The 57,671-nt window shown below is 48.1% G+C and carries 47 protein-coding genes (2 of these 47 running past the window's edge); 26 read left to right on the forward strand and 21 right to left on the reverse strand.

Annotation, left to right across the window (positions count from 1 at the left end):
* Both EZMO1_RS04005 and gpmM read right to left on the reverse strand, forming a co-directional pair.
* A protein-coding gene (locus tag EZMO1_RS04005) for a YfaZ family outer membrane protein (protein ID WP_034872290.1) crosses the window boundary here: on the reverse strand, positions 1-358 show its 5' portion. 203 nt of this gene lie to the left of the window's left edge; only the first 358 of its 561 coding nucleotides appear in the window; it begins with the start codon at positions 356-358; its stop codon lies beyond the left edge, outside the window.
* Between the two features lie 165 nt (positions 359-523).
* Complete coding sequence (gpmM, locus tag EZMO1_RS04010) at positions 524-2,053, reverse strand: 2,3-bisphosphoglycerate-independent phosphoglycerate mutase (protein WP_034872291.1); 1,530 nt, start codon at positions 2,051-2,053, stop codon at positions 524-526.
* A 350-nt stretch (positions 2,054-2,403) separates the two neighbouring features.
* On the opposite strand from gpmM, the gene EZMO1_RS04015 reads away from it, so the two are divergent.
* The 6 genes from EZMO1_RS04015 (at position 2,404) to EZMO1_RS04040 (ending at position 7,784) form a co-directional block, all read left to right on the forward strand.
* Complete coding sequence (locus EZMO1_RS04015; RefSeq protein WP_034872292.1) at positions 2,404-2,820, forward strand: rhodanese-like domain-containing protein; 417 nt, start codon at positions 2,404-2,406, stop codon at positions 2,818-2,820.
* A 24-nt stretch (positions 2,821-2,844) separates the two neighbouring features.
* A complete protein-coding gene (grxC, locus tag EZMO1_RS04020; RefSeq protein WP_034872293.1) occupies positions 2,845-3,096 on the forward strand; it encodes a glutaredoxin 3 in 252 nt (83 codons plus the stop codon).
* 240 nt (positions 3,097-3,336) lie between these two features.
* Entirely contained in the window at positions 3,337-3,813 is a 477-nt protein-coding gene (gene secB, locus EZMO1_RS04025) for a protein-export chaperone SecB (protein ID WP_034872294.1), read from the forward strand.
* Positions 3,814-3,938: 125 nt separating this feature from the next.
* Positions 3,939-4,403 (forward strand): tRNA (cytidine(34)-2'-O)-methyltransferase, encoded by a 465-nt coding sequence (locus tag EZMO1_RS04030; protein ID WP_034872295.1) that lies wholly within the window; start codon positions 3,939-3,941, stop codon positions 4,401-4,403.
* Between the two features lie 91 nt (positions 4,404-4,494).
* The gene (gene malZ / locus EZMO1_RS04035) at positions 4,495-6,357 is read left to right on the forward strand and encodes a maltodextrin glucosidase (RefSeq protein ID WP_034872296.1); all 1,863 of its coding nucleotides are present in this window, start codon (positions 4,495-4,497) and stop codon (positions 6,355-6,357) included.
* A 140-nt stretch (positions 6,358-6,497) separates the two neighbouring features.
* On the forward strand, positions 6,498-7,784 hold the full coding sequence (locus EZMO1_RS04040) for an amino acid permease (protein ID WP_034872297.1): 1,287 nt from the start codon (positions 6,498-6,500) through the stop codon (positions 7,782-7,784).
* A 66-nt stretch (positions 7,785-7,850) separates the two neighbouring features.
* Here the strand turns inward: EZMO1_RS04040 and EZMO1_RS04045 are convergent, their stop codons facing one another.
* The 3 genes from EZMO1_RS04045 to EZMO1_RS04055 all read right to left on the reverse strand — a co-directional run bounded on the left by EZMO1_RS04045 (position 7,851) and on the right by EZMO1_RS04055 (position 12,246).
* Positions 7,851-8,234, reverse strand: coding sequence for a TrmO family methyltransferase domain-containing protein (locus tag EZMO1_RS04045; RefSeq protein ID WP_034872298.1), 384 nt, complete (start codon positions 8,232-8,234; stop codon positions 7,851-7,853).
* A gap of 580 nt (positions 8,235-8,814) precedes the next feature.
* The gene (locus EZMO1_RS25290; RefSeq protein ID WP_082211531.1) at positions 8,815-10,365 is read right to left on the reverse strand and encodes a transposase; all 1,551 of its coding nucleotides are present in this window, start codon (positions 10,363-10,365) and stop codon (positions 8,815-8,817) included.
* A 120-nt stretch (positions 10,366-10,485) separates the two neighbouring features.
* Complete coding sequence (locus tag EZMO1_RS04055; protein ID WP_034872299.1) at positions 10,486-12,246, reverse strand: SgrR family transcriptional regulator; 1,761 nt, start codon at positions 12,244-12,246, stop codon at positions 10,486-10,488.
* A gap of 178 nt (positions 12,247-12,424) precedes the next feature.
* Between EZMO1_RS04055 and EZMO1_RS04060 the strand changes: the two genes are divergently transcribed.
* The 5 genes from EZMO1_RS04060 to EZMO1_RS04080 all read left to right on the forward strand — a co-directional run bounded on the left by EZMO1_RS04060 (position 12,425) and on the right by EZMO1_RS04080 (position 17,061).
* Positions 12,425-12,628 (forward strand): hypothetical protein, encoded by a 204-nt coding sequence (locus tag EZMO1_RS04060; RefSeq protein WP_034872301.1) that lies wholly within the window; start codon positions 12,425-12,427, stop codon positions 12,626-12,628.
* A 14-nt stretch (positions 12,629-12,642) separates the two neighbouring features.
* The gene (locus EZMO1_RS04065; RefSeq protein ID WP_034872303.1) at positions 12,643-13,032 is read left to right on the forward strand and encodes a VOC family protein; all 390 of its coding nucleotides are present in this window, start codon (positions 12,643-12,645) and stop codon (positions 13,030-13,032) included.
* 68 nt (positions 13,033-13,100) lie between these two features.
* The gene (locus EZMO1_RS04070; RefSeq protein WP_034872305.1) at positions 13,101-14,312 is read left to right on the forward strand and encodes a Tle-like phospholipase domain-containing protein; all 1,212 of its coding nucleotides are present in this window, start codon (positions 13,101-13,103) and stop codon (positions 14,310-14,312) included.
* Between the two features lie 135 nt (positions 14,313-14,447).
* Complete coding sequence (locus tag EZMO1_RS04075; protein WP_034872306.1) at positions 14,448-16,076, forward strand: cation:proton antiporter; 1,629 nt, start codon at positions 14,448-14,450, stop codon at positions 16,074-16,076.
* A 103-nt stretch (positions 16,077-16,179) separates the two neighbouring features.
* Positions 16,180-17,061 carry a DMT family transporter gene (locus EZMO1_RS04080; RefSeq protein ID WP_034872307.1) on the forward strand — a complete coding sequence of 294 codons (882 nt, stop codon included), beginning with the start codon at positions 16,180-16,182 and terminating at the stop codon, positions 17,059-17,061.
* A gap of 55 nt (positions 17,062-17,116) precedes the next feature.
* On the opposite strand, the gene EZMO1_RS04085 is transcribed toward EZMO1_RS04080, so the two are convergent.
* The 8 genes from EZMO1_RS04085 to EZMO1_RS04120 form a co-directional block, all read right to left on the reverse strand.
* Positions 17,117-18,241, reverse strand: coding sequence for an NAD(P)/FAD-dependent oxidoreductase (locus EZMO1_RS04085; protein WP_034872308.1), 1,125 nt, complete (start codon positions 18,239-18,241; stop codon positions 17,117-17,119).
* Positions 18,238-20,286 carry a LodA/GoxA family CTQ-dependent oxidase gene (locus EZMO1_RS04090; RefSeq protein ID WP_034872310.1) on the reverse strand — a complete coding sequence of 683 codons (2,049 nt, stop codon included), beginning with the start codon at positions 20,284-20,286 and terminating at the stop codon, positions 18,238-18,240. Before EZMO1_RS04090 ends, EZMO1_RS04085 begins: the two co-directional genes overlap by 4 nt.
* A 39-nt stretch (positions 20,287-20,325) precedes the next feature.
* Entirely contained in the window at positions 20,326-21,291 is a 966-nt protein-coding gene (locus tag EZMO1_RS04095) for a ferritin-like domain-containing protein (protein WP_034872312.1), read from the reverse strand.
* Between the two features lie 284 nt (positions 21,292-21,575).
* Complete coding sequence (locus EZMO1_RS04100) at positions 21,576-22,946, reverse strand: KamA family radical SAM protein (protein ID WP_236631919.1); 1,371 nt, start codon at positions 22,944-22,946, stop codon at positions 21,576-21,578.
* Positions 22,947-23,214: 268 nt separating this feature from the next.
* Positions 23,215-23,676 (reverse strand): bactofilin family protein, encoded by a 462-nt coding sequence (locus EZMO1_RS04105; protein ID WP_034872314.1) that lies wholly within the window; start codon positions 23,674-23,676, stop codon positions 23,215-23,217.
* A gap of 241 nt (positions 23,677-23,917) precedes the next feature.
* Positions 23,918-26,242, reverse strand: a complete 2,325-nt coding sequence (locus EZMO1_RS04110; protein WP_145912464.1) for a hypothetical protein — start codon at positions 26,240-26,242, stop codon at positions 23,918-23,920.
* A gap of 557 nt (positions 26,243-26,799) precedes the next feature.
* The gene (gene uvrA / locus EZMO1_RS04115; protein ID WP_034872318.1) at positions 26,800-29,625 is read right to left on the reverse strand and encodes an excinuclease ABC subunit UvrA; all 2,826 of its coding nucleotides are present in this window, start codon (positions 29,623-29,625) and stop codon (positions 26,800-26,802) included.
* An 87-nt stretch (positions 29,626-29,712) separates the two neighbouring features.
* Positions 29,713-30,615, reverse strand: a complete 903-nt coding sequence (locus tag EZMO1_RS04120) for a hypothetical protein (protein WP_034872320.1) — start codon at positions 30,613-30,615, stop codon at positions 29,713-29,715.
* 251 nt (positions 30,616-30,866) lie between these two features.
* Here EZMO1_RS04120 and EZMO1_RS04125 point away from each other — a divergent pair, with 251 nt between their 5' ends.
* The 3 genes from EZMO1_RS04125 (at position 30,867) to ssb (ending at position 33,941) form a co-directional block, all read left to right on the forward strand.
* Complete coding sequence (locus EZMO1_RS04125) at positions 30,867-31,733, forward strand: endonuclease/exonuclease/phosphatase family protein (protein WP_034873373.1); 867 nt, start codon at positions 30,867-30,869, stop codon at positions 31,731-31,733.
* A 104-nt stretch (positions 31,734-31,837) separates the two neighbouring features.
* Entirely contained in the window at positions 31,838-33,190 is a 1,353-nt protein-coding gene (locus EZMO1_RS04130) for an MFS transporter (protein WP_034872322.1), read from the forward strand.
* 154 nt (positions 33,191-33,344) lie between these two features.
* Entirely contained in the window at positions 33,345-33,941 is a 597-nt protein-coding gene (ssb, locus tag EZMO1_RS04135) for a single-stranded DNA-binding protein (protein ID WP_034872323.1), read from the forward strand.
* A gap of 79 nt (positions 33,942-34,020) precedes the next feature.
* Here the strand turns inward: ssb and EZMO1_RS04140 are convergent, their stop codons facing one another.
* Entirely contained in the window at positions 34,021-35,103 is a 1,083-nt protein-coding gene (locus tag EZMO1_RS04140) for an aspartate/glutamate racemase family protein (RefSeq protein WP_034872325.1), read from the reverse strand.
* Between the two features lie 506 nt (positions 35,104-35,609).
* On the opposite strand from EZMO1_RS04140, the gene EZMO1_RS04145 reads away from it, so the two are divergent.
* The 4 genes from EZMO1_RS04145 to EZMO1_RS04160 all read left to right on the forward strand — a co-directional run bounded on the left by EZMO1_RS04145 (position 35,610) and on the right by EZMO1_RS04160 (position 40,032).
* Positions 35,610-37,007, forward strand: coding sequence for an L-cystine transporter (locus tag EZMO1_RS04145; RefSeq protein ID WP_034873374.1), 1,398 nt, complete (start codon positions 35,610-35,612; stop codon positions 37,005-37,007).
* A gap of 96 nt (positions 37,008-37,103) precedes the next feature.
* A complete protein-coding gene (locus EZMO1_RS04150) occupies positions 37,104-38,438 on the forward strand; it encodes a CoA-disulfide reductase (protein ID WP_034872327.1) in 1,335 nt (444 codons plus the stop codon).
* Positions 38,439-38,564: 126 nt separating this feature from the next.
* Positions 38,565-39,473 carry a LysR family transcriptional regulator gene (locus tag EZMO1_RS04155; protein ID WP_034872329.1) on the forward strand — a complete coding sequence of 303 codons (909 nt, stop codon included), beginning with the start codon at positions 38,565-38,567 and terminating at the stop codon, positions 39,471-39,473.
* Positions 39,460-40,032, forward strand: a complete 573-nt coding sequence (locus tag EZMO1_RS04160; protein ID WP_034872331.1) for a 5-formyltetrahydrofolate cyclo-ligase — start codon at positions 39,460-39,462, stop codon at positions 40,030-40,032. The genes EZMO1_RS04155 and EZMO1_RS04160 overlap by 14 nt, the downstream gene beginning before the upstream one ends.
* A 687-nt stretch (positions 40,033-40,719) precedes the next feature.
* On the opposite strand, the gene rep is transcribed toward EZMO1_RS04160, so the two are convergent.
* Complete coding sequence (gene rep / locus EZMO1_RS04165; RefSeq protein ID WP_034872333.1) at positions 40,720-42,732, reverse strand: DNA helicase Rep; 2,013 nt, start codon at positions 42,730-42,732, stop codon at positions 40,720-40,722.
* 158 nt (positions 42,733-42,890) lie between these two features.
* Here rep and EZMO1_RS04170 point away from each other — a divergent pair, with 158 nt between their 5' ends.
* Both EZMO1_RS04170 and nhaC read left to right on the forward strand, forming a co-directional pair.
* Positions 42,891-43,619 carry a redoxin domain-containing protein gene (locus tag EZMO1_RS04170; protein ID WP_051789203.1) on the forward strand — a complete coding sequence of 243 codons (729 nt, stop codon included), beginning with the start codon at positions 42,891-42,893 and terminating at the stop codon, positions 43,617-43,619.
* Positions 43,620-43,754: 135 nt separating this feature from the next.
* Positions 43,755-45,173, forward strand: coding sequence for a Na+/H+ antiporter NhaC (nhaC, locus tag EZMO1_RS04175; RefSeq protein ID WP_034873376.1), 1,419 nt, complete (start codon positions 43,755-43,757; stop codon positions 45,171-45,173).
* A 59-nt stretch (positions 45,174-45,232) separates the two neighbouring features.
* Here the strand turns inward: nhaC and glk are convergent, their stop codons facing one another.
* Positions 45,233-46,180 (reverse strand): glucokinase, encoded by a 948-nt coding sequence (gene glk / locus EZMO1_RS04180; RefSeq protein WP_034872335.1) that lies wholly within the window; start codon positions 46,178-46,180, stop codon positions 45,233-45,235.
* A 243-nt stretch (positions 46,181-46,423) separates the two neighbouring features.
* Here glk and EZMO1_RS04185 point away from each other — a divergent pair, with 243 nt between their 5' ends.
* Positions 46,424-47,680, forward strand: coding sequence for an outer membrane protein transport protein (locus EZMO1_RS04185; protein ID WP_034872336.1), 1,257 nt, complete (start codon positions 46,424-46,426; stop codon positions 47,678-47,680).
* A gap of 316 nt (positions 47,681-47,996) precedes the next feature.
* Complete coding sequence (locus tag EZMO1_RS04190) at positions 47,997-49,268, forward strand: dicarboxylate/amino acid:cation symporter (protein ID WP_034872338.1); 1,272 nt, start codon at positions 47,997-47,999, stop codon at positions 49,266-49,268.
* A gap of 73 nt (positions 49,269-49,341) precedes the next feature.
* Here the strand turns inward: EZMO1_RS04190 and syd are convergent, their stop codons facing one another.
* The gene (gene syd / locus EZMO1_RS04195) at positions 49,342-49,902 is read right to left on the reverse strand and encodes a SecY-interacting protein (protein WP_034872340.1); all 561 of its coding nucleotides are present in this window, start codon (positions 49,900-49,902) and stop codon (positions 49,342-49,344) included.
* A gap of 173 nt (positions 49,903-50,075) precedes the next feature.
* Here syd and ahpC point away from each other — a divergent pair, with 173 nt between their 5' ends.
* Together ahpC and ahpF are read left to right on the forward strand one after the other, a co-directional pair.
* A complete protein-coding gene (gene ahpC / locus EZMO1_RS04200) occupies positions 50,076-50,645 on the forward strand; it encodes an alkyl hydroperoxide reductase subunit C (protein WP_034872342.1) in 570 nt (189 codons plus the stop codon).
* Between the two features lie 85 nt (positions 50,646-50,730).
* On the forward strand, positions 50,731-52,305 hold the full coding sequence (gene ahpF / locus EZMO1_RS04205; RefSeq protein WP_034872344.1) for an alkyl hydroperoxide reductase subunit F: 1,575 nt from the start codon (positions 50,731-50,733) through the stop codon (positions 52,303-52,305).
* Positions 52,306-52,382: 77 nt separating this feature from the next.
* Here ahpF and EZMO1_RS04210 read toward each other — a convergent pair whose 3' ends face one another.
* The gene (locus tag EZMO1_RS04210; RefSeq protein ID WP_034872346.1) at positions 52,383-53,372 is read right to left on the reverse strand and encodes a TauD/TfdA family dioxygenase; all 990 of its coding nucleotides are present in this window, start codon (positions 53,370-53,372) and stop codon (positions 52,383-52,385) included.
* A gap of 282 nt (positions 53,373-53,654) precedes the next feature.
* Between EZMO1_RS04210 and EZMO1_RS04215 the strand changes: the two genes are divergently transcribed.
* Positions 53,655-54,338: a zinc metallopeptidase gene (locus tag EZMO1_RS04215; RefSeq protein WP_086936382.1), complete on the forward strand. Its 684-nt coding sequence runs from the start codon at positions 53,655-53,657 to the stop codon at positions 54,336-54,338.
* A 7-nt stretch (positions 54,339-54,345) separates the two neighbouring features.
* On the forward strand, positions 54,346-54,720 hold the full coding sequence (locus EZMO1_RS04220) for a hypothetical protein (protein WP_034872347.1): 375 nt from the start codon (positions 54,346-54,348) through the stop codon (positions 54,718-54,720).
* A gap of 24 nt (positions 54,721-54,744) precedes the next feature.
* Here EZMO1_RS04220 and EZMO1_RS04225 read toward each other — a convergent pair whose 3' ends face one another.
* The 3 genes from EZMO1_RS04225 to nrdD all read right to left on the reverse strand — a co-directional run.
* A complete protein-coding gene (locus EZMO1_RS04225; protein ID WP_222842190.1) occupies positions 54,745-55,281 on the reverse strand; it encodes a DUF2799 domain-containing protein in 537 nt (178 codons plus the stop codon).
* Between the two features lie 327 nt (positions 55,282-55,608).
* The gene (gene nrdG, locus EZMO1_RS04230; protein WP_034872348.1) at positions 55,609-56,100 is read right to left on the reverse strand and encodes an anaerobic ribonucleoside-triphosphate reductase-activating protein; all 492 of its coding nucleotides are present in this window, start codon (positions 56,098-56,100) and stop codon (positions 55,609-55,611) included.
* Positions 56,101-56,188: 88 nt separating this feature from the next.
* Positions 56,189-57,671 carry the 3' portion of an anaerobic ribonucleoside-triphosphate reductase gene (nrdD, locus tag EZMO1_RS04235; RefSeq protein WP_034872350.1) on the reverse strand. The gene runs 635 nt beyond the window's last position, so only the last 1,483 of its 2,118 coding nucleotides appear in the window; its start codon lies beyond the right edge, outside the window — the gene reads right to left on this strand; the stop codon is at positions 56,189-56,191.

Below are 57,671 nucleotides of genomic sequence, written 5' to 3' on the forward strand. Positions count from 1 at the left end.
CAATGCGCATGGCTTGTGAGAAACTAATACCCACTGATCCGCCTGGCGCAAAGCCCCAGCCAATGTGTGAATCACCACGATGATCAACGGCAAAGGCTTTCATACCTACAGAGTAACGAAAACCACCGGACTGGTTGACCGCCTTAAAGCCACCGTCAATCATGCCACCTTTATTCTCGTGATAAAGACCGGAAAAGCTGGTGGCAGAGGTGCTGCTGAGTGCCTGATCGACGCCAAAACTGACACTGTGCTCACTCAGGCCAATGTTAAAACCGGTTGCCATGGCGGTACTGCTTATCATCAGGCCACACAGAGCCATAGCTGCTTTGCTGGCAGCTGGATGTTTTACTGCTTTCATTGTTTTCCTTGGTGTTGTGCTAACTAATGGCGGCAGTATAAAAAGGTGACGGATAGTTTTTTATTCGGTAAATCCGTAGTCAGGAATGGCTTTACACGTTCTATAGGTAGGGGGGTTGAAAAACAAAGGAGCCGAATAGCTCCTTTGTTGGCAGTGGCTTTTAGATTAAACCAGCAGCGACTTGCCGGTCATCTCTTCCGGCTGAGGAATATCCATCAGAGCCAGCAGGGTAGGCGCCAGATCTGACAGAATGCCATCGTTCAGCTTGATATCTTTAGAACCGAAGTAGATCAGAGGCACTTCTTCACAGGTGTGAGCAGTGTGAATACCGCCGGTCACCGGATCAACCATCTGTTCAGCGTTGCCGTGGTCAGCAGTGATCAGACACTGGCCGTCTACTTCTTTCAGTGCTTCGATAACTTTGCCAACAGACTCGTCAACCGCTTCAACCGCTTTTACAGCCGCTTCATAAACACCGGTGTGACCCACCATGTCGCAGTTAGCAAAGTTGCAGACGATCAGGTCGTGCTTGCCGCTCTTGATTTCAGCAACCAGCTTTTCGGTTACTTCCGGAGCAGACATTTCTGGCTGCAGGTCGTAGGTGGCCACTTTTGGAGAATCAACCAGCACACGGGTTTCGCCTTCGTAAGGGTTTTCACGACCGCCGGAGAAGAAGAAGGTAACGTGCGCGTACTTCTCGGTTTCTGCGATGCGCAGCTGGGTTTTGCCCAGCTTTTCCATGTACTCGCCCAGAGTGTTAGGCAGAGAAGATGGCGGGAATGCACAAACTGTGTTGATGTCGGCAGCGTACTGGGTCAGCATCACAAAGCCAGCCATTTTTGGCGCTTTCTCGCGCTTGAAGCCTTCGAAATCGGTATCAACGAATGCACGGGTGATTTCACGGGCGCGGTCAGCACGAAAGTTCATGAACATCAGAGCGTCGCCGTCGTTTACTGTGGCTGCGCTGTCTCCGATGACTGTTGCTTTTACAAACTCGTCGTTTTCATCACGCTCGTAAGCGGCTTTCAGACCTTCAACGGCATCTTTGGCTGTGAACCCGGCTTTGCCCAGGGTCATCAGGTCGTAAGCTTCCTGAACTCGTTCCCAGCGGTTATCCCGGTCCATGGCGAAGTAGCGACCGATCAGGGAAGCAACGCGACCAATACCTTTCTCTTTCAGCAGAGCATCGGTTTTAGCCAGAGAGTTTTCAGCGCTGCGCGGTGGGGTGTCACGGCCGTCCAGGAACGCGTGCACATACACTTCTTTGGCACCACGCTTTTCTGCCAGCTCGATCATGGCATTAATGTGGTCTTCATGGCTATGTACGCCACCCGGAGACATCAGACCCATGATGTGAACGGCCTTGCCTGCCGCAACCGCTTTATCGATGGTGCTGACAAAAGCGTCGTTTTCAAAGAAATCACCGTCCATGATGGACTTGGTGATGCGGGTAAAGTCCTGATAAACCACACGACCGGCACCCAGGTTCATGTGACCTACTTCCGAGTTACCCATCTGACCTTCTGGCAGACCCACGTCCATACCGGAACCGGACACCAGACTGTTCGGGAACTCAGCAATCAGCTTATCCATAACAGGTGTTTTGGCGGCATGAATGGCGTTGAATTCGTTGGCTTCACGGTGGCCGTAGCCATCGAGAATAATCAGGGCAGTGGTTTTGCGCTTGTCAGTCATCGGTCTGAACCTTGGCAGATGAAATAATGCGATGCATTCTACCTGCTTTTAAGGTGGATTCCAGTGTGTAGTGCTTATTCCTATGATAGCTGTTACTTACACTGTAGTGGCAGAAAAAATGCGGACGTCAGGGTTTGGTGAAGTCTGTTTCAGTATTGTTTTTTACTGTTTTTCTTTTCTCTGAAGGTGACAAAATCTAACACAAATAAACCGTGGGTCAGGCAGGGTTGTAAACCCGCTTTCACAGAGAACCGGTGAAATCTCTGACACATACTTTCTGTATGTATCCACAAAAATGCCCCGGAGCGGTATACTTGCGCCTTTTCCGTTTTAGAAAGACTGGTTAATTCATGGCTCAGCTACTCGAATTTATAGGCAACCACCCACTGCTGGTGGGCTCACTGGTGGCGCTGATTACGGCTCTGGTGTTCACCGAAATGCGTAAGGGTGGACACAACATCAGCTCCCAGCAACTGACTCAGCTGGTGAACCAGCAGGAAGCGATTATTGTGGACGTTCGTGAAAAGGCCGACTACAACAAAGGGCACATTGTTGATTCCATCAGCATGCCATTCGCCAAAGTTAAAGAGCGTGTGGCAGAACTGAACAAGCATAAAGACAAGCCGATTGTCATTATTGATGCTCAGGGTCAGCACGCTGGCATGGTTGGCAAGCAGTTCAAGGAAGCCGGTTTGCAGAATGTTCTGCGTCTGCGCGGCGGTTTGAGCACGTGGACTGCCGATGGCTTGCCACTGGTCAAAAAATAATAGCGTTATTTGAGGTATAAAGGCATGAAGCCTGTCACCATTTATATTTCAGCAACCTGCCCGTTTTGCCACAGAGCAATGAGCCTGCTGGACAGTAAAGGGGTTAACTACCAGACTGTCAGCGTTGATGGCCGCCCTGACGTTCGTCAGGAAATGACTCAGAAAGCCGGACGACACACGGTTCCCCAGATCTGGATCGGAGACACCCATGTGGGTGGTTGTGACGATCTGTTTGCACTGGAGTCTGCTGATAAATTAGATGATTTGCTTGCCTGAGGCTTGAATTTTTTTTTGCCGTCCCCATTGATGGTGGGTAAGCGATTTTTAATGATTGTCTGTCAGCACTTATACCCATTGGATTTGGAGATGTGGGTAGGCGGCAAACGAGCGAAGCCCCGTGAGCCTACGAATAGTAGGTGATCGGGGTGAGTGAGAGCAGCCTACACCCCCACATCTTAAAAGGCGATGGGTATAGAGAGACTGACAGGCATTCCAACTTATAGTAAGGAATTGATAATGGCTGAGAATCAGCAAGAGCAGCAGCCTCAGTTTGCACTGCAGCGTATCTACGTGAAGGATCTGTCCTTCGAATCCCCTAAGTCTCCTGAAATGTTTCAGGCGCAGTGGCAGCCAGAAGTTAAGCTGGATCTGAACACCAGCAACCGTCAGCTGCAGGAAGACATGTTCGAAGTGGTTCTGTCCCTGACCATCACTGTAGAGAACGGCCCTGAAGGCAGCCGTGAAACTGCATTCCTGGCTGAAGTTCAGCAGGCAGGTGTCTTCCTGGTGAAAGGTCTGGCCGCTGACGAACTGCACCGTACTCTGGGTGCGTTCTGCCCGAACATCCTGTTCCCATACGCTCGTGAAGCAATCGACAACATGGTTCTGCGTGGCAGCTTCCCTCCGCTGATGCTGGCTCCGGTCAACTTCGACGCTCTGTACCTGCAGGCGCGTGAGCAGGCTGAACAGCAGGGTACCGCTGCGGTTAACTGATTCTGTTCAGGACAGCAGACTGTTAACCGGTCTGTTGTACCCATGCTGAATACAAAAAACGGCTGACTTTAAAGTTAGCCGTTTTTTGGTTTTGGCCTTTCTCTTTTCAGTGACACACAACTTTCATGTTTCATATAGCACTCTTTGAACCGCGAATCGCCCAGAACACCGGGAATATTATCCGGCTGGTTTCAAACAATGGTTGCCAGCTGCACCTTATTGAACCACTGGGGTTTGATCTGGAAGAGAAAAAGCTCAGGCGAGCCGGGCTGGATTATCGTGATATGGAACGTATTACCATCCACCCGGACTTTGATGCTTTTGCCAAAGCAATGGGCGATCGTCGTATTCTTGCCATCACTACTAAAGGCAAGCAGCATTATCATGAGGTTGAATACCAGCCTGGTGACGTTTTGTTGTTCGGTGCCGAAACCCATGGTTTGACCGATGAAGTCAGGGCTAAATTGCAGCCGGAAAACATGCTTCGCATTCCCATGTGTCCCGACAACCGTAGTTTGAACCTTTCCAATTCAGTCGCGATTGTCAGTTATGAAGCCTGGCGGCAGCAGGGTTTTCATGGTGGATTGTAGATGTCTTGCTGAGTGGTAACGTTTTTATACGTCGATCAGCAGGCAGTTATGGTATAGATGAAAATATCACCACCTGATCGAGATCAGTCTAATGAACCAGCCATTTTTATTTCACGGGCAGGATGCATTCTGGGTTGAGCAAATACCCGATGCACTCAGGGTGACAGTGGCGATTAAGGCAGAACTGGCTGTAGAGCATCTGTATATTCGCTGTGAACCCGATAATGAGGAAGAACTGATTGCCATGAAGCCGGGTGATCGCAAAAACCGGCTACGCTACTGGCATGGCGAACTGCCACTGAACCATGATAAAGACTTAACTGCTTATTGCTTTAAACTGTTAACGAGAAATCAGCAATGGTGGCTGAGTGGGTCAGGCGTTACTGAACGAGTACCTGGCAGAGAGTTTCATTTTAAGTTCAATCGTTGCCATCAACCGCCTGACTGGTTCAGCCAACAGGTGTTCTACCAGATTTTTCCAGACCGCTTTAATAATGGTGATCCATCCATCAGCGTCAGAGCCGGAGAATACTGTCTGAAAGGTTCAGAGCGTCCTACTGTGGTGAAAGACTGGGGTGAGCCGGTTGCCGGACATGGTTCTTCAGGTGCCAGTGAATTCTACGGTGGTGACTTACGGGGCATTGAAAACAAGCTTGATTATCTGGAGCAGCTGGGGGTAACTGCTTTATACCTTAACCCGATCTTCAAGGCACCCAGTAACCATAAATACGACACCACCGATTATCTGACCATTGACCCTCATTTAGGCACTAACGAACAATTTGCAGTCATGGTCAATAAACTGCATCAGCGAGGCATGAGAATTATTCTGGATGCGGTCTTTAACCATACGTCTGTTGATCACTCATGGTTTGATAAGTATCAGCGCAATGATTCCATGCAGAGGAAAGGTGCATTCGGTCATCCCGACTCTCCTTACCGGCATTACTATCAGTTTGATGGAGATTCCGATACTTACATCAGTTGGAAGGGTATCGACTCACTGCCCAAGCTGAACTTTTCTAACCCTGAAGTACAGAACTTCATTTATGCCGGTGACGAGGCAGTCATCAAACACTGGCTGAAACCGCCTTACACTATTGATGGCTGGCGTTTTGATGTAATTCATATGCTCGGTGAAGGTGTCGGAGCTAAGAATAATGCCCATTATGTGCAGGCTTTCCGGCAAGCGGCGAAGTCTGTCAATCCGAACAGTTTTGTTCTGGGGGAACATTTCTTCGAGGCCAGCTCATGGCTGCAGGGGGAACAGGAAGACGGTGCCATGAATTACTATGGTTTTGGCCACCCTGTCCGGGCTTTTCTGGCGGGTCAGGATATCAGTTACCATCCTTGCCAGATCGACGCTGCCACTTTTGCGCAATGGCTGGATGAAGCCCGCAGCAAAATACCCTGGCTTAACCAGCTGTCTCAACTGAATCAGCTCGACAGTCACGATACCGCTCGTTTCCTGACTCTCCTGAACAATGATCAGGCTTTGATGCAGCAGGCTCTGATCATGTTGTTTGCCTATGTGGGTACTCCCTGCCTTTATTACGGAACCGAAGTGGCTCTGGAGGGAGGTCAGGACCCGGACTGCCGCCGTTGTTTCCCATGGGAACGGGTGGAAGCCAATCACCCTATGCTGGGTTTTGTGCAGCAGCTGATAGCAGTGCGAAAAGAAGAAGCAGCCTTGCAGACGGGCAGTTTCCAGTGGCTACATGCTCTGGGGCGTCAACTGGCTTTTGCGCGCAGCTTTGGTGATGATCGTGTGATCTGTGTCCTGAATGCTGATAAGCAGCCTGTTTCACTGGATTTGCCGGTGTGGCAGCTTGGGATTGAAGCCGGTCAGGCAGATGATCTTCTGGCAGGTGATAACCTGATCGTCAGGAGTGGAATGCTGACCATTAACTTGCTGGCAAAAGAGGGTAAATTGCTGAAACTGGCTGCGAAATAGGCCTTCTTATTGGATGTCTGGAAGGATTTGGAGACAAAACGTGGTCAAGGTAGTGACTTTGACCATTTATGGAATGATCATTCACTCATCGGGTCTGTCCTATACTGTTCCGGTATTTATCGATAGATGCCGGGAGGCCCATGTCTGATCAAAGTCTTGAATCGCCTGTTGGCGAACCGGGTATTCATTCCCAGTGGACGGCAAAAGATACCGGCTGGATGTTCAGTCATATCGGTACAGGCATTGGTGCCGGATTACTGTATCTGCCTATTAATGCCGGCATTGGAGGCTTCTGGCCTCTGGTATTGATGGCGCTGGTGAGCGGGCCAATGGTGTATCTGACCCATCGAACCCTTACCCGCTTCTGTCTGGCCTCCAGACAACCTGACAATGATTTTTCCACCCACGTTGAAGACACGTTCGGATCAGCCGTTGCCAAATGGCTGATGCTGGTGTGTTTTCTGTCCATGTTTCCGGTTTTGTTGCTGTACACCATCGGGATCAGCAATGTCACCATCAGCTTTATGGTGAATCAGCTGAACTGGGCGGTGCCTTCGCGTTCACTGGTGGTGTTTGGTCTGGTCATGGCGATGGTTGGCGTTTTTTGCGGTACGGAACAGAGGTTGTTAAGGCTGTTTCGGCGCATGGTGTTTCCACTCACTATTGTATTGCTGGGGATCGCTGTTTATCTCATACCGCAATGGCGTATGGATTATCTGATGCAGCCCATTTCACTGCATAAAGGTGCAGAGACCTTCCTGTTGGCACTGCCGGTTTTGGTGTTCTCCTTTTATCACGCGCCGGTGTGTTCCACCTTTGCCCGGTCTTACCGGCAGGAAAATCCCGATATTCATGCCTGTATTCGCAAGACCGACAGCATTCATATGCGCAGTGCCCTGATTCTGCTGGGCATAACCCTATTCTTTGTCTTTTCCTGTGTGATGGCATTAACCCCCGAGCAGTTGGCACAGGCGAAGGCTGATAATCTACCAACGTTGTCGGTACTGGCGAATCAGCCCGGTAACCGGTTCTTTTCTACCATCACGCCTATTATTGCCTTTGTTGCCATTATGACTTCTTTCTTTGGCTTCTTCCTGGGGGTGATCGAGCTGATGAATGGCCTGTTAAGTCAGGGTGTTCGTTCATTCTGTCCCGGTAAAGTGGTGTCGGCAGGGCATGTGCACAGAGCCAGCCTGTTTATCATTGCGTTAAGCTGCTGGATTGCCGGAGTGGGTAACTGGAGTGTGCTTGGCATTATGGAGGCTGTGGTTGCCCCGATGATGGCAATCATTATTTTCTTTCTGCCTATTGCCGGTTTGTATCGTTCGAAAAAGCTTCAGCAATATCGCAAAGCTTTGTGGGATGTCTTTGTTCTGGGCGTTGGAACACTGGTGATTATTAGTTTTGTTTTGTCGCAGCTGTTGTAAATAGAAATGAAAAAACGACTTGAGCCTTTTGACTCAATTCGTTTTTAAGGTTTTGAATCAGGCCAGTTAACTGATAGAAGGCTTGATATCAATAATGCTGGTGCCGTTCAGGCAATCAAGCTCTCTGACTACTATCTTTCCCTCTTCAATATCAACAATGGTCAGCTTTGCCAGAGCAATCGGGTTTGGCCGGTTCGGTGAGCGCAAAGAGAATGCTCCCATTAATGCTTTGTCTTCATTGCGAAAATGTGATTTTTGCAACAAGGTTTCTTTGTCGGTTTCATGGAACCAGTACAGTATGTCGATGGATTTTCCGGCTTTCAGGCCTGTAATGCCTGCCTTGTATTTTTCCTCAATACACAGTGGTCCCGATAGATTGTCCACATTATTCGGGCACTCAGCCAGAGTGTTGTAAGGTGCGGTAATGGTTCCAATACTAACGATGTTCATGGGTTTACCTGTGTTTAAAATGAATAAAAAATGATGGCTCTTTATGGGTTCCGTAGGGGTGGTAAAAAACTATTAGAAAGTTCGCTAGGAGGCTGCCCGAGAATAGCGCCCGTAGCGAGGATCGTAGAAAATTGAGGATAAAAATTCGGTTTTGAGAGGAGAATAGCGAGCTATTTGACGAACAAAATCGGATTTTTAGACCAATTTACTACGACCGCACGACGGCATGGATGCCGGAGCTAGGGCAACGCAGGAGCAGTTGCCGGTAGGTCAGACTATTCTCGGACAGGCTCCTAGTAGCTGCTGAATTCTCTGGTCTACAGAGCGTTCTTTTTCAGTAAAAATGCAGCCTTCGGTACTACGAGCCTTTTTGTGCGAACACGTTGAGCGAATAAGGGAAAGGGCAGTCGGGTTGAGAGATGCTTGATTCATCAACAGAAAATATCAGTTAAACGACATCTGACAAGCCTGCCCGGTAAGCATAAGTGATCTTTTTAACCTAAATTCAGCAGTTGAGCGATTACCCACCGCGCTCTAAGAGAGCAATGCCAGCTACTATCCTGCTAAACCTTGCTTTCGCTTAACTTGAGTTAATAAGCTGGACAGGCGTAATAATTTCACCTTTTGTTAAAAATTTCGACACAGCCCTCGTTAATATTCGGCACCAGATATCAATTGGAGTCAACTGCGCTGCAGTCTTCTTAATGGCATCAAAAAATACACAGAGATCTTCCTGCATTGTTTGGATCTTTTTTATCAAATTATGCTGACTGGTAATCGTTATTTTTTTCTTACGCCCACTCTCTGTTAACTTGCCAATAGCACTCATCAATAATGGCCTGCTGGTTATTGCTTCTTTATGCGAATCAGGATTGCTCAGTCTTACAAACAAAGTCCACCAGTTATATGCCAGTGCAACCATCCTTGATAGAATACGACATCGCTTTATATCCTTGGTTGTGTAACCTCCCCATCCCCAGTGATTTTTGATTTCATCAAAATTATTTTCACAGTCAGCTCTGTCTCTGTAATGATCTATGATGGATACAACGTCATTATCAAGACTGGTCACTAATACTGAGTACTCAAAGAGTTTGATGTTTTCAGGGTCTGAGATAAAAGCGATTTCTTTTTGCTTCTTATTATTCTCTTTCTCCAGCAACAGAGAATCACCTGATAATCTTCTTCGAACAATAATGATTCGTCTTGATTTCTCCCAACCACCTAGTTTTAATTCTGACTCCTTGCCTTCCCAATATCTGTTGTAGCGAACCCATCCCCCGCTACAGTGCGCATGGTATATGGACTTTTTGACGTTGGCTGTCTTCTTTACTTTGAATAGATAACCACAATTTGCTTGTTCGAGTTCTGACATCACTCTGTCACTGCCCCAGTCACAATCACCTCGAACAAATTCAGGCCAACACTCTTTTGGTAGACGGTTTAATAGATTTATTAAACCGGGCAATGAATGCTTACTGTTTCCTTTATCACCGGGCTGAACTTCAACATCAAGAACCAGCTTTAAATTAGCCATCATGTAAGAATGATAAGTATGTGAAGGACGCCCTTTCTTATGAGGGTTATAACCTGTTTCTGCTCCTTCCTGACTTCCGTAAATGGTTTTTATCGTAACGTCGACATCTAATATCCATGGTAACTTTAATAAGGGTTCATAGCATTCCTGCAAATGATGCTGCATCCATTCAACACCTTCTTTCTCATCTATTTTGAGTAAACCCCGACGAGCAGAATCATCACTGACTACCTTTGTCATACCCAGTAATTTGGGATTCACTCCATCCCCGGTTAACGTTCCAATATGAGCATAACGTTTGTGACCTGAGAGTATTGAGAGAAAAAGGGAACCTATTACATTAACTTTTTCAGGTGCGTTATTGCTTTTGTAAGTTAAAGGGCAATCTTCAACCCATGGTTCAAATCTACAACCTGTTTTTAAAAACTGAATAAAAAAGGGTAACTGCCCCATTGGTGTGACTGATGCGCCAGGTTCCCACTCAACATGGATTTTTCCCTCAAACGTGTCCACTTCAAGAGAGGTCGTTGAGCACTTTTTGCTGAGTTCTTTAAGTTCACCTTTTGGGTGAACAGATTTTGGTGGAAAAATCATCTGTATCCCTCTTCGCAGATGGGGTTACAGTTTAGTCGGGATTCTCAAGTGATGAATTTAGGTTTAAGATAGCTCCTGCTGTGTATGTGTCTAATCGGATACCAGATAAACGACACTGAACTATTCAGGCATCCATACTTCCCTTATGTCGGGCCAGCCCCATTCGGTCATGGTCACATCTTGCAAAATATCGTGAAAATATAAGCTCTGCCACTGGTGATAAAAAGGCATCAGCCAGCACTCTGAAATCATGGTTGTCGCCAAATGCTCCAGCTCTTTCAGATAATGACTTAACGGTGTCGTTTGCCGCATCGCCTGCAACTGATGTTTCAGCCAATTTTGATTTCCGGTACTGATAGCACTATTGAGCAGTGGATCGGACAGGAACCAGCGATAGGCTGATGAGGGGCGGTTGTCATCGAGGTTGTGGCTGACGATAAAAAGGTTTTCGTCCAGTTGGGTCACTTTGTCCTGACACTGCAGTGTTGCCAGTGGATAAATTGATATGGAGCACTGAACGCCGGATTGTTCCAGTAGCTGTTTGACCGATAGAGCGGTCTTTCTTACATCATACTGATCGTGAATGGCAATGTTCAGGTGATCCGGAAGTCTGGCTTTTTCTGAAGCGGGCTTTTTGACCGGGCTCCAGAAAGGGAGCAGATTGAAAGCGGGTTCTATGCCGGTGCTGGTTTCGGGAGTCGCCAGTTGCAGCAGTTGTTGAGGGTGTAACAGCGTACTGAGCCAGCGTCGTTGAGTCAGAGTTAATGGCTCAGGCGTGTTCTGATTAAATAGCAGGTAGATACAACCATATTCCAGCTGTTTTTGCTTGCTACTGCTCCGCGCTGGTTCTGCCTGCTGTCTTTCCAGAGAGTACTGACAACGGGTATAACCGGCATCGGTTTCAGTGTTTTTCTGGTCAGACAATCCGGTTAGTTCCATTAGTTCACGACCCTCATGGGGGACGTTCCAGATGGTGACTTCATCGGGGAGTGCGCGGCAATGATAGTAGTCCGTGAATGCGCTCAGTTGCAGGTGCTGGTTGTGCTCCATAACCTGAAATGCGCCGCTGCCAGTCACTTTGCGCATTAATGACTGCTGCACCTGTTCCGGCGGTTGAATAGCATATCGTGTATCCGCCAGCAGACCATGAAAACCCAGGTCGGGTGTCGTCAAAGTAAATTCAAGGCAGAGAGGTTGTCTGGCTTCTATAGTACCCAGATGCGCCAGCTCGGTTTGATAACGCGGTAGGGCTTTAAGGTGCTCGAACAGCTTGACCAGACAGAGCGCATCAATCTTGTCACCATTATGAAAACTGAGGTTCGGTCTGAGATAAAATGTCCAGATGTCTGCCGATTCATTGTGGTGCCAGTGGTGTGCCAGTCCGGGTGACACAACACCGGCTTCGGAACAGTACACTAAATTGGAATACACCTGTCTTAGAAAAAAACGTTCGCTGTTCCGCTGTGGTAAATGCGGTAAAAGAGGGCCAAAAGTTCTCGGATAGGTGAGCTGCAAATGCAACTGTCCGGACCGGTTGCTGGCACCGGACGTTTCCCTGAGTAAATGACCAAAGCCCTGGTGATCATTATCCAGAAACTCCAGTGCCTGATCATAGTTGCCCTGTTCAATCAATCTGCGGGCGACTTGCTGCTGCAGTTCGTCAACCTGATACTTCAGATAAAGACGTGAACGCTGGTTACGGCCGACACTGGGCTGCCATTCCAGCCAGTCGAATGCCTGCATTTCTTTCAACAGGTTTCTTGCATGACGTTTACTGGTGACCAATGTGTTGGCGACGTCATCCAGACTGATTCGGCAATCCTGACCGGCCCCCAGTTTGGCCAGTCTACGGTAGTATCGAAAGCGCTTAATTTCTACCAAAACAGGAACTCCTTCATCCTTATTTTTCCCTGTTTTAGCCTTTTCTCTGGTTAAACAGGGTTTGCAGACGGGATTTTAGCGAAAACGGGGAAAACTAAAATGCCTGTTAAACTGTTTTTTACTTCCCTGAATGTTCTGATAATAGCGGCATCTTAACGCGGTAGTGAGGAACTGAGTGATGTTGAAAGCCGTCAACCTGATCAGACAGTGTTCCCGTGACCTTCATGGTCAGCCACTGGTGCATTTCTATCAGCAGATTATGTTGAATACCCAATCCACTGTGCTTCAGAACCTGCTTATACAGATGTTTGAAGCGAACCAGTGGGAACTGCCAGAGCGGTTTCAGACGAAAAAAGTCTGGACTGATTCTGATGATATTTAAAGATAACGGTCACTATGAAGATTGAACATATTGCCATTTGGTCGAAAGATATAGAGCGTCTTAAAGCCTTTTATGAACGGTATTTCTCTGCCCGTTCCAATGACAAGTACATGAATGAGAAGAAAGGCTTCTCGTCCTATTTTCTGAGTTTTGACAGCGGCGCACGCCTTGAAATCATGGCAATGCCCACGGTACCCGGTTCAAAAGACGATCCATACCAGCAGTTTACCGGATTGATCCATCTGGCTATGTCTGTGGGTTCTGAAGCGGAAGTGGACCGGCTAACGGCCAAACTTTCGGAGGATGGTTACGAGGTGCTGGACGGGCCCAGACGAACGGGTGATGGTTATTACGAGAGTGTCGTGTTTGATCCGGATCGTAATAGGATCGAAATAACCGTCTAGCATCTGATTGCCCCTGTGTCGTGTGCTCTACTTAAGAATAAAGACCGGATCAGAGCAGGAGAGCGACAGTGGGCAATGATATCAGGGGCACAGGCCGGAAAACGGCACCTCCACCTTACTCTGACCCCCGAACTCCGCAGCCGGATACCGGTAAAGCATTCAAGCAGTGGAAAGTCAGGCTAAGCCCCGGGAAGCGGTTTATTCGCTGGTGTAAGGAGGCTGCCTTTCGCTGGATTCCGGGAATGCGTCTGGTAGATCGGGTCGTCAGTGGTTCTCTTACTCTTATTAATACCACTGCCCGACCTCCGGGGCGCGGAGAGTACTGGGAAAAAGTACCTTTGACCCGGAACTTGTCAGAAAAGCGCGAGATAGCCATAGACTCGGCTTTATCCCAGTTACCCTACTGGATGAATTGGGAGGATGTTTCTGAAGCGGAACGCTTGCATGGCGGTGATGACGCAGTGATTACGTCGCTGAGTGGGGATAAGTCATCGTCAGGGTTGCAGCCTTTGAACGAAATCCACATCGACTTCTTTAAACAGATTACGCCTTTGCTGGCTGATGTGCCTGCCGCCGGGTCTGCTCCCGTTTTAAGCACTATTCAAAAGGCGCATCCGTTACTGAAAACCATGAGACTGTCGTCTGAAGGTATTCTCTTTGCCCCCCGCACCGGGCTGACAGCCACACTCACCCGAAACAACCAGAATAACAGCCTGACGCTGGCCTTTGGCGGCACCAAATCAGGCAGCGATATCCGGTTGTTTGAACAACAGGCGGGTGAAATCAGGAGAAAGCGGTTTAATTTGACCTGGGGGCAAATCAAAGCCGACATACGAAACTTTGTGGGTTGGAGTGTGCCGACCATTTACCGTCAGGCTGCAGAATTGGCCGGGGTTATTCAAGGAATGGCGGAACGGGAAAAAATGCCTCTGAGTTTAACCGGTCACTCTCTGGGTGGTGGGCTGGCAGCCTATTCTGCGGCCAAGCATGGTTTGAAAGCCAGAACCTTCAGTCCGGCAGCGTTGGGCAAGAAGACGTTGGCAGACCTGAGTCAATCACAAAAAACCAATGCTAATGAACTGATTCATAATTATCTGGTGACGGATGATCCGGTCAATAATCACTGGTTGTCTAACCCGTTCAGGATGATGGCTAAACCGACGATCATCGGGAAACGCTCGGTGATTGAAGAACAGCCTCAAACCGGTGAAAACACAATGATCGGACGACACATCTGGTCTCACCGGCACTATATGGAAGTGCTGAAAAAGGATCGTTAATCTCTTTTATAAGCGTTCAGCCATACAGACTTGCGTCAGGTCAAATCCTTCTGCTGTCGTTTATCTTATCGTGTGCTCCCAATAACTACATTGTGTTTAAAGCAAGCCCGCGGCTTGCTGGGGGAATAATAATTCATGTTCGACAGCGTGTTTCTTCAGGTTGGCCTTATTGTCGGCCTGGCCTCTTTGGGCGGTGTTCTGGCGCTCTATTTAAAGCAACCTCTGATTGTCGCCTTTATCGTTCTGGGTGTAGCTCTGGGGCCTTCAGGCATTTCACTGGTGGAAGCCAGCAGTGAAGTCGAGTTGTTTGCCAAACTGGGGATTTCATTACTGCTGTTTGTAGTGGGCCTGAAGCTGGACATCAAGGTAATACGGACTGTCGGGCCAGTGGCTCTGGCATCCGGTCTAGGGCAGGTGTTTTTTACCTCGGTTATTGGTTTTTTGATAGCCATTGCTCTGGGTATGCCGGTGGTTTCTGCCGTCTATGTGGCACTGGCCCTGACATTTTCCAGTACCATCATCATTGTTAAAATCCTGTCCGATAAGCGCGAAGTGAACACGCTTCATGGGCGCATCGCTGTTGGATTCCTGATTGTGCAGGATATCGTCGTGGTGTTGGTCATGATTGGCCTGATGGCTGTAGGGCAGGCGACTGGCGACGTTAGTCTCGGGCAGGAAGCGATCAATATACTGCTTAAAGGCGTACTGATGCTGGTGACTGTAGCGTTACTGATGCGGTTTGTGCTGCCGGGCTCTCTGAAGCATATTGCCCGTTCTTCGGAGCTGCTGGTGTTGTTTTCCATCGGCTGGGCGGTTCTGGGTGCCTGTGCAGGGCATGCACTGGGTTTCAGTAAAGAAGTCGGTGCATTTCTGGCGGGTATTTCCATAGCTTCAACGCCTTATCGCGAGCAGATTGCTGCGCGACTGGTGAGCCTGCGTGACTTCCTGCTGCTGTTCTTCTTTATCGAATTGGGCAGTGGGCTGGATATGAGTCTGTTATCCGCCCAGATACCCGCCGCACTGCTCTTTTCTGTCTTTGTGTTGCTGGGGAACCCTGTGATAGTGATGGCGATTATGGGACTGATGGGTTATCGAAAACGAACCGGTTTTCTGGCAGGTCTCACGGTGGCACAGATCTCTGAGTTCTCGCTGATCCTTGCAGCACTCGGTTTGAGTCTGGGTCATATCTCCGAAAACACGGTCGGGTTAATCACTCTGGTGGGTTTAATCACTATCAGTGTTTCGACGTATATGATGCTTTATTCACAGCCTCTGTTTGAACGATTGTCACCGTATTTATCATGGTTTGAAAAAAACGTCGCAGGTCGTGAAACTGCCAGTGACGATGACGAACCCTTTGATATGATCATGATTGGTATCGGACGCTTCGGTGCGGTACTGGCAGAAAACCTGCAGCAGGAAGGTAAGCGGGTTCTGGCTATTGATTATGATCCCCGTACCGTTGAACAGTATGCTCAGGCTGGTTTTTCCATGCACTACGGTGACATTGAAGATCCGGAGTTGATTGCCGGAACCTCTCTTGATTCGGTTCAGTGCATTATCAGTACTATCAGGGATCGCTCCCTGAACAAGGCGCTGCTGGAAAACCTGAATGCCCTGGACTATCAGGGAAGTACAGTGATCTGCGTGGACAGCTCTGAAGATGTAGAATGTTTCGAAGGTTATGGCTCGGACTATGTACTGAGTCCATACGCCGAATCGGCTCACCAGGCGTCTGACAAGATTATTGCCTTAAGTCGCTGAGTACTCATTGGTTCCATGGGTATTTCGAAACTGGCTCTTCAGAAGAGCCGGTTTCGTGCTTACTCTCCTGTTTTCTGTGTTATTCAGGAGTTACCCAAACACAATGAGTTATTCCTATAAAGCCGATCTGGCTATTCTAACCCTGACTGTCCTGGTAGCGATTGGCTGGGTGACTTCTCAGCTGGGCACCGGGTTAATGCCCCCGTTATTGTTTACTGGCATACGTTTTTCGGTTTCTGCTCTGCTACTGACTCTGTTTTGCTACAAACAGCTGGTTCAGTTGAAACAGGAGTCTCTGTGGCTAGCAGTCAAGACCGGACTGGTGCTGGTTATGGCATCCATTGTCTGGATCTATGCGGTCAGTCTGTCGGAACAAATTGGTGAAGGGGCATTTATAACCAGCACAAAAACACTGCTTGTGCCGTTCATTGGTTATTTTCTGTTTAAAATATCGATTCCGGGACAGGTATTTTTTGCCTTACCTGTGGCGGTGACGGGGCTGGGATTGCTGGTGCTGGATGGTAACTGGCAGTTTGAACCGGCTCAGGTTTTATTTCTGCTGGCGGCCTGTCTTTATGCTCTACATGCAATTCTATTGAACCGGTTTGGACAGGGGATACCGGCTATGGCTCTGACCACCATTCAAATGTATCTGGTGGGCGTTGTTTCACTGGCAGGCTCTCTTTTGTTTGAGCCAATCAGTATCTCAATGACATCGGACGCTGGAGTTATTCTGTGCATTTCCATCTTTGTGGCCACCTGCCTGCGATTTTGTTGCCAGACCTGGGGCTTTAAACACTCAGAGCCCAATCGTACGGCCATCATTATGATTCTGGAACCGGTCTGGACATCACTACTGGGTGTGTGGATGTTTAATGAGGTGTTTGAAATGCAGGGGTTACTGGGGTGTGTGCTGATTGTTCTGGCATTGGTGATTACCCGATGGAGTCCGTTTAGAAAGAGGGTTGTTACAGGCTTTGAGTGAGACTTGGTTTTTACAGTGATTGGTCATAGCCTCAAAGACTCCCGGCCCAGAGAATCTATGCCGATGTCATCAGCCTTTGTTGCCAGAACGAGTGATTAGCCCATCTTGATTCCTGTATATACAGCTGTTGTCTGCTTTTTTTATAAAACTGGTATCGTTTTATTACATTTTCCGAAAATGAAGCCCTGCATTCAGACTGTCCTGTAAAGAAAGCCAATAGGGTTTGACTCGATAAAATACCATCACTCAAGCCCTTGTAAATGCCCTGGGCCACGATAGGGTCGTAGCTGGAGGCTGCGTCACCAATAGCCATCCAGTCGCTGCCTTCTATATTAGCCAGTAAACCTGAGTAGATTGGCCAGATATAGAATTGATCGTTTTGCAGCAACAGCTGTTCTGCATGACGGGCAATGAATGTTGTAGACTGCAGTGCAGCTTCAAAGCCTTTTTTCTTATCTCCCTGAAGCCATGAGAGTTGCTCTTTTTCGGAAACAAACATGGTGACCAGCCTCTGGGCAGGCAATAGAGTTGAGTACCACCAACCATCAGGGGTTGCTTCCAGCTGAACCTGTTTTGAGGCTTGACCGGCAGCGATCTCTGAAAACCGAACCACAGCAAACAAGCGGTCATCGATCTTCTTACCCACTCCTAATGCCCGGGCAAAACGGGCTCTGGCTCCTGAAGCATCTACTACAAAGCGTGCTTTCACCTTATACCTTGATTTATCGTGGGTGTTCTCCAGATTCAGAACATGCCCTTCATCATCGTTAGATAGAGGCTCTGTGCCAAGAAAACGAGTGTTCCAGGCTATTTCTGCACCTTGTTGACAAGCTCTATTGGCAAGCATCAGGTCAAACTGCTTACGGTTAAGACACCAGGAATGTCCTAATGGGCTTACAATAAAATCGTTATAACCGACATCACTGCGACCCCATACGGATGCATACCCGGGGCAGGGTGTATGACCACCCTGATAAAAAGATGTTTCAACTCCCAGCTGTTTCAGGAGCAGAATGGTTTCAGGTGGGCAGCTTTCTCCTATGCGTTCACTGTTGGTTTGTTTTCCATCGATTACCAAGACAGACAGTTTTAACTTCTGTAGTGTGGAAATTGCAGAGGCCAGTCCTGCCGGACCGCCCCCAACGACTACGAGATCATAGTTTTTTTCTTTAGTGGTCACTTGGATCGTTTCTTCGGTGGATTTGCATTAAATGGCCATTGGGCAACCGGGTCTGATGCATCACCGGGGCGCGTTAGCTGACTTTCAACTTCCAGATACAAATCCGGTGAAAACTCGTTGTCGTCTATATCGACATTGGAACCCTGGATAATAATCCCGATCTTGTCCCAGTTGGTTACAGAATCTAATGGATCCTGAAAGGTAGCAGCAGAAGCGGGATTAATGGCATAGGTTCCCGGCCCCCTGATGGACCACTGTTGCTTTGGCAAAACATTATTTACGACTTCTTCTGCAACATAAACGGCATCGGGTCGCTGTGAAGGCCACGACCAGTACAATGTGGTTTCAGCACCATTACTTTCATTGACACCGTCGGTATTGATGGCGGTTGCATGGATAGAACAGGAGTTGTAATCCGTTTGCCAGGGGATTGCCATAAACTTTGAAACGTCGCCGGGTTCTAACCCATCAGTCTGGTTGTGCAGCGGGATCCATCCGCTTTTTAAAAAGGGGATTTCTTTATTCAGATTTTTATATTTCAGTGGGAAGTGCTTTATTCTGAATGGTCCCGAGCCTGTCTTTTTCCAGTCCTGCATATAAATATCAGCACAGGTGACGGTATAGCTCACTTCAATTCCCGGAACATAACGACCACCGAGGCAGTTGGAAAGTGACGCCATGTCCAGAAACTCCCCCGGCCCGAGCTTGATTCCATCGTTTTTCTGATAAAGATGTTTGCTCCACTGTTCTAACAGAAAGTATTGAGTTTTGGTCACTGTCAGAAAAGAAGTGCCCGCCGCGCCTAATGACAGAGGCATCAAAGGCGCTCCGATATTAGTCTCTTCCTTAAATGGGTTTCGCAAGAAATTAAGGGCAGCCATGATCGTTTCATTCGGGTTGTCATGCTCATTAATGGCATCCACCGCTGCATGAGCCCGTAAGGCCATTTCAGGCAAATTTGCTGTCCATTTCTGCAGGGCGCTGGCAGTAAAGACTGGCTTGATATCCTGAGAAAAGCTTGGACGATAATCCGGACTGTACTGGTCTGACTGCCTGTCATAAAGCTCTGGCTGCAAGTCAAGTTTACGGACAAACAGGTTATAAACATCGTCCCAGACCGAAACGACATTTCTGATTTGCGGTGCGTAAGCCGGGTCACCGCAAACGACCCAGGCTCCGAAAGCTTCTTCACTGCTGCCGTCTTCAAAGCGCACTCTGACAGAGACCGGACCATCAGCGGCGGAATCAAACCAGCCAACGTTGTTAAGGTCACCTGTCATCTGTATTGGCACACCGTACTCGTCGTATTGTCCCACTGCGTTGCCACTGCTGGACAGCATTAACAAACGCCCTTTGTCGTCCGTAAACATTTCTCCCAGAGTATTGATTGGCCCGTTGGGCTCAAACAGTTCATCGTTGTAATCGGCGGGAAAACGAACCGGGTAATCCAGAAGCTCTTTTATGGTTTCTTTGTGGCCCGGGCAGGTGGGAATAGTATTATCGTCAAATTTGGCATGTTCTCCACTCAGGGCAGATATTGTCCGGGGGCCTGCATCGATCATCAAACGGTTCAGGCGATAGGCTGAATCTATATCTCCATGAGTTTCCGGGTTTCTCATTTGTGGCACTGCCTGATTGTAAGCCTCAATGCCTTTGTTGTTCACAACGTTATAAACCGCTGCCTTTTTGTTGGCCAGGTGTGATGTCCAGATCAGGTCACTGACGACTCTGCCATCAGGGAGTTTGGTACCAATGGTGACCTCAATGCCATCTCCACCGGGATAGGTTGCTTCGCCTTCTATGTCGTAAGCATAGATTCTGAATCGAGCGGCCTGTTTTTTTAAAAAACCGTCTTTATCCCTGAGGTCTTTACTGGTGACAGGGGTGTTTTCTGTTCCTGCTTTAATGGGAAGCCCACCTGTAACATCAGTGCCGGGCTGAGGCAAACCGGCACTGGTTTCCGGGGATAGAATATATTCGTCGCTGGTGCCAAAACGGGCAAAGTTAATGGTGGGGTGTACCCTGAATACTGTCTTTTTGTTCATAATATTTCTTTTTATTGATGAGTGATTAAAAAGGATTATTCAGCTGAATTTCGGGGTGACACCGTGCTCCCAGCAATTTCGAATCGCGCCTCCTACACTGGCCATAACCGGAAAAAAGTTTTCAGGATTATCGCCTTTAAACAGCCCTTCCAGTGCCGTCATCAAATGCGAGAATTGACGAACGAGTATGGCTTCAAGCTCTTTATCCTCTTTTGTATATTTTGAAATGGGCTTTGCTTTGAATGTAACCGGAAGAGTACTATTTTTTATCTCATTAAACTTTGCGAAATGATCTTCTTCAGGGGCTGTGTCGTCGGCAGTATTCTGAAAGGCAGGCGGGATTTTTTCGTATGTTTTGGATACGCCTTCTCCCTGGTTAGTAATCAGGTTGATCAACATATTCACCTGATTCATTCCATCGGATCCGGAGTTGGTTATTTTCATATCAGGCGTGTTTCTGTAAAAGGCGGAGAAGAAATCGACCTGACGCACTCCGCCACGAATGTGATCTTTCAAGTGCTCAAGCCCGATACGCAATGCCTCATAAAATGCACCAATGCTGCCATATTCCTGGGCATTAACACAAAACTGTAATGATGTTGGTTCGGTTTCATAATCCGGTATTTCAATTAAGCACATGGCGTTTATATGTTGCTCATCCAGCCCGCCAATTTCAGCAGTGTATGGGCAATAGGGCTTTATTGTTTCAGGAGGATCCTGACTGAAATCCAGATAAGGAATGGTTTTTCCCTTATAAACAGGAGGGCTAAAACTGGGCGATAATCCGTATGCATTCGCAATATTGGCAGCAGATTGCAAATGCAGCATTTCCTGATTCAGAACGGTTCTTATTAATTGATAAACAGGACTGGATTTATCTTTTATGGAATACATGGCGGACATATAAAATGGAATAGTCCAGAGTTCCAGATTAACAGCTTCCTGCAAATGTTCATGCAAGTGATTAATTGCCCACTGGTCATGTGAGAGCGTTTTTATTTTCATAGTATTCTTGCTGTGAGGGTTTTAATTTCTATAGTAGTTCTATACTGTTACCGTTTTTATACAAAAATACAACACCATATCAATAGACTCTATTTAATTAGATTAACGACATAAGTCTTTTAATAGGCGATCATTGATAGTGTTATTTAAAGGACATTCTGTTTGAGCGAGGCTGAAATAGATCGATATAAAAAAAGACTTTCTGAAGAACTATTTGTTATCCAGAAAGCCTTTCTTTACGCCAGTCAACAGCGATTCAGGGAATAGCTGTTGGCGGCATTTGATTAAACACCGCGGGCTTTACACATCGCCTTGTATTCATCTTCAAAGAAGAACTTGTCTTCACCGAAGGCAGGCTTCAGGTCGTCCAGCCAGGTGGCTTCTTCGTCGTATTTGGCAAAGAACGGACGGTAACACCAGTCCGGGTTACGACCCTGCAGGAAGCGCAGAACGAATACTTTCTCGCCGTTCACTTCAGTGATACCAGTGATTTCTACTTTACCAGGACCCGCACTCATGGATGGACCACGAACGGTACGACCCAGACCGGACATCTGAGTGATCGCCGCCTGATAGATTTCGTACGCTTTAAACAGCGGGATCTCGAAGTAGTGCTTGGCACCTGTGTCGCGAGCCACAAAGAAGTAGTAAGGGATGATGCCCATGGTCAGCTGTGTCTGCCAGTTCTTCACCCAAACATCAGGATTGTCGTTGATGTGACGGGTCAGTGGTGCCTGGGCACGGATGTTGACACCCGTGGCACGAATACGCTTAACCGCTTCTTTACAAACGTCAGTTTTCAGTTCGGCGTAGTGGTCGAAGTGTGCCATGAACGCCAGATGCTTACCGCCATCTACCATCTTCTTGAACAGAGCCAGCAGCTCTTCTGCGTCGTCGTCCTTGGTGAAACGGTATGGCCAGAAGGTCAGTGTTTTGGAACCGATACGGATGTTTTTGATGTGGTCGAATTCTGGCTGCAGCAAAGGCTCCAGGTATTCTTTAACCAGCTTGGTCTTCATGACCAGCGGGTCGCCACCAGTGAACAGCAGGTCGGTCACTTCTTTGTGCTCTTTCAGGTAAGCGTGCATGGTGGACGCTTCGGTGGCCGCCATTTTCAGGTCGCTGTCACCGATAAACTGTGCCCAGCGGAAGCAGAATGTGCAGTAGCTGTGGCAGGTCTGGCCCTGACTCGGGAAGTACAGTGCGGTTTCACGGTACTTGTGCTGCATGCCCTGAACCGGCTTGCCGTCAACCATTGGCGCGTTCATCGCCAGCTGACCGGCCGGATGCGGGTTCATGCTCAGCTGAATGTCGTGCGCCGCTTTTTTGATGTCTTCACGACTGGCTTGTGCAGCGTGCAGCTTTGCCATACGGTCGAAGTCGTCTGCTTTCAGCATTTCCTTCTGTGGGAACATCAGGCGGAAGACCGGATCGTTAGGGATATCGTTCCAGTCGATCAGTTCATTCACAACATATTCGTTTACGCGGAAGGGCATAACACTTGCCACAACCTTGATCTCGAACTGCATGGCTTCTGGCAGCTCGCGGAACTGCTCGATCATGTCAATGTTACGTTCGGTGTATACGGTATATGGACGTGCTGCGTCGCTAGTAGTAGACGCAATTAACTGGTCAGCCTGAGTGTAAGCGTTCAAATCGGCTCCTCTGTTTTTGTGTGAGGTATGAAGGGTGGCAGGATTTTTTCACAGTAGAAACAAAACTGATATGCGATAAATCCATTATTGAAACTGGGGGTTAGTGCGTATGAAAACGTACGTTTAGAGGTGTTAGGTAGTGGATGTGTATAGTGTTTGTAGCGATTTCCGAGAAGAATCTCTTTTGGTTATAACGCCCTGTCTGCAACAACGCCCTCTTTGGATTCAGGTGATCCACCTCCGAAGAGAGCGTTATTACATCTTAAAATCAGGCGGTTTTCAGCTGCTTGACTTTATCTTTGCCTACTTTTTTGGAACTTTCCTTTTCAGCTTCTTCGCCTTTAGGCAGCAGTTCTCCGGTTTTGTGCATACGCTCCATACGGCCATTAATGGCAGCACCGGCCACCATCTCCATTACGTCGTAATAGATGTTGCCATTGATTTCTGCGTTACGGGACAGCTCCAGTCGGTCAGATGCATAAACATCGCCGTTTACCAGTCCATCAATGCGAACATCGGCAGCGCGGATATTGCCGGTTACAGTACTGCCTTTTACCAGCTGAAGCATGCCGCTGTCGGAAGTGATGTTACCTTTGATGGTACCTTCAACATGGACATTACCGCGAAAACGAACATCGCCTTCTATTTCGGTACCGCCGGAAATTAAAGTAGTGATGTCACTATGGTCATTGCCTGATGCTTTAGACTCGGAACTGTTTTTGCCCCACATGGACGAAGAAACCTATGCAGTTAATATCAGTAAAACTACGCATGAAGACGCAGAGGAAAGTTTGGACGTTATTCTCAGGTATCAGACGAGTGACTGCAATCAGTATCATCAAGTAGTTGTGAGCTCTGACAAAAAAGCTTTCGCTGAATGATAGGAGTGCCTGTTATAGTCAGGGTTTTTCCCGACAAACAGGGTGGTCTCTCAAGCTCTGCCGAACAGACTACCCTGCCGTATTCAATCATTATTCAAGATGAAGCTCTGGATCTAATGCCTGGCCAAGCAGGAAATGCATAACAAATGTCCAGGATTTATTTTCGGAGCCTTGAGCAATCCAATATCCTTCTTTATTGGCAAGATCAGGCTTATGTAACCCATCATCGAGATCGAGAACCCATTCTTCGCTATAAAGGTAATACTCATTGAATCCCAGTTTTGTCATGAATTCATAAATTTCTCTGGCTAATACCAGCCAGGGTTCCTGTGGAGTACCTGAGTTGTTATACATCTCAACTAAAGCCCGACCTACCATGCCAAGCCTGTGTAGCCATAGTGTATTCCCCCTGTTTTCTAACAGTTTTTCAGAGTGTGCATTTTTCATCGGGATGAATTGTGCTCCGTTGAACACATTAATGTGTTTATAAAAAAGCTTGTAGGCATTTGGATACTCACTTTTATCCACTGCGCCCGCTAAAATGGCCAAGGCTAAACCATAGGGGTCAAACAGGGCTCCTTCCCGGAACTTATCGCTATCGCTTTCAGAAAACCGCCGCGCTAATAAAAGTGTAATGTCTTTAGGAATAAGTGTCAGCTTTGCGCTTTCCATTTCTTTATTTCTAATGAAATCCCGTGGTTCAAACGGGCCTTCTGGATATAGCAAAGAATCCTTAATGGCTACATTTAACTGTCCGGCAAGTTTTTTGATCATTGTTTCAAATGTTATTTGACCGCTTACAAATTCATTAAACTTAGTAGCCTCAGGAAGGGTGCTTGTTTTCAATCTTGACTGGTTGATAATAGCTTTTATGAGCTCACTGGAAAGATGACCGGAAACTTTTTCAAGTACTTTTAATGCTTTCAACAGGCGGCTGTTGACAGCCAGGCTCGAGGTGCCATTTAGAAAGTTTCCAATAATGTTGAGACTGCCAACGCCAGCGTGCAAACCTTTATCCGATATCTGGTTCTGATAGATGTGCACCAAAGCGTAAGCAACCAATTCTGAAAATAAGGTGGTATTCTCAAAGATTTGCTGCTCCTCATGGTTTTTGTTAAAGGCATCAATCAGAGTGGCGACTATGGTCAGTGCGCTCATTTCAGAGTCGTTTGTTTCTGGTGTGGATCTTGTTCCGTCCAGATAACTTTCCAGCAAGAACGACCACTGTGGATACTCGGCACCATCAGTTAACTGTACTTGCCGGACGACCTCTTTTATTCGTCTTAACTCGGTACTGATCTGCTGAGCATCCAGTGATTCGAGATAGCTCATTGGTGTATCACTGTTCAATAAATCACTGTTGAAACCCTTGACGTTGCTCCTGACAAAAGTTTTCAGATCATGGAATCGCCTGACATTAGTTGACCCTTGCAGAAACTTATCGATCATAAATTTCTTGGGATCGACAGGGACAAAAATGGGAAATTCTCCAAAGGTGCTGGTGCTACTTCTTTCAGGGTAGTATGGGCTGGGTTTATCGTCTTTTTTGACCTCAGTAAAGACTTTTTTCAGAAACTCGAGAGTTTCTGTCCGGCCACTTTCCACTTGTACTATTGCATCAATCATTTCAGAGATGTCTCTGAGCCATTGTTGAGAAGCATACGGGGTTTCACCGACAGAAGCGGGAAGCCCGGTTTCAATCAGAAGTTTTACCAGATCGGCAGAAGACGACGCTGGATTTTTCAAAGAGAGAGGTTCAGGGGAACAGTAAGATGACGGGTGGGGTTCATCGGTAAAGGTCTGACCTGTTGATGGTTCGATGACACGCTGTACTTTGACTGTTGGCGGTTTAACAAAACCTGTCGGTTTTTGTTGACCTTCCTCACCATCGTGGCCTTTAGGCAACGTGTCTGGAGTTTTGCGAACCCTTCTTTTTTGTTCTAGAATTTCCCGGGTCCAGAGCACTCTGGGTAAAACAAGCTGAATAAATGTGTTTCCATCATCCATTCTGGTGCCGGTCAAGGCATAAGCTTTTTCCTGTTCTTTATAAAGACTCCATAATCGTTGAGCCTCGCTGGCATTGATGGTGTAAGTCGAACCATCATGTCGGGTTATTTCATACACCGTTTCGCCATTGGATCCTGTTTTTTTAGTGGCCTTTAAATAACGATTGAGAAACAACAAGAGTATGTCATCCTCATCCTCATTATCGAGGAGTTGATTCCCGACATCGAACTGCATCTTGTTTTTGGTGACTGATGGTGCGAAAGGTCGAAACAGTGAGAGCGATCCTGTCCCTGATAACCATTCGGCAGAGCTTTCCGAGGCAGTCATCGCCTGAGTGACTGTTGGCAACACCAGGCAGGCCAACAGGCAAAGTGCATGAACTAATAGAAGTCTGAGATGATGACTCATAGTGGTTAAACTCCAGATGATTGTTTGGGGTTAAACGGCAACTGGCAATAATTCAGGAAGAGTCAACGGCGTTTATTTGTAACTGCTCATTTTTTGTAGGCAAAAGTGCCCATTTCGAAAGTGGTACTCTTTATTTTACTGGGCTGTAGCCTTTATTTTACTGGGCTGTAGCCTTTATTTTACTGGGCTGTAGCCATGTGACCGCAAAATTTGCCTACAAATTCTGAGCAGTTACGTTTATTTGAAGTCATTTTATTGGTAGTCAACTCTACCAGAGGCAAGGAGTATAGACGATTTGTCGCTTTTTCAACCCTGAGGCAAAAAAAATGATGCAAAAAAGTCTGGAAGGTCTGTGTCAATAGCGTCAAGTCTCTCCCAAAGGTGGGTGTCGCCGGGAATATCAGGACGGCCATGATCAGGTATGAGGAGTGGATTGCTGGCAGACATTTATGATTCATTCATCAGCCAGGGCTTTTGTCTAGGAGGCTTGGTTCCGTGGGCATCATTGAGCCTGACAAAAACCGTGAGGCTTTTTTCAGTCTCACGGTTTTGTTGACTTACGGACGGATTATTGGTTTCAGGAAACGGCCCGTGTGAGAAATGTTCATTTTTGCCACAGTCTCAGGAGTGCCTGTGGCAATGATATCGCCACCACCGTCGCCCCCTTCCGGTCCCAGATCCACAATCCAGTCTGCGGTTTTAATCACATCCAGATTATGCTCAATGACCACCACGGTATTGCCATGATCCCGCAAGCGGTGCAGAACATTAAGCAGTTGTTGTATATCGTGGAAGTGCAGCCCGGTGGTGGGTTCGTCCAGAATATACATGGTTTTGCCGGTATCCCGCTTGGACAGCTCTTTGGCCAGTTTTACCCGCTGGGCTTCGCCGCCAGAGAGGGTGGTGGCATTCTGCCCCAGATGAATATACGACAAACCCACATCCATCAGGGTTTGTAGTTTGCGATTGATGGCGGGTATCGCGTCGAAAAACTCCAGTGCTTCCTCTACCGTCATATCCAGCACTTCATCAATGCCTTTGCCTTTGTATTTCACGTCGAGGGTTTCACGGTTATAACGCTTGCCCTTACACACGTCGCAGGGAACATAGATATCAGGCAGGAAGTGCATTTCAACCTTGATCACACCATCCCCCTGACAGGCTTCGCAGCGTCCGCCTTTAACGTTGAAGCTGAATCGTCCGGGTTTATAGCCTCTTGAGCGGGCTTCCTGTGTACCGGCAAACAGTTCCCGAATGGCAGTGAAAATGCCGGTGTAGGTAGCAGGGTTGGAGCGTGGTGTACGACCAATGGGGCTCTGGTCAATATCAATGCATTTGTCGAAGTGCCCCATACCGGTGATCTTTTTGTATGGTGCCGGGCTTAAAGTGGTGGCTTTGTTCAGCTCGGTGGCGCAGATCGGATAAAGGGTACTGTTGATCAGCGTGGATTTGCCGGAGCCGGAAACACCGGTGACACAGGTCATTAGCCCGACAGGGATTTCCAGAGTGACGTTCTTGAGGTTGTTTCCGGAACAGCCGGACAGTTTCAGAACCTTTTTCTTGTCTTTTGGCGTGCGCTGTTCGGGAATGGCGATGACCTTTGCCCCTGACAGGTACTGGCCGGTCAGAGACTGTTCATTATCCATCACTGCCTGCGGGGAGCCCTGAGCAATGATTTCACCGCCGTGAACACCAGCGCCCGGACCGATATCAATGACATGGTCGGCCATGCGGATGGCGTCTTCATCGTGTTCTACGACAATGACAGTATTTCCAAGATTGCGCAGTCGGGTCAGAGTGCTTAGTAGACGCTCGTTGTCGCGTTGGTGCAGACCTATGCTGGGTTCATCAAGGATATACATCACGCCAACCAGTCCTGCACCAATCTGGCTGGCAAGCCGGATGCGTTGTGCCTCTCCGCCGGACAGGGTGTCAGCACTGCGATCCAGTGTCAGATAATTCAGGCCAACGTTAACCAGAAAACTCAGTCGTTCGCAGATTTCTTTCAGAATTTTCTCGGCAATCTCCCCGCGATTACCCGGCAGTTCCAGTTCGCTGAAATACGTCAGCGCTCGTTCAACGGGCAGCTTGACCAGTTCTGGCAGAGTTTCTTCCTGCACAAATACGTTGCGGGACTCCAGACGCAGGCGTGAACCTTTACAGCCCGGGCAGTGCTGTGTGCTCAGGTATTTGGACAGTTCATCACGCACTGCCTGAGATTCGGTATCACGGAAGCGTCGTTCAAAATTGGGAATAATGCCTTCAAAGCGGTGGCGCTTTTTATAGATATCGCCACGGTCATTAACGTAACTGAAATCAATCTGCTCATCACCCGAGCCGTTGAGAATAATCTCCTGCTGTTTAGCCGTCAGATCGTCAAAGGCAGTATCTATATTAAACCCGTAATGCTTTGCCAGTGACTTCAGCATATGGAAGTAGTACACACTGCGGCGATCCCAGCCACGGATTGCGCCTTCTGCTAGCGTTAACTCCGGATGTTGAACAATACGATCCTGATCAAAGAACTGTTTAACGCCTAATCCGTCGCAGGTCGGGCAGGCACCGGCCGGATTGTTAAAGGAGAACATGCGCGGTTCCAGCTCGTTAATGCTGTAACCACACTCCGGGCAGGCAAATCGTGCGGAATACACGACATCGTCCTGCTCGCCATCCATGTAGCTGACCGATACCAGCCCGTCGGTCAGCTCTAAAGCGGTTTCAATGGATTCGGCCAGACGCAATTGCAGATCGTCGCGTACCTTAAAACGGTCTACCACCACTTCTATGGTGTGTTTCTTTTTCTTGTCCAGCGCCGGGGGATTATCGAGGTCGGTGACAATGCCGTTGATTCGGGCCCGGATAAACCCCTGGGTTTTCAGTTCGTTAAACACATGCAGGTGTTCACCCTTTCGATCCCTGACCACCGGAGCCAGCAGCATGAGTTTGGTGCCTTCGGGAATGGCAAGAATCTGGTCAACCATCTGGCTGACGGTCTGTGCCTCCAGAGGCAGGTGGTGTTTCGGGCAGCGGGGAATACCGGTACGGGCAAAGAGCAGGCGCAGGTAGTCGTAGATCTCGGTAATGGTACCGACAGTGGAACGGGGGTTATGGCTGGTGGACTTCTGCTCAATGGAAATGGCGGGTGACAGGCCTTCAATATGGTCAACGTCGGGCTTTTCCATCATCGACAAAAACTGCCGGGCATAGGCCGACAGCGACTCGACATAGCGGCGCTGCCCTTCAGCGTACAGGGTGTCGAACGCCAGAGAAGATTTGCCTGAGCCCGACAATCCCGTAATCACGATCAGACTGTCTCTGGGCATTTCCAGATCAATGTTCTTCAGGTTATGGGTTCGTGCGCCCTGTACCGTAATTTTGTCCACTGCCTGCTCCTCTGCGTGGGCATTAAGTCAACAGAGGAGTATAAAACAAACAACTGGTGAAACTGTATTGAATTTTGTCTCGGGCATTCATAATGCAGGAGCAGGATCAATGTATTTCGTTTTGGAGAATTGCAGTTCCTGGTAGCCATTAGGCCATGGAGCATCAACTACCCAATAATAGCCCCAGTTACCCGAAAGCCTGTTATACAGGCTGACGATGAAGAATTCATGACCTGTTTTATGTAAGTGTGAAATACCTCTGGCAGGCATGTCGTAATAATATTTTCCATTCGTGCTTTTTAAAGGGTGCTGCATTTTTGATAATTCCGGCGCATGGTGGCACATATGAAGTGCCTTTCTTTCATCACCAGACATCTGTTCCAGCTCTGGGAATGAAGGAGATAATCGCTGCCACGAGACTTGCTTGTTGTTGGTCACATCGGATTTTGTGTTAGATGGACTGCCGTCTGTGTTGGTGTAAGAAACAGACGTTGCCAGTATTGTGAGTTTGTTATTTTTCAGATCATATTCCAGCTTGGGAAGCAGAAGAGTATCAAGCTTATCAACTCTAACCCCTAGTGCCTGATGGGGAAATATCATTTTATTTTTAGTGAACCACTTCTTGCACTGACCTGAAACATTGCTTAGGTCGGTACTTGATTGAACCTGTGAAATCGGTGAGCAAATAGCACGTGCGGAAAACAAGTTGACATTAAGGTCACCGTATTGAGGCTTGAGATATTTTCCACGAATGATTTGGGGTATCAGAACGATTTTTGTACCTGCATTTTTCAGGTCATCGCTACTATCCAGTTTATAGGTGATTTCAGGTAGAAGATTCATGCTCTCTCCAAAGTCAGGAGTGGACAGCTCGGAGAAGAAAGAGCCTCTGTTCAGGAAATAGACGAGTGTCACTGACACTAACCCTATTCCGGTAATAGTGTAAGCTACTCTATTGGCGTGTGCCTGCTGCTTGGGCAGTGCTGCCATTAAGCAGATGAGAGCAGCTAATAATAGTCCTTTACTGTGCGTTATGAACGGAATTTTATATGAGCATGTCATTAATGCTAGCTCCTTTCTGTTGTGATATTTGGCAGGAATAAAAATAGCTCAGGACTTTGAAAGTGCTTAAGTAGGTTGAATAAGAGGTTGATAACAGAGAAATGGTCGGTGGATTATTCAAAGTTCACTGTTGTCGCATTTAGTCTATAGTTCTGGACTTTAAGCAAATGGACAGGTTTATGGTCTTTTGGAGAGTAGTATTCAGTGTCTGGCTGACGATAGCGGTTTCTTTCTCTGCTCTCGCAGGAGATCAGCGCGAGCCTGAACATGCGCGCTCCGAAGTCACCAACAAAGTGTATCAGACAGATAATGCACCTTCGCTGCGGGTAGTCACCTTTAACATGGCTGCTGGCAGAGTAGGATCGCTGGCCGAACTGGCAAAAGCGATGGTAGCTCTGGACGCTGATATCATTGGCATTCAGGAAGTTGATAACCAGACGTTGCGCAGCGGTGGTGTCGATCAGGCAAAAGAACTGGCCAGCTTAACCGGTTTTAATGTGGAATTTGCCAAAGCCATTGATTTTGAGGGCGGTGAGTACGGTCTTGCCATTGCATCAAGGCATCCCATTGTCGCAACCGATTTATTACCACTGGCATCCGGTCAGGAAGAAGGGCGGGTGGTTCAAATGGCGAAAGTGAGTGTACCTGAATTTGAACACCCAGTGACCGTATTCAACACCCACCTGGATACCAGTGAAGACCCGCAGCTGCGGTTGCAGCAAACCCGGCAGTTGAATAAATGGACTATGAATCAGCGCGGCATCAAACTGTTGCTGGGTGACTTCAATGATGTTCGTCAGTCAGCGACTTATAAAGAGTTAAAGCGTTATTGGAAAGACACTTGGAATAATAAATCAAATGAGCGCACCTGGCCGGCCTCCAACCCTGAGATCAAGGTGGATTATGTGTTTACCTCACCGGCACAGCAATGGAAGGTGGTTAAAGCCAGTCTGCCTGCCGAAGATGTCCGGTTAAAGCAGATCCGATGGCCAGAAGTGACGGACCATCTGCCCGTTGTAGTGGATATGATCTTGTTGGAACAATAAGCTGCCTCCTGAGGCGGGGCTGAATATTTTGTTATTTGTGGACTTGTTTTCGGTATTTCCTGATAAACTTGGCATCACTGGAAAAGATTTATAAGAAGTCAGGAATGTCTGGTCAGGAACTCAAAACATCTCTCTCCCTGTCTCTGGTATTTATGTTCCGCATGTTCGGGCTGTTTATGGTGCTGCCCGTCATGGCACTGTATGCCGATCAGTTGGAAGGTTCGACCCCTCTGCTGGTGGGTCTGGCAATCGGAGCCTATGGTTTCAGTCAGGCGCTGTTACAGATACCGTTTGGCTGGTTATCCGATCGCATCGGGCGGAAAAAAATCATTATTGCCGGCTTGGTACTGTTTATTGCAGGCAGTCTGGTGGCGGCTTATGCCGACACTATTCAGGGCGTTATTCTGGGGCGTATTCTGCAGGGCTGTGGCGCCATTGCCGGTGCGGTGACAGCTCTGCTGGCGGATCTTACCCGTGAACAGTATCGTACCCGTTCCATGGCTATTTTCGGCATGGGGATTGGTTTGTCCTTTTGTCTTGCCATGATGCTTGGCCCCGTTATCGCAGCAGGCTGGGGATTGTCCGGGCTGTTTTTCAGCAATGTCTGGCTGGCGCTTGCAGGCATTTTGATTGTCCTGCTGGTGGTTCCGTCTGCGGTGACGCGGCGTCAGGATCTGAATTCATCCGTCAGCCAGAAATGTGTCCGGCAGATTCTGCGCAATGGCGAACTGTTGCGTTTAATGTTTGGAATATTTGTCCTCCACTTTATTGTTATGGGGCTGTTTGTGTTTTTGCCCCGCGAACTGGAAAGCACCATGAATATTCCCCGGGCGTCCCATGGCTGGGTTTATCTGGTGGGGCTACTGGGTTCGTTTCTGGTGATTATTCCTTTCATTATCTACAGCGAAAAACAGCAACGGCTGAAACAGTGTTTTATTTCGGCGGTCACGTTGTTGCTGGTGTCAATGGTGTGTATGGCTCTGGCAGGCAATTATCGCTGGTGGCTGGTGGCAGGATTGCTGATCTTTTTCGCCGGATTTAACTTTCTCGAAGCCTCTCTACCTTCACTGGCGAGTAAGTTATCGCCTGCAGGCACCCGTGGCACCACCATGGGATTATACTCAACCTGTCAGTTTGCCGGAGCGGCTCTGGGCGGGGTTCTGTCAGGTCTGGGCTATGAATACCGGGGTTTAGAAGGCGTACTGGTGGTCTGTGCAATTCCTACTGCACTCTGGTGGCTATTGTCTGTTACCATGAAGCATCCCCCCTATGTCAGCAGTATGGTAATGGCCCTGAATCCTGCCAGTGGTGGGGATGCCGGAACAGTGAGTCGGGCGCTTGCCGTTATCCCCGGGGTTGAAGAGGTCACGGTTTTGGGCAGAGAACGAACGGCCTATTTAAAAGTAAATCGCAGGACACTCGATATGTCAGCGCTGCGACAATATGGCGAGTGTTGACAATCACCGGCACCTGCTGACACATTGATGAAACCGCCATGAGTAAATGTTGTCTACTGATACAAGCGTTTGCGGCTTTGGCAGGTTGCTCTCGACAGTTTGCCTTTGGTAGAACGTACAATGTTTACCGGATATATAATATTGGAGAATTTAGATGGCACGTGGTGTTAACAAGGTCATTCTGATCGGTAATCTGGGCGGCGATCCGGATGTCCGGTTTACCCCTAATGGCAGTGCGGTAGCCAATTTTAACGTGGCTACCAGTGAATCCTGGACCGATAAAAATACCGGTCAGCGTCAGGATCGTACCGAATGGCACCGTGTCGTGGTGTTCGGCAAGCTGGCTGAGATTTGTCAGCAATACCTGCGCAAGGGTTCCAAGGTTTATCTTGAAGGTAAACTGCAGACCCGCAAGTGGCAGGATCAGCAGGGTCAGGATCGTTACACCACGGAAGTGGTAGTAGACGGTTTCGGTGGCCAGATGCAAATGCTGGATAGCCGTCAGGACGGTGGTATGGGTGCTGTACCCAACCAGATGGGCGGTGGTTACCAGCAGCCTCAGGCTGCACCACAGCAGCAGGCGCCACAGCAGCAAGCACCACAACAGCGTGCTCCCCAGCAGCAATATGCGGCTCCGCAACAGCAGGCTCAGCCACAGGCGCAGCAACGTCCTGCACCGGCACAACAGCAGGCAGCGCCTCAGCCAGCAGCTGCTGGTTTTGATGATTTTGATGATGATATTCCGTTCTGAGGAACAGATTTGACGTCATTTTAATAAGGGAGCCGCGCGCTCCCTTATTTTTTGATATTAAAAAGTCTTCTGTCGTTTGTTAGAGAGACAGCAGTTCATCAGTAAAGAAATCTTTGAGATACGACTCAATATAATCTGCGAGAGGCTCACCCTCGTTGTGAACCCTTATGTTCAATTCTGACAGACTGGTTTCGATGTCAGTGTCGTTTTCACGGAAGAACAGAGTTGGCAGGTGCATATAGCTGCCTTTAATACTGGCATTGCGATCAGCCAGATAACGAGCAGTATGACTAAAAATCTCTTTTTGGATAATGGCTGCAGATTGCAGTGAGCTGACTTTTATTGAGATCGGCTGGAACCAGTCGGTGTATGTGCCGAAATAGTCGTTTAATGACTTATCCAGTTTTTGTCGTTCACCAGTGCCTTTTACCAGTGCTTCTGCCAGACGCTGAGAGGCATCAATCACTTCTATATGATCCGGAATCATGCCTTGCTGTTTAAAGCGTTGCACACTCTGTTGTGTCAGTGCCAGCGGCAGTTCAGTACAACCGAGTACTACTTTTGAGCATCCCTGTGTTTCACTTTCTGATCGGATCACTTCGCACAGCAAAGCCTCAGCTTGAGGTGTGATTTGCGCTGTTTTAATACCAAACAGGGGGTTATAGATAGCATCCATGACCTTTTTCTGGTTTTCCGGTGATGGCTTAGTTGATTCTACCCCCTGTTCCGCCAGCGCACTCTGATAAAGACCCGAATCGACGAGACTGTTCACACCCATCACCAGAACGTTATCTGTGGTGCCTTCCAGAGTCATCGCCGTGTATTTCAGCATATCAACAAAGGGTAGGCTGAGCTGTGGCAGTACCTTTCTGAAATGTTCATGGCCACTGTTGCAGGCCAGCCCTGTGAGGTCTGCGCCCAGATGTTGCATAAAAGCGAGCGTGTAGTGTGTGGTATCGATTTTAGGCAGCTCGGGAGGATCGGAGGGCAACCATTTGTGCATCACTTCATCCGGTTTGTAAGCAAGACGGGAGTTACCAAAAGCAATAAATTCACGATCTTTGTGTTCAGGGTAAGAGGCCATTTTTTCAAACAGGTCTACCATGGCTTCATTGCCCATGCCGCCAATGATGCCCATACGCTGGTTGGTTTTCTGAATCATTTCTGTTGTGATCTGGGGAAATTAAGGAAGAGGGATCTGGTGATTTTATAACCGAAAGGAGGTGGTTTCATTGATCTGGATAGCTTGCAATGTTGCAACTTGAGTCGTTCCATACAGTTGATGACTTGCGTCTTTTTAAGAGAGCAAAACTCAATTTTTATATTATTTAAAGTTATAAAAAAATAATTATTATCTATTTCAGTTATCAATAGCGTATTGTTAGTCTTGCCCTGCGTTCCACGAAGCAACGGTTAACATCAAAAAATGCTCGTTATGCAGTTTTATTCGAGTGACTCCATACCCCGGTATCTTTCTGACCAGCCAATACTCTGTTGCTGCTGAGCTTCAGAACACCCTATTGAGCAGCAGGCTTGTACTGACATTTCCACAGATCAGTCGCTATTCGGAAGGGCCTTCACTATCTTGTGAAGGTTGCCATGGCTGCGTGTGTCCTGAAAACCGTCCCTGAACCCGTCTTTTATCTTTTTGATTCTCAGGAGTACTCCATGAATCTGTACGTAATGCTCAACATCGGCATGATGTTGGTGATGATCTATTATCTGTACCGCTTGCAAAGCCAGTATATGAAGTTTACCCGTCGTGTATTTATCGCACTGGGTCTTGGTGCCGCTTATGGTCTGATATTGCACTTTATATACGGCACCGGTTCACAGACGATTGCGTCATCTATAGAGTACTTTGACATTGTTGGGCGTGGTTATGTTCAGCTTCTGAGGATGATAGTGACGCCTCTGGTGATGGTGTCGATTATTACCGCCATCCTGAAGTTAAAGGGTGGCCAGTCACTGGGTAAAATCAGTGGTGTCAGTATTGGTGTATTGCTGTTGACAGTAGCGATTGCTGGCTTAATCGGGATTGCAGTGTCTTTGTTGTTTGGTCTTTCTGCCGAAGGGCTGACAGCGGGTGCAAGAGAGCTTGCCCGTGCCGAAATGCTGACTGACCGGCTGGGAACAGCAGAACAACTGTCTGTTGCGTCTATGCTGGTTGATGTCATTCCTGCCAACCCGTTTCAGGATATGGCCGGGTTACGTTCTACCTCCATTATTTCTGTCGTGATTTTTTCAGCCTTCATTGGTCTTGCAGGTCTTGGCATCCACAAGAAAAAGCCGGAACAGGGCGAGTTATTCGATAAGGCTATGGAAGTGGCACATTCTGTTGTGATGCGTATGGTGACTGTCGTACTGCGATTGACGCCTTATGGTGTTCTGGCGCTGATGACAAAGGTAATGGCGACCAGTAATTTTGACGACATCCTTAACCTGATCAATTTTGTGTTGGCGTCGTATGTCGCAATACTGTTGATGTTTATTGTGCATCTGCTGTTGGTGGGGCTCATGGGGGGAAACCCGCTGACGTTTGTGAAGAAGGTGATTCCGGTACTGACCTTTGCTTTCACCTCACGCAGCAGTGCTGGCACCATTCCACTCACTGTTCAGACCCAGACCCAGAGCCTGGGAGTACCAGAAGGTATAGCCAACTTTGCAGCCTCCTTTGGTGCCACCATTGGTCAGAATGGCTGTGCAGGTATTTATCCGGCCATGCTGGCGGTGATGATTGCCCCAACGGTGGGTATTAACCCAATGGATATCTCTTTCATATTTACCCTGATTGCTACCATTGTCGTAGGCTCATTTGGTGTCGCAGGGGTGGGTGGCGGAGCAACCTTTGCTGCACTGATTGTATTGTCTTCTCTGAATCTGCCAGTGGCTCTGGCCGGATTGCTGATTTCCATCGAACCTCTGATTGATATGGGCCGTACCGCCCTGAATGTGAATGGTGCCATTACATCAGGGTTTGTCACCAGTCGTTTATTGGGTGAAGCCGACATGGAAATCTATAACTCTTCGCAGGAGCTGGAAATGGATCTGGAAGCCATTTCCTGATCTTTCTGGTTTTAAATTGAAAGCATCCCGGCAGGCCCGGGATGTTTTGCATCTCTTGTTATTGAATGTCCTGAACAAGCAGTAAGGAATCCACACATGAAAATTGTCATCATTGGTGCTGAAGCCGCGGGCATGAGCGCCGCCGCAAAAGCTCGGCGAACCGACCGCAGTGCCGAAATCGTGGTACTTGAGCAAAGTGATATTGTGTCCTTCGGTGCCTGCGGACTGCCCTATTTTGTGGGTGGTTATTTTGATGATGCGTCTTTTATGGCCGAACGAAGTGCTGATCAGTTTGTTCAGTCAGGGATTGATCTCAGGGTCAGGCACAGAGTTGAAAAAGTGGATGCCAACAATAAGACCCTTCATGTACGGAATCTGGAAAATAGCGACGTTTATGTAGAAGATTATGATCGTTTAATGATTGCCACTGGCGCATCAGCCATTCGGCCACCGATCGGTAATCTGGAGCTTGGCAATGTCTTTTTTCTGAAGACCATGGCTGATGGTTATGGATTGAAAGAAGCCGTTCTGGATGACAGGGTTCAGAATGTTGTCGTCGTCGGTGCTGGCTACATCGGTCTGGAAGTGGTCGAGGCAATGAAAGAGCGGGGTAAACGTGTCAGGCTGATTGAACTGTCTGATCGCGTTGTAAAAGAAAGCTTTGATCCGGAAATCAGTGAACTGATTGCCGATGAAATCCGCGAACAGGGTATCGAGTTGCATCTGCAGGAATCTGTTATCTCACTACAAGGTGATAACAAGGTAACCGGGCTGGTGACTGATAAAGGTGAATACAAAGCCGACCTTGTGATTGTGTGTACCGGTGTATTACCCAACACTCAGTTTCTGAAAGATACCGGCATTAATATGTTGCCTAATGGTGCGCTGGTTATAGATGATCAGGCTCGTACCAGCCTGCCGGATATTTATGCAGCTGGTGACTGTGCCACGGTTTATCATCGTATCAGGCAGGAACAGGTATTTATTCCCTTGGCAACAACGGCTAATAAGCTTGGACGTATGTTAGGGGAAAACCTGACGGGTGCTGAAAAAGTCTTTCCGGGTACGCTGGGTTCTGCAGCGGTTAAAGCTCTGGATATCGAAGCAGGACGAACCGGCATTTCGGAAGCGGATGCAAAAACAGCAGGGTTGGATTACAAGACAGTTGTCATTAATGACAAGAGTCATACTAACTATTATCCGGGACAGTCTGATCTTCGCGTTAAACTGATTTACGAACGTGACAGTAATAAAATTCTGGGTGGTCAGCTGGTTGGCAAACGTGGTGCTGTGCTGCGGGTTGATGCCTTGGCTGCAGCCATTCACTCGGGCATGACCACAGAGGAGCTGGGTATGCTGGATCTTTGCTATGCCCCGCCTTTTGCCCGCACATGGGATCCTTTGAATGTTGCCGGGAATGTTGCAAAGTAGTTTATTAATCTTTCAGGTCGAGGCAGTGCTAAGTTACTTGTTCCTGACGGGCTTGCGGCCATGAGTACGACAGAGGCAAAATAAGCAGTAATTAATGCAATATTAATGGATCACTGCTGAATAATAATGTCCAAAGTAACACTGGAACAGTGGCGCATGCTTCACGCTGTTGTTGAATATGGAGGCTTTGCCCAGGCCTCCAGTGTTCTGCATAAAAGTCAGTCAACCATCAGTTATGCTGTCACCAAACTGCAGGATCAGCTGGGTGTTCGTATTCTGGAAGTGCGCGGACGAAAAGCTGAACTGACAGAGGCGGGCAAAGTCATGTTGCGCCGCTCTCAGGTGTTGCTGAAAGAGTCCGATGCATTGGAAAAGGTCGCCGGTAGTCTTGCCATGGGTTGGGAAGGGGAATTAACGCTGGCGGTAGAGGTGTTATTCCCCTACAACATCCTGATGTCTATTCTTGAAGATTTCTCGCAAGTATCTCGTAATACGCGTCTAGAGCTGGTTGAGTCGGTGCTTTCAGGAACCACTGAAAGGGTGGTTTCCGGCCAGGCCGATCTGGTGATTACCGGGGTTCTCCCTACCGGTTTTTTAGGAGAAAAGTTGCTTTCCATCCGTTTTGTGCCTGTCGCCCGCTTTGATCATCCATTATTGCAACTGGGTAGAACCATTACTGAAAAAGAGCTGAAGCAACAGCGGCAGATCGTTGTTCGTGATTCAGGAATGAAGCGCAGTAGCAGTGCTGGTTGGCTGGGCACAGAGGAACGCTGGACGGTCAGTAACATGACGACTGTTGTCAGGTTGCTGGAGCAGGGGTTAGGTTTTGCCTGGTTGCCGGAACATTATGTAGATACCCGGCTGAAAGAGGGAAGTCTTCAGGTTTTGCCTCTGGATTTAAAAGGGCTAAGAGATGTCCCCCTTTATCTGGTTTTTCCGGATGCCGATAATTGCGGCCCGGCGACTCAGGCTTTGGCAAACCTTATAAGAAATCAGTGTCGTCAGTTTGAGGAAGGTCTTAATGAGAGATCGTAAAGCCATAAGGTCAGAGCTTCGGCAACGCCGCCGAGCCTTATCGCAGGATCAACAAAAGCAGGCAGCAGCAGGGGTGCTGGAGCAAATTAAGCGACGACCTGAATATCAGCGAAGCCAAAAGCTGGCTGTTTATCTTGCTAACGACGGTGAAATCAGTCCTGAAAATATAGTCAGCCATGCCTGGAATGAGGGTAAAAGCTGTTATTTGCCCGTACTGGACGAGCATGACAAGTCAAAGCTGCATTTTCAGCTCTATACGCCGGACACTATTTTGTTGCCCAATCGTTTTAATATTCCGGAACCGGTTCTTGATTTGTCATTGTGTATACCGGCAACAGATCTGGATCTGGTTTTAATGCCGCTTACAGGGTTTGATGAATCAGGTCAGCGTTTGGGAATGGGCGGTGGTTTTTATGACCGTGCTTTTGCCTTTATCAAAACCGTTAACAAGCCGGTGCTGATAGGGTTGGCTCACGAATGTCAGAAAGTGGACTCGATTCCGGTGGAAGACTGGGATGTTCCCATGTCGGGTGTCATTACGGGTGAAAAGGCTTATTAGCGTTTGAGGTTGCCGATCCCTGGCATCCTTCGCACAACATCTAAATCAGTGAAGCGGTTGCTGCAGTAGTCGCTACAGCCAGAACAAACACTGTGAGTAATACAGAGATAGGGTCGCGGGTTTTTCTTACCATTCTTGCTTTCTCCGGTTTTTTTCAGGCAACTCCTCTTTTGATCGCGAATGTAGCCCGATGTTCAATAAAAAACATCACAGCGGGTAAAAATATGTTTTCACCCGTGTAAATTTGTTGCTTTAGATTAAATTCCCAGTGAATTTGTCATAAAACATAAATCTCTGCAAGTAAACAGCGGTTGTCGTACAAGACTAATGTACTTAGTTGTGAGTTCAGTCAATGTTTGTCCATATCATCAAAATAATTGTGGGCAACTATTCAATAAAAGAACTGTTTTATAAAGAAATTGGTTCATCGTGTTCACAGGGTTTCAGATGTCTGTGAACACCTATGAAAAGGCCAATAAGTACTCAGCCATACGGAATTGAATATTTCTGGCTTATTGGGCAGGTGCTATGCAAGGCGCAACGGCGGGAGCATAGCAAGCTATGTGAACAGAGTTGTAACGCAGTCACGACTGCATGGATGCAGGAGATAGGGTAACGCAGGAGCAGTTACCGAGAGCACCTGAACAATGAGTCAGAAAATATGATTTCGTATGGTTGAGTGCTTAGTTAGCTGCTGAGACTCTGACGCAGTGCGGCCAGTGCATTGTTACCAGTGAGCTTTTTCTGTTCTTCCGTTACTTTTTGACCGAAACCGGAATAGGTAAGGTCTTCCTGGGGCAACTCATCAAGAAAACGACTGGGTGTGGTATCAATCACCTCGCCAAACTGTTTACGCTGACCTGCAAGAGTCATGGTCAGTGACTTTCTGGCGCGGGTGATGCCTACATAGGTAAGGCGACGCTCTTCTTCAATATTATCTTCTTCAATACTGGTTCGGTGTGGCAGCAGGTCTTCTTCCATGCCCATCATAAACACGTGCGGGTATTCCAGTCCTTTGGAAGCATGAAGGGTAAGCAGTTGCACACGGTCGGCGTCGTCTTCTTCCTCCTGACGTTCCATCATATCCCGAAGAATCAGGCGGCTGATAGCATCTTCAAGCGTCGCATCTTCGTCACCCCGTTCCAGAGACTGTTGTAAAGAGTCAATCAGAAACCAGACATTTGCCATGCGTTTCTCGGCACCTGCCGGAGTAGCGGTTGTCTGCATCAGCCAGTTTTCGTAGCCGCAGTCTTCTATCATTTCCCGAACGGCTTTAAGTGGGTCATCTTCTGTCTGCGACAGCCGGGTGATATTGTCCATCCAGTCGGTGAACTCTTTAAGCTTTTTCACGTACTTGGACGACAGCTCTTCCTGTAGTCCCATTTCCTGACAGGCAGCGTACATGCTTAACTGGTGGTCACTGGCATAATTACCCAGTTTTTCCAGAGTGGAGGGGCCAATCTCACGGCGGGGTACATTGACAATACGCAGAAAGGCATTGTCGTCATCCTGATTCACCAGCAGACGCAGGTACGCCATGATGTCTTTCACTTCCGCACGGGAGAAAAACGACGTGCCACCGTTAATGTGATAAGGAATCTGGTGCTGCTGCAGTTTCATTTCCAGCAGTCGTGACTGAAAGTTACCCCGGTATAACACGGCATAGTCACGATAATTGGTTTCGTGTCTCAAACGTTGAGTCAGAATCTCGGTGGCTATTCTTTCGCACTCGGCATCATCGCTTTTACAGCGAATCACCCGAATAATGTCGCCCATGCCCAGATCACTCCACAGGGTTTTCTCAAACACATGGGGGTTGTTGGCAATCAGAGTGTTGGCGGCTTTCAGAATGCGGCTGGTTGACCGGTAGTTCTGTTCCAGCTTGATCACTCTCAAACTTGGATAGTCGTCTTTCAGCAGTGCCAGATTTTCCGGGCGGGCACCACGCCAGGCATAAATGGACTGGTCATCGTCGCCTACAACGGTTAGCTTGCCACGGGTGCCCACCAGTCGGCTGATCAGTTCATATTGAGCACCATTGGTATCCTGATACTCATCCACCAGAACGTAGTGCACCTTATTCTGCCAGCGTTCGAGAATCTCCGGATGGTTTCTGAACAGCATAACCGGTTGCAGAATCAGATCATCAAAGTCAACGGCGTTATAGGCTTTCAGGGTGCGGTTGTAATGCTCATACACTCGCGCTGCCAGCTGCTCGTGTGGTTGTCTGGCAATTTGCGAGGCTTGGGCTGGCATTACCAGATCGTTTTTCCAGTTGGAAATGGTGTGCTGAACGGTATCAACGCTTTCTTCGTCGGCACCCATTTCCCGCTGCATCAGTTCGCCAATCAGGGCGAGAGCGTCCTGGGCATCGAAAATAGAAAAGCCGGGCTTGTAACCCAGGGCTTTGTACTCGCGACGAATCAGGTTAAGACCCAGATTGTGAAAGGTTGAAACGGTGAGACCGTGGGATTTTCGTCCCTGCACCAGTTTGCCGACACGCTCTTTCATCTCCCGCGCCGCCTTGTTGGTGAACGTAACGGCAATAATATTTCGGGCATTGAGGCCACAGGTTTCAATCAGATAGGCGATTTTGGTGGTAATAACGCTGGTTTTACCACTGCCTGCACCGGCCAGAACCAGTAATGGCGTATCAATGTATTTGACGGCTTCAGCTTGTCGGTCGTTAAGTTTATGCACTGGCGGAACAATTATTGTGGGTGAAATGATCGATTATACCAGTTATACCCATTTCATTTTCTAAATATGACGGGCTCGGTAAAAAGAGCACTTAAAGATGAAGTGCTGCTGTCTGATTTTCTGCTAAAACTGATTCGTACCCTGTACCCGAGGTTGTTATGAAAATCAGAGCATTTTCTTTTGTGTCTGCAGCGGTGGTTTCTCTGTCTCTTGTTACATCGTCAGCTGAAGCATTCCCTATACCCGGCAGTTATGCCCCCTTGTTCGAAGCACCTGCCGTCATACCGCAGCCGGGCAGTGCCGCCGGAAAGCTGGTGGAGAAATTTAATCTGTCCAGCCTGATTGGCAAAAGCCGGATTATGCTGCTGACCTACCCGAAAAACTGCACGTTTATCTGCCCCACTGAACTGATTGCCCTTAAAAAACGTATTGAGGACTTTCATGACCTGGGTTACGAAGTGCTGGTGCTGTCTACCGATGAAGCGTCTTTGGATAACGATAAAGAGGCTTCTCATCAGGCTTGGCGTATGAAGTCAGACAAGCCTGCCGAGGGCAGGAAAGATACGCCCATTGGTATTGGCGATGCAGACTTTATTATGGTGTCGGACAAGGATCGCAAAATCATTCAGGACTATGGTGTCGAAGGCCCCGACGGTCTGGCATTGAGAGCGACGTTTTTCATCGACAAGCAGGGCAAGGTGCAAATCGCCGAAGTGCAGATGAACAGTATTGGCCGTGATGTAGACGAGCTGTACCGAAAAGCAGCCGCCTTAAAGTTTGTGGAAGACAACGAGAGCATGCTGGCTCCGCAGGGGTGGAAGCCCGGTGACCCGGGCATGGAAACCAGCCACAGTAGTGTTCGTAAACAGGTCAGGAAACAGCAATAGGAGTTTCAAACAAGCTCCTGCACCACTTGTTCGGGCTATTGGGTTGCATTCAATAGCCCTTATTCTTCTGCTTTGTTAGGCTTGCAGGCAGCAAAATAATGAATAACGTAATTGTTGCCCAAGGAGGGTGGGAAGTTGGCTGTACACTCCAGACAACCCGGTTTTTTTCAGGCATTGCTGACCTTTGGTCTGATTGTTATCACCATCGGTATAGGCCTGTTTATCTTACAAACCAGTTTGCACAGCCTCATGCTGCTGTGCCTCCTCATTGCCGGGGTCAGTGCCCGATGTTTGGGAGCCGATTACTACTCCATTAAAAAAGCCATGAATGATGGTATTCATGGTGCACTGTCAGCCATTTATATTTTCATTCTTATTGGTGTCATTATTGCCGCTTTTATTGAAAGCGGTACTTTAGCAACATTGCTCTACTACGGTATCCGTTTGATTGAGCCCGCTATTTTTCTACCGGCCGGAATGCTGTTTTGTACGGTTATGTCTCTGGCCACCGGCACCAGCTGGGGTACGGTAGGCACCGCTGGGGTCGTGCTGATGAGTATTGGCGAGTCCATGGGCTTTCCAACGGCTGTGGTGGCGGGCATGATCATTTCCGGTGCCAGCTTCGGCGATAAAATGTCGCCAGTGTCCGACACGACCAACCTCTCGGCAATGACTTCCAAAACCGACCTGTATGCTCATATAAAAAGCATGAGTTATACCGGTGGCCCTGTGTATTTACTGGTGTTGGCACTGTTTACCTTTTATGGGTTGAACTATAGCGACAGTGTATTACCCGCTGAACATCTGGAGCTGTTGTCAGAAGGATTACGATCCACATTCAGTATCAGCCTGTGGGCTTTATTACCTTTACTGGCGATGTTGGTACTCAGTGTACGACGAGTGTCGGCAGAGCTGGCCATGGCTGCCTCTGCACTGGTTGCAGTGTTGCTGGCGGTGGTGTTACAGGGGCAGGCGTTTGGTGTGGTGTTGAACAGCTTATTCGACGGCGGTCAGATTCGCTCCGGCGTGGCAGAGCTGGATACGCTGCTGGAGCGTGGCGGTATTATCTCCATGATGTGGACGCTGTCGCTTTCTCTGATTGCCTTGGCCTTAGGCGGCGTTCTCGATCGGTTCGGTTTTCTCAAGGTATTGATTGTTGGCATTCTGTCACGGGTAAAACGTGCTGCTACGCTCGTTGCGACCACTATCATTACCAGCCTGTTTGGTAACATGGGCATGGGGGAAGCGTATATGACCATCATTCTTGGCGGGCAATTGTTTGGTGAAGCTTATGACAAAAAAGACATTGATCGCAGTGTGATGAGTCGTTCACTCGAAGAAGGGGCTACGCTAACAACGGCCCTTATTCCATGGACAACAGGTGGTGCTTTCTTTGCTTCAACTCTGGGGGTGTCGGTTCTTGAATATGCGCCCTGGGCGTTACTGAACTGGATGAACCCTTTGCTGTCCATCGTGATGGCTTACAGTGGCTTTGCTTTGTTCCGAACCCGCAGGGTAAACAGGGCAATAATGGACAGAAGGGCGGTTTCCTGACTTTTTGTCATTTATCAGACTGGGCTGATTGATATTAGCCCAGCCTTCATAGAGTTAAGTTAAACGAGCGGATTGTGCAAGGCAGCACTGGCTCCAATCAGTCCCGGATTGTCAGCCACCACAAGATAAGTTGGAATCTGTTGCAGGTAATCCACCATTTTTACATTGGTTTCAAACGCTGAACGGAAGCGTGATTCGGCAAAAAACTCCGGAAAGCGTGGAATAATACCACCGGCAATATAAACACCTCCCCGGGCACCCAGGGTCAGAGCCGCATTGCTGGCAGCACGTCCCAGCAGTTCGCAGAAGTGTTCAAGGGTTTGTGCTGCAGTTTTTTCACCCGCCAGAGCTTGCTGTGTGATTTGAAAGTCCTTCAGCTGTTGATTTTCACCCGCCAAAGAACTGTGTGCTTTGTACAGGGTTTCAAGACCAGAGCCACACAGGATGGATTCCCAATAAACAAACGCATCTGTTTTGCGCAATTCATTCAGCACGGCAATGTCCAGATCGCTGACCGGAGACAGCGCCGCATGACCGCCTTCTCCCGGCAGTGGCAGCCAGTGTTCGCCCACTTCCTTCAGTCCAGCGATACCCAGTCCGGTACCGGGGCCAATGATCAGGCGAGTCTCGTGTTCAAGGCTTTCACCGCGACCGATTTTAATCAGTTCGTTGTCAGACAGGGCAGGTAATGCCAGTGCCTGAGCAGTGAAATCGTTGATGACTTTAAACGACTCAAGCCCCAGTTTTTCCTGCATGGCTTTGCAGTTAAATGCCCAATGGTTGTTGGTCATGCTGATGTTGTCGCTGATTGGGCATGCCATGGCCAGACAGGCTTCATCAACGATTGTATTGCGGGCTTTGAGATAAGCATTAAAAGCCGCATCAAGATTTTCATAATCGTCACAGGCCAATACCTGAACGCTGTCAGGATCCAGCACGTCATTGCGGCTGAGAGCAAAGCGTGCATTGGTGCCGCCAATATCTGCGACCAGAGCAGTGTCTTTCATAATTACTTCACTTTTACGGGGGAGATAGAAACGTTTTGACACAAGTGTATGTGAAAAATCCGATAAATTGCAGTTGCCCGATGGCCCGACCCTGAAAAAAAACAACACTAACGTCGTATATTTTCAGAAAATAATATTTATAATGACGGGGTTCCCGGAGTTGGATTTTTCTCACGGTAACGCCTGATTACAACAAAACCAACCCAGGCACGCATAATAATTCTAAGAGACAGGAAGTAATTAATGAATAAAAAATGTCTACTTAAGAAAACCCTGCTTGCGACCATGATCGCTTTAGCCTCACAGCATGCAGCAGCCGCCGGTTTTCTGCTGGTTGAAGATTCTGCCACCGGTTTGGGGCGCGCCTTTGCGGGGGAAGGTGCGATTGCCGATAACGCTGCGGTGGGTGCCAGAAACCCTGCTGCCATGGCGACGTTTGATACCGCTGCATTCTCTGTTGGCCTCTCTTATATTAATCCGAGTGTGGATACAGAAGTTCATAGTGCTACCTTCGGCGATACCGGTAAAGCAAAGGATATTGCACCGGATGCATGGGTGCCCAATATCCATTACATCCACCCTGTTAGTGACAAATTTGCTGTAGGAACATCGGTATTTTCTAACTTTGGCTTGTCCACCGAGTATCCAAAAAATGTAGGTTCTCTCGGTGGGGGTAATACAGAACTGATGACAGTAAACTGGGCCGTTAACGGCTCTTACCGCATGAACGAGCAGTTTAGCATTGGAGCAGGAGTTAATGTTCTGTATGCAGATGCTGAAATGAACCGGTACATTCCTCCGGGCTCTCCCGTTTCGGGGGGGCAAAGAGCCGTAAAAATGAAAGGTGACGGTTATGGTTATGGCTGGAATGCAGGCTTGCTGTGGGAAATAAGTCCGCAACACCGCATTGCTTTAACCTATCGCTCCAGCATTGACACGACTTTGAAAGGTAAAGGTGACTTCTTGTCACAAGGGATAACCAATACTTCAGCAGAGATGGATATAGAGTTTCCGGATTTGTGGGAACTGTCCGGTTATCATCGTGTAGCTACTAAGTGGGCATTGTCATACAGTGTTCTGCGCACAGGGTGGAGTAGCTTTAAAGAGCTGAAAGCAGAATCGTCATCATGCACAGTGGGCAAGGGTGTATGCTTTGAAAAAGCCGAGTACTGGAAAGATTCATGGCGCTATTCTGCTGGAGTGACTCATTATCTGAACAATCAATGGACATTGAGAGCTGGTGTTGCATTGGACAGAAGTCCGGTTAAGGGTGAATACAGAACCATGAGCATTCCTGATAGCGATCGTTACTGGTATACAGTAGGGGCAACTTATTCAATACAGGATAATTCAACCATTGACATAGGCTTTGCGTATCTGGATGGCGATGCCAAGAAAGGAACAGAAACCGATATGGTTGGGAATGTTCCCGTCGTTTATGAATTTGAAGCAGGAGGCGATGCCTATATCTTTGCTGTTCAATACAGCTACTGGTTCTAATCTTATCTGAGCATTTCTCAAACAAGGCTTCCAGAGCTATTGTAATGTTGGAAGCCTTTTCCCGATACGTACAAGTCGCGTGAAAAAAAACAATGGTTTTTTCTGTTGATTATCAAACGACGCACATAGTGTATTTTTAGATAAAATGCATTTTTGGCAAAATTAAATATTGTATATTTATAAAACATAGAAAAAATAACTAAAAAACGTTAATTTTCAGTGGGTTGTATAATTTCATTTCGGGCTATAAAGTGCGCGCACTCATACTGAATTTCATATTGTGCGGACGTTTTCTGTTCCCGGAGCCAGACTCTCAATGGGTAATAATCTTGCCTCTCGTATATTAATCGCTTTACTCGTTGGCCTTGTTTTTGGTGGTGCCATTCAGGCATTTGCAGCGCCGGATGGTTTTTTACAGACGGTTCTGATTGCCAACACCTTTGGTACCGGTGGTTCACTGTTTGTTGCCATGATCAAACTGGTGGTGATGCCACTGATTTTCATCTCTATTGTGAATGCCGTCTGCACGCTGGAAGACATCAGCCAGTTTGGCCGTCTGGGTGTCAAAACATTCGGTCTTTATCTGGTGAATACGGTCATTGCCATTACCGCAGCTATCTTTCTGGCAACGCTGTTGCAGCCAGGTCTTGGTGCAGACCTTGGGCTGGCGGATGCTTCTGTTAGCCTGAGCTTAAGAGAGCCGCCTTCTCTGCTGGCCATGGTGGTGGGAATCGTTCCTGAAAATCCTTTTCAGGCCTTTGCAGAAGGCAATATTCTGCAAATCCTGTTTATGGCCATCATGACGGGTGTAGCCATTAAAAAGCTGGAAAACCACGATACTCACAGTGCCAGTAAAGCGTTTGCCGTGGCCAACAATCTCATGATGAAGCTGATCACCATGATCATGTCGCTGGCTCCATGGGGTGTCTTTTTCCTGACCGCGCAAATGGCAGCGACGCTGGATATGGCGAGCATTCTCAGTGTTATGTCGTATGTAGGAACCGGCCTGCTGGTGATTGTTTTCTGGTTGTTTGTCTTCTATCCGCTGGTGGTGGGTGCCATTACCCGTCGCAGACCGATGGAATTTATTCGTCAGACCCGCGAACAGATGATGTTTGCCCTGTCCACTGCCAGTTCCAATGCGACGATTCCAGTAACGCTGCGAACACTGACGGACAAACTGAACGTCTCCAGCCGTGTTGCCGGGTTCTCTGTACCGCTGGGTGCCACCATGAATATGTCGGGTGCTGCGATTTACATGGTTGTGGCAACGATCTTTGTTGCCAACGCCTACGGACTGACTCTGAGTGGTGCCGAACTGATTACCCTGGGCTTCACCACCTTCCTGCTGGCTATTGCCACAGGCGGTATTCCGGGCGGTGCGATTGTGACCATTGGTGTACTGTTGCATACCCTCGGTCTGCCTGTTGAAGCGTTGGGCATTATCATTGCTGTGGATCGTATTCTGGATGCTGCCTGCACGGTCGTAAACGTGGTTGGCGATACGGCAGTCAGCACCATTGTTGCTCATACAGAAGCAAACTACGAAGCCCAATCTGAAGCAGGCATTAATCCGGCTTATGCTTGATGATTGAGCTCTGAATTCATGTTGCTACCTTTTGGCAGCGCCCTGCGGGGCGCTTTTTTTGTATTTATAAGACTCAAACAACCGGTTCAAGACTGTTGATAAAATCTGTCATTGAATCGGCAATTTTCCGATGAGGCTTTTTGCCTACTTTCTCAGCCCAGATTTCACCTGTGCTGTTCACCAGTGACAGAATCACATCATCAATGTCTGTGACGGCAAAGAATACGGTCTCTTCCTGCTTCAGTTTTCGTTTCATCCAGATATGCCCCAGTATGTTTTCCTGCAAGCGCTCGAAGTCTTTCTGGCTCCACGGAAACAGCAGTTCTAACCCTCCGTCTGATGCTGTTGCGGCAAGGTTGGCAGAAAAGAAACTGCCAAAGTACGTTTTGATATCCGGATGAAGCTCCAGCTCCAGTGCCTGCTCGATATTGGTGAAGTCCAATGGCGGCTCGCAGGCAACGGGTTGCCAGTAAATACGTTCTCCATCTGCCCCCTTGCTCTGCTCACAAGGAGATGGCCAGTCCTCGTCATGCTCCACGGTTGGGCCTTGGTTGTGTTGTTGATGATAAGACTGGATGTATCGCTGATAGAAATGCTCTAAGGCATTGATCAGGCTTGAATGATTGATGCTCATTGCTATTGAAAATCCTTAAATAGAAAAAATCTATAACGCCGATTTTACCAATCAATTGTACGTTTTTTTCTGCGCTTCTTAGTATTAAACCCATCAACGGGACGCAAGAACAAGCAGTCGCCCCCGATCGATAAACACAGACACTATCAAAGTGCGAAATAAGGTACGGAACCATGACTCAATCTCTGATCAACACCAAAATCAAGCCATTCAATGCTACTGCGTTTCACAATGGCGAATTTGTAGACGTGACCGAAGAAAGCCTGCTGGGCAAGTGGTCTGTGGTCTTCTTCTACCCTGCAGATTTCACCTTTGTCTGCCCAACCGAGCTGGGTGATGTAGCAGATCATTACGCCAGGCTGCAGGAGCTGGGTGTGGAAGTTTACTCCGTGTCTACCGACACACACTTTACCCACAAAGCGTGGCACGACAGCTCTGACACCATCAACAAGATCAAGTTCCCGATGGTCGGCGATCCAACCGGTACTATCACCCGCAACTTCGGTGTGATGATTGAAGAAGAAGGTCTGGCACTGCGCGGCACCTTCATCATCAACCCGGAAGGTGAAATCAAGGCGATTGAAACCAACGATCTGGGTATCGGCCGCTCTGCCAAAGACCTGCTGCGTCGTGTACAGGCTGCCCAGTATGTAGCGACTCACGACGGTGAAGTTTGCCCGGCCGCGTGGCAGCCAGGTGAAGAGACTCTGGCACCTTCTCTGGATCTGGTCGGCAAAATCTAAGCAGTCACGTTCGTCATACGTCAGGGGGCAACGCTGGGGAAGTTAATTGTCCCTCTGATGTTTAAGATAAAGGATTGGAATCATCATGTTAGACGCAAACATTAAAGCTCAATTGAACACTTACCTGCAGAACCTCAAGAGACCCATTGAGCTGGTTGCTTCTCTGGCAGGTGATGCAAAGTCCAAAGAAATGTCCGGATTGATTGACGACATTGTTGAACAATCCAGCCTTGTCAAAAGGGTCGAAGGCGACAATGAACGTAAGCCTTCCATGGCAATACGATCTCCGGAAACAGGCAGTAATATAGAGTTTGCCGGTCTTCCCATGGGGCATGAATTTACATCACTGGTGCTGGCACTGCTGCACAGCGGCGGACATGATGCCAAGCTATCCGATGAGTTGATGAACCAGATTAAATCATTGCCCGGTGAATACCACTTCGAGACGTATGTGTCTCTGAGTTGCCAGAATTGCCCGGATGTGATTCAGGCGTTGAATAAAATGGCAGCGACTAACCCTAACATCACCAACGTGATGATCGATGGCTCTCTCTTTCAGGAAGAGGTTGATAGCCGAAAAGTCATGGCGGTTCCTTCAGTATTTCTCAATGGGCAACCTTTTGCCCAAGGACGAATCTCTCTGGAAGAAATTCTGAATAAAATTGATACCAGTGCCGGAGAGCGTCAGGCTGAAGCGATTAATGAAAAAGAAGCGTTTGACCTGCTCGTTGTTGGCGGCGGTCCGGCGGGTGCTTCGGCAGCTATTTATGCTGCGCGGAAAGGTATTCGAACCGGTGTTGTTGCGGATCGTTTTGGTGGGCAGGTGTTGGATACTGTTGGTATTGAAAACTTCATCTCCGTTAAAGCAACGGAAGGTCCCAAGCTGGTGAGCAGCCTGGAAGAGCATGTCCGTGATTACAACGTAGATATCATTACCAACCAAACAGCCAGCAAAGTGATTGCTGCAGAGCAGGTGGGCGACCTGATAGAAGTGGAGCTGGAAAGCGGTGCAAAACTGAAAAGCCGCTCACTGGTATTGGCTACCGGCGCACGCTGGAGAGAAATGAATGTGCCGGGCGAGAAAGAATATCGTGGAGCCGGTGTCGCCTATTGCCCACACTGCGATGGCCCGCTGTTCAAAGGTAAAAAGGTAGCTGTAATTGGCGGCGGTAACTCGGGTATTGAAGCAGCCGTTGACCTGGCCGGTATCGTTGAACATGTAACTGTACTGGAATTCGACAGCAAACTGCGTGCCGATGAAGTGCTGCAACGTAAAGCCCGTTCAATGGGCAATATCGACATGATCACTGAAGCCATGACCACAGAAGTGGTAGGAGATGGCGAGCGGGTGACCGGTCTGACTTATACCGATCGCAGCTCGGGTGAAAGCAAAAGCATTGAACTGGCCGGTATCTTTGTCCAGATCGGTCTGGTACCAAACACCGAATTCCTGAAGGGCGATGTTGAATTAACGCAACGTGGTGAGATCATCACCTCTGCTCAAGGTGAAACTTCGATTCCCGGTGTCTTTGCTGCAGGCGATGTGACCGATTCACCTTATAAACAGATCATTATTGCGATGGGGTCCGGTGCGACGGCCTCATTGGGAGCGTTTGATTATCTGATTCGTACGCCGGTGGTGGCTGATCTGGCTGCCTGATTCAAAACAATAAACTATGTGTGTTGCCCCTTGTACTGTCTGTACCAAGGGGCTTTTTTATGCAGTGATTTAACGTTTCAAGGTTTCTGGTAAGCATACGACACATACATTTCCCGGTTCATTCCCGGGGCATTCACCGAGTGCATCCAGCTCTTGTTGTTGAAAATTATCAGGTTGTGACTGCTCAGTTTGACGGGAATGGCATCTGTATAGGCAATGATCAACACCATTTCAAACAGTATTTTGTTCAGATCAATGGGGTGTGTGCAGTGCTTATCTGAAAAGTACTGTACCGACGACAAGGAGTGGAAGGCATCTTCATGGTCGCTCAGGTAGCGAAACATAGGGTTATAGAAGATGGCTTTTCTTTCACAGAATTCCGGTAGATGAAACGACACCTGACAAGTGCCGTCACTGGGCACCTGCAGATATTCCTCTCCATCAAGGCAGGATGTTTTTACAAAACCGGCCTGATGCGTCACTTCAAGGCGGGTGTCTGATAATTCAACAGATTGAAGATGAGTGTACTGACCAAGATGTTCAATGTAGTCTTGGAGGCTGGTCAGCTTTCTATGAATAAAGTTTGGCAGTGCTGCCATTTTCTGATTGATCTCTGCCATAGAGTTGAAGTTCAGTACTTTTTTGGCATAAATATCTTTAAGCACCATTCTGGCTGCCGCTCTGGCCTTAGAGATCAGGTCGTTACGCAGGTACAGGTTTTCTCCACCAAATTCCGAGTTTGACTGGCAGTAAAAGCAGGTGACTTCGGGCGAGTTTTGGCTGTAAGCATTTTCGTTGTGAAAAAAGATGGAGTGCCCGCCGTATTTTGATACCTCGTAAAACACTTCATTCACGGGTACCCGGAATGGGTCACCCAGATTATTAAAGTGGTGTTCGCTGTCGGTAGATAAACCCAAAGTGTCAGTTAGTTCAAGAACTAACCGGGTTGCCTGCTCAAAGTTGATGTTGTTGATCAGGGTCAGCTGGTTGTTTTTAAGTTGGCTTACAGTCTCTGGGACAGAGTAGTCTGCATAATTGCAGGTAATGACCGGGCTTTCAGAACTCATTTGGAACTCCAAAGAGTCAATAAAGCTTAAAAGTAATCGTCATGGCGTTATTTCACCAGTTTTTAAAAAGCGTTGTAATGCTAAAAGGAGCGTCCAGTTGATCTGAAAACTGTGCTACTCTGCCTGTGATGTGGGGAGAATGATCATGGCGATTAAACGCTTTATAAAAGACATAAGAGAAATGCATTGGGCGCCACGTTTGATATTACTGCTGGTGGTGCTTAAAACGGTGGCCGTGATGATTCGTGAAGCGGCTGTTTAACAGGGAAGGGGAGACAGGGAGTGATTTATGTTCTGTTCGGGTTGTTAATGCTGGTATTGATATTTGGCCCGCAGTACTGGATTAAGACAACCCTTAAACGCTATGGCAAGTGGCGCAAAGACTTGCAGGGAACAGGCGGAGAGCTGGCTGAGCATCTGGTTGAACGGTTTCAACTTGAAGATGTAAAAGTGGTTCGCGGTGCCATGGGGGCGGACTATTACGACCCGGAAGAAAAGATAATCTCCCTGTCACCGGAACATTACGATGGACAGTCAGTGGCTGCCGTTGCGGTGGCCACCCACGAAACCGGCCATGCTATTCAGCACAAACAGCAAAACCCTGATTTTATGCAACGACAGAAACGTATTCGCATCGCTATGGCGATAGAGCGTTTCAGTGTGATGGCTCTGCTGGTTTCGCCGATCATTTTTGCCATGACCCGAGTGCCACACAGTATGATTTTAACGGTACTTATTGGTGTTTCCGGCATGTTGGCAAATGTATGGGTTCAATTTAAAAACCTGCCGGTCGAAATGGATGCCAGCTTTGACAAAGCGATGCCCATTCTGGAAGAAGGGTATTTGTCGGGTAACGACTTGTTGGGAGCGAGAGCTGTTTTGAAAGCAGCTGCTTATACCTACGTAGCTGCTGCTCTGGCGAGTCTGCTGAACCTTGGGCGCTGGTTAATGATTTTAAGGCGGTAAGTATCGGATGTCGTTTACTTTTATTTGTCGTGTGTTACCGGCTGCACTCTTTTCTTTGTATTGCGAATCTGCCGAAGTGCCAACCCTGCAAGCGGGTGAGATGGTTTATCGTGGTTATTACACCCGGGGTGCAGAAGTGCATACTTTCACCCCGTGTAAGTCAGATAAAACGTACTGGGTCAGTTTTGACTGGGCTGGTCGGGAAATGAGTGACTATTACAAGTCCAATGTCTCCAAACCTTATGAGCCAATGTTTATTGAGTTCCGGGGACATTTGCTGAACGAGCAGGTTGATGGTTTTGCACTGGAATACGATGGATTGATACGCATCAGCGAAGTGAAAACGTTTGGCTTTGGTGAGGGTAACCAGTGCGATGCATAAAGGCACCGCACCAGAAGGCAGTCATCAGAATTTAGGCGGCTGTAGCAGAGATAGCTTGTTCTGGTTCACTGCTCTGGAACGTTCATGTTCCGTAATTTCGGTTTTAAGCTGACCCACTTCTTCTTTGTAATCCTGAATTTTCCGCAAAAGCTTCAGGCGTTCATCGGCATTACTATTGTCGCTGATGATGCGGGACTCTTTCTTGGCAATATCTTTTTCCAGTCTTTCTATCTTTCGGTTGGCGGAACTGATCTGGGTTCCATAGCGGCTGATGGTATTTTTAAGATCGTAATATTCCCTGCCCTGATTGTAATAGGTGATAAACGCCTGATGAGAAGCGGTTGGGCACTGGTTGTTGTAGGTTTTTCCCTGTTTACCAAATTCGTAAGCAGTCACCGGCAGACAAAAGCGTTCCAGACCGTCGTCAAATCCAACTTTATACTGTTCCTGGTCGGGCACAATGTTGTGTTGGGCACAAGCGCTTCGATGATCACCAATACGACTCATGGGTCTGCCAATTAGGGCGTCTTCAAAGCCTATTTGTTTCCAGTCGGCGTTCATGCATTCAGCTTGATTCATCGAGGCGCAGCCGGTTAGAAGGCTGACGGAAAGAGCTAGAGTGCTGGCTGTAATTTTTTTTAACACCTTTGATTCGTTGGTATGGTTAAGCTGTCGTATAACTGATTGTTTTTTCCGCATCAGACCGGCAGTGAACTGCCATGATAAGTGCCTGTCGAATAAGCCAGAAGACAGGGTTTCGACTGACAGGTGCCTACGTAGCTATTTACGCAGCAATTGTGAAGAAAACAGTTGGAGTTTTGCAGAAACACCGTTAACGATCAAGAGAGCTGTGCCGACCTTATTTATGCTTCTCCATCAGGGTTGGTTTCAGACGATATAGGTGTCGGGTTTGCCATTAATCAAGCGCATGACTCTCTGGTTGCTACTGCCTCTCCATGGAAGACTAAGGTCACGTTTGTCTTCTTCAAACTTACCGTCAATCAATACATCGACATGTTTGATGATCGCTTTTTGCTTTGGGCTGAGATTTTCCAGCGTGTAACCCGTCCAAAGCCAGATGTCTTTGTCTGGCAGTTCGGTTTTTACCCTGCTCACCAGTCGCTCAATCCTCTCCAGATTACCGGGAAACAGCGGATCACCACCTGACAGCGAGAGCCCGTCTCGTTTTACCCGCTCATCGGCAAGGTCATCAAGAATGCTCTGTTCAAACTCATCCGTATAAGGAATGCCTGAGTCCGGATCCCAGGTGGTGGAGTTGTGGCAACCCTTGCAGAAATGCTCGCAACCACTAACAAACAGGGTGGCGCGAGTGCCTTGACCATTAACGACATCGATTGGGTAGTAGCGCTGGTATCTCATGGTTCCAGAATTGTCCCTTGCATGAACAAGACACCCGGCAGAGGCCGGGTATCGAATTGGATAGCTAAACCGGTCGTTGAACCAGCAATTACAGATGCTTAACGCGGCGAACCACTTCTTCCTGCTTGCCTTTGATAAACGGACGACTGTTAGGCTGACCCAGATAACCACATACACGACGAGTTACAGACATTTTCTCGGAATCCCTGTTCTTGCACTGTGGACACTCGAAACCACGGGCAGTGGCATTGAATTCACCTTCGTAACCACAGCTGTAACAGGTATCTATCGGAGTGTTAGTGCCGTAGTAAGGTACTTTGTCGTAGGTGTAGTCCCAGACGTTTTCCAGTGCCTTGATGTTGTTGAGCATGTTCGGGAATTCACCGTAGCAGATGAAGCCACCGCTGGCGTGCATCGGGTAATCCATCTCGAAATCGACTTTATCGTAAGGAGTTACCTTCTTCTCTACATCCAGATGGAAAGAGTTGGTGTAGTAACCTTTATCGGTCACACCATCAATAACGCCGTACTCTTTTTGATCCAGTCGGCAGAAACGGTCACACAGGCTTTCACTGGGCGTAGAGTAGAGGCTGAAACCGTAGCCGGTTTCGGCTTTCCACTCATTCACACGACCACGCATGTATTCAATCAGATCCAGTGCTTTTCTGCGCAGCTGTTCGCTGTCGTAAATGTGTCCGTCGTTGTACAGGGCGTTAATGGTTTCATGAATACCAATGTAACCCAGAGAGATGGAAGCACGACCGTGTTTGAAAATCTCACTGATTTTGTCTTCAGGCTTCAGACGAACACCGCAGGCACCTTCAACATAGAGAATTGGCGCTACCTTGGCCTGCACCTTGTCCAGACGCTGGATACGAGTCATCAGGGCCGCTTTTGCCAGATCCATACGCTCGTCAAGGCGCTTATAGAAATCGCTCTCGCTGTCACTTTCAATGGCAATACGTGGCAAGTTCAGGGAGACAACCCCCAGGTTATTACGACCGTCGTGCACCAGCTGACCGTTTTCTTCATAGGCACTCAGGAATGAACGACAGCCCATAGGTGTTTTGAAGCTGCCGGTTACTTCAATCAGCTTGTCATAGTTCAGGATATCCGGGTACATGCGCTTGCTGGCGCATTCCAGAGCCAGCTGCTTGATATCGTAGTTTGGATCATCCTTGCTGAAGTTAACGCCTTTACGAATGGCAAACACCAGTTTAGGAAAGACCGGTGTTTTGTTGTTACGACCCAGACCACGAATGCGGTTCTTCAGAATCGACTTCTGTACCAGACGTTCTTCCCAGCTTGTACCAAGGCCAAAACCAAAGGTAACAAACGGCGTCTGACCGTTAGCGGTGTGCAGGGTGTTTACTTCGTATTCCAGGGCCTGATAGGCGTCATAGCAGTCTTTTTCGGTACGCTCCATGGCGTATTCACGGGCTTTGGTTTCGTCGCCAATCCAGCGAATACCTTCTTTCAGGTGTTTTTCAAATGTCTTGGTGACATAAGGTGCGTGAATGCGGTCGATTTCATTGATGCTGGTACCGCCGTAAATGTGGCTGGACACCTGG

The sequence above is a fragment of the Endozoicomonas montiporae CL-33 genome, from assembly GCF_001583435.1.
Classification (GTDB): Bacteria; Pseudomonadota; Gammaproteobacteria; order Pseudomonadales; family Endozoicomonadaceae; genus Endozoicomonas_A; species Endozoicomonas_A montiporae.

What these genes read in the sequence shown, in the direction of transcription:
- EZMO1_RS04060 (WP_034872301.1), top strand. Translation starts at nt 12,425, where the DNA reads ATGTTGAAAGCCGTCAACCTGATCAGACAGTGTTCCCGTGACCTTCAT.
- EZMO1_RS25290 (WP_082211531.1), bottom strand. Translation starts at nt 10,365, where the DNA reads ATGATTTTTCCACCAAAATCTGTTCACCCAAAAGGTGAACTTAAAGAA.
- EZMO1_RS04065 (WP_034872303.1), top strand. Translation starts at nt 12,643, where the DNA reads ATGAAGATTGAACATATTGCCATTTGGTCGAAAGATATAGAGCGTCTT.
- ssb (WP_034872323.1), top strand. Translation starts at nt 33,345, where the DNA reads ATGGCACGTGGTGTTAACAAGGTCATTCTGATCGGTAATCTGGGCGGC.
- EZMO1_RS04080 (WP_034872307.1), top strand. Translation starts at nt 16,180, where the DNA reads ATGAGTTATTCCTATAAAGCCGATCTGGCTATTCTAACCCTGACTGTC.
- secB (WP_034872294.1), top strand. Translation starts at nt 3,337, where the DNA reads ATGGCTGAGAATCAGCAAGAGCAGCAGCCTCAGTTTGCACTGCAGCGT.
- malZ (WP_034872296.1), top strand. Translation starts at nt 4,495, where the DNA reads ATGAACCAGCCATTTTTATTTCACGGGCAGGATGCATTCTGGGTTGAG.
- EZMO1_RS04185 (WP_034872336.1), top strand. Translation starts at nt 46,424, where the DNA reads ATGAATAAAAAATGTCTACTTAAGAAAACCCTGCTTGCGACCATGATC.
- grxC (WP_034872293.1), top strand. Translation starts at nt 2,845, where the DNA reads ATGAAGCCTGTCACCATTTATATTTCAGCAACCTGCCCGTTTTGCCAC.
- EZMO1_RS04030 (WP_034872295.1), top strand. Translation starts at nt 3,939, where the DNA reads ATGTTTCATATAGCACTCTTTGAACCGCGAATCGCCCAGAACACCGGG.
- EZMO1_RS04225 (WP_222842190.1), bottom strand. Translation starts at nt 55,281, where the DNA reads ATGAACGCCGACTGGAAACAAATAGGCTTTGAAGACGCCCTAATTGGC.
- nrdG (WP_034872348.1), bottom strand. Translation starts at nt 56,100, where the DNA reads ATGAGATACCAGCGCTACTACCCAATCGATGTCGTTAATGGTCAAGGC.
- gpmM (WP_034872291.1), bottom strand. Translation starts at nt 2,053, where the DNA reads ATGACTGACAAGCGCAAAACCACTGCCCTGATTATTCTCGATGGCTAC.
- syd (WP_034872340.1), bottom strand. Translation starts at nt 49,902, where the DNA reads ATGAGCATCAATCATTCAAGCCTGATCAATGCCTTAGAGCATTTCTAT.
- EZMO1_RS04190 (WP_034872338.1), top strand. Translation starts at nt 47,997, where the DNA reads ATGGGTAATAATCTTGCCTCTCGTATATTAATCGCTTTACTCGTTGGC.
- EZMO1_RS04210 (WP_034872346.1), bottom strand. Translation starts at nt 53,372, where the DNA reads ATGAGTTCTGAAAGCCCGGTCATTACCTGCAATTATGCAGACTACTCT.
- EZMO1_RS04075 (WP_034872306.1), top strand. Translation starts at nt 14,448, where the DNA reads ATGTTCGACAGCGTGTTTCTTCAGGTTGGCCTTATTGTCGGCCTGGCC.
- glk (WP_034872335.1), bottom strand. Translation starts at nt 46,180, where the DNA reads ATGAAAGACACTGCTCTGGTCGCAGATATTGGCGGCACCAATGCACGC.
- EZMO1_RS04140 (WP_034872325.1), bottom strand. Translation starts at nt 35,103, where the DNA reads ATGATTCAGAAAACCAACCAGCGTATGGGCATCATTGGCGGCATGGGC.
- EZMO1_RS04155 (WP_034872329.1), top strand. Translation starts at nt 38,565, where the DNA reads ATGTCCAAAGTAACACTGGAACAGTGGCGCATGCTTCACGCTGTTGTT.
- EZMO1_RS04125 (WP_034873373.1), top strand. Translation starts at nt 30,867, where the DNA reads ATGGTCTTTTGGAGAGTAGTATTCAGTGTCTGGCTGACGATAGCGGTT.
- EZMO1_RS04045 (WP_034872298.1), bottom strand. Translation starts at nt 8,234, where the DNA reads ATGAACATCGTTAGTATTGGAACCATTACCGCACCTTACAACACTCTG.
- EZMO1_RS04110 (WP_145912464.1), bottom strand. Translation starts at nt 26,242, where the DNA reads ATGAGTCATCATCTCAGACTTCTATTAGTTCATGCACTTTGCCTGTTG.
- EZMO1_RS04220 (WP_034872347.1), top strand. Translation starts at nt 54,346, where the DNA reads ATGTCGTTTACTTTTATTTGTCGTGTGTTACCGGCTGCACTCTTTTCT.
- EZMO1_RS04095 (WP_034872312.1), bottom strand. Translation starts at nt 21,291, where the DNA reads ATGAAAATAAAAACGCTCTCACATGACCAGTGGGCAATTAATCACTTG.
- EZMO1_RS04120 (WP_034872320.1), bottom strand. Translation starts at nt 30,615, where the DNA reads ATGGCAGCACTGCCCAAGCAGCAGGCACACGCCAATAGAGTAGCTTAC.
- EZMO1_RS04130 (WP_034872322.1), top strand. Translation starts at nt 31,838, where the DNA reads ATGTCTGGTCAGGAACTCAAAACATCTCTCTCCCTGTCTCTGGTATTT.
- EZMO1_RS04170 (WP_051789203.1), top strand. Translation starts at nt 42,891, where the DNA reads ATGAAAATCAGAGCATTTTCTTTTGTGTCTGCAGCGGTGGTTTCTCTG.
- EZMO1_RS04160 (WP_034872331.1), top strand. Translation starts at nt 39,460, where the DNA reads ATGAGAGATCGTAAAGCCATAAGGTCAGAGCTTCGGCAACGCCGCCGA.
- ahpF (WP_034872344.1), top strand. Translation starts at nt 50,731, where the DNA reads ATGTTAGACGCAAACATTAAAGCTCAATTGAACACTTACCTGCAGAAC.
- EZMO1_RS04040 (WP_034872297.1), top strand. Translation starts at nt 6,498, where the DNA reads ATGTCTGATCAAAGTCTTGAATCGCCTGTTGGCGAACCGGGTATTCAT.
- EZMO1_RS04150 (WP_034872327.1), top strand. Translation starts at nt 37,104, where the DNA reads ATGAAAATTGTCATCATTGGTGCTGAAGCCGCGGGCATGAGCGCCGCC.
- EZMO1_RS04015 (WP_034872292.1), top strand. Translation starts at nt 2,404, where the DNA reads ATGGCTCAGCTACTCGAATTTATAGGCAACCACCCACTGCTGGTGGGC.
- EZMO1_RS04090 (WP_034872310.1), bottom strand. Translation starts at nt 20,286, where the DNA reads ATGAACAAAAAGACAGTATTCAGGGTACACCCCACCATTAACTTTGCC.
- EZMO1_RS04105 (WP_034872314.1), bottom strand. Translation starts at nt 23,676, where the DNA reads ATGTGGGGCAAAAACAGTTCCGAGTCTAAAGCATCAGGCAATGACCAT.
- EZMO1_RS04145 (WP_034873374.1), top strand. Translation starts at nt 35,610, where the DNA reads ATGAATCTGTACGTAATGCTCAACATCGGCATGATGTTGGTGATGATC.
- ahpC (WP_034872342.1), top strand. Translation starts at nt 50,076, where the DNA reads ATGACTCAATCTCTGATCAACACCAAAATCAAGCCATTCAATGCTACT.